This window comes from Geodermatophilus poikilotrophus (assembly GCF_900111455.1).
GTDB classification, from domain to species: domain Bacteria; phylum Actinomycetota; class Actinomycetes; order Mycobacteriales; family Geodermatophilaceae; genus Geodermatophilus; species Geodermatophilus poikilotrophus.
Window position 1 is genome coordinate 1 of sequence record NZ_FOIE01000010.1, and the last position, 55,751, is coordinate 55,751.

58 protein-coding genes and 2 rRNA genes (1 of these 60 running past the window's edge) are annotated in these 55,751 nt (G+C 75.0%); 32 read left to right on the forward strand and 28 right to left on the reverse strand.

Translation table 11 applies throughout. The annotated features are described in order from the left end of the window. The 8 genes from BMW27_RS20275 to BMW27_RS20315 all read left to right on the forward strand — a co-directional run. A 23S ribosomal RNA gene (locus BMW27_RS20275) occupies positions 1–98 on the forward strand; the annotation flags it as partial. 125 nt (positions 99–223) lie between these two features. Further along, positions 224–340 (forward strand): 5S ribosomal RNA (gene rrf, locus BMW27_RS20280). 218 nt (positions 341–558) lie between these two features. Further along, complete coding sequence (locus BMW27_RS20285) at positions 559–948, forward strand: hypothetical protein (RefSeq protein WP_091447726.1); 390 nt, start codon at positions 559–561, stop codon at positions 946–948. Between the two features lie 467 nt (positions 949–1,415). Beyond that, entirely contained in the window at positions 1,416–1,661 is a 246-nt protein-coding gene (locus BMW27_RS20295; protein ID WP_175486591.1) for a hypothetical protein, read from the forward strand. Next, a complete protein-coding gene (gene allB, locus BMW27_RS20300) occupies positions 1,658–2,971 on the forward strand; it encodes an allantoinase AllB (RefSeq protein WP_091447731.1) in 1,314 nt (437 codons plus the stop codon). The genes BMW27_RS20295 and allB overlap by 4 nt, the downstream gene beginning before the upstream one ends. A gap of 99 nt (positions 2,972–3,070) precedes the next feature. Continuing rightward, positions 3,071–4,222 (forward strand): allantoicase, encoded by a 1,152-nt coding sequence (gene alc, locus BMW27_RS20305; protein ID WP_091447734.1) that lies wholly within the window; start codon positions 3,071–3,073, stop codon positions 4,220–4,222. Between the two features lie 10 nt (positions 4,223–4,232). Continuing rightward, positions 4,233–4,529: a DUF4333 domain-containing protein gene (locus BMW27_RS20310; RefSeq protein ID WP_175486592.1), complete on the forward strand. Its 297-nt coding sequence runs from the start codon at positions 4,233–4,235 to the stop codon at positions 4,527–4,529. 45 nt (positions 4,530–4,574) lie between these two features. After that, on the forward strand, positions 4,575–5,942 hold the full coding sequence (locus tag BMW27_RS20315; protein ID WP_217638229.1) for an 8-oxoguanine deaminase: 1,368 nt from the start codon (positions 4,575–4,577) through the stop codon (positions 5,940–5,942). Here the strand turns inward: BMW27_RS20315 and egtE are convergent. The 7 genes from egtE to egtA all read right to left on the reverse strand — a co-directional run bounded on the left by egtE (position 5,939) and on the right by egtA (position 12,987). Beyond that, a complete protein-coding gene (gene egtE, locus BMW27_RS20320) occupies positions 5,939–7,069 on the reverse strand; it encodes an ergothioneine biosynthesis PLP-dependent enzyme EgtE (protein ID WP_091447744.1) in 1,131 nt (376 codons plus the stop codon). The two genes, BMW27_RS20315 and egtE, sit on opposite strands and share 4 nt — an antisense overlap. A 74-nt stretch (positions 7,070–7,143) precedes the next feature. Continuing rightward, positions 7,144–7,944 (reverse strand): anti-sigma factor, encoded by an 801-nt coding sequence (locus BMW27_RS20325; RefSeq protein ID WP_091447747.1) that lies wholly within the window; start codon positions 7,942–7,944, stop codon positions 7,144–7,146. Then, on the reverse strand, positions 7,925–8,518 hold the full coding sequence (locus BMW27_RS20330) for an RNA polymerase sigma factor (protein WP_245743761.1): 594 nt from the start codon (positions 8,516–8,518) through the stop codon (positions 7,925–7,927). Before BMW27_RS20330 ends, BMW27_RS20325 begins: the two co-directional genes overlap by 20 nt. A 224-nt stretch (positions 8,519–8,742) precedes the next feature. Then, on the reverse strand, positions 8,743–9,711 hold the full coding sequence (gene egtD, locus BMW27_RS20335; RefSeq protein WP_091447752.1) for an L-histidine N(alpha)-methyltransferase: 969 nt from the start codon (positions 9,709–9,711) through the stop codon (positions 8,743–8,745). Between the two features lie 8 nt (positions 9,712–9,719). Continuing rightward, positions 9,720–10,409, reverse strand: a complete 690-nt coding sequence (gene egtC, locus BMW27_RS20340) for an ergothioneine biosynthesis protein EgtC (RefSeq protein ID WP_091447753.1) — start codon at positions 10,407–10,409, stop codon at positions 9,720–9,722. 2 nt (positions 10,410–10,411) lie between these two features. Beyond that, complete coding sequence (egtB, locus tag BMW27_RS20345; RefSeq protein WP_091447756.1) at positions 10,412–11,734, reverse strand: ergothioneine biosynthesis protein EgtB; 1,323 nt, start codon at positions 11,732–11,734, stop codon at positions 10,412–10,414. Then, entirely contained in the window at positions 11,731–12,987 is a 1,257-nt protein-coding gene (gene egtA / locus BMW27_RS20350) for an ergothioneine biosynthesis glutamate--cysteine ligase EgtA (protein ID WP_091448060.1), read from the reverse strand. The genes egtB and egtA overlap by 4 nt, the downstream gene beginning before the upstream one ends. Before the next feature lie 161 nt (positions 12,988–13,148). Here egtA and BMW27_RS20355 point away from each other — a divergent pair, with 161 nt between their 5' ends. The 4 genes from BMW27_RS20355 (at position 13,149) to BMW27_RS20370 (ending at position 15,181) form a co-directional block, all read left to right on the forward strand. Further along, on the forward strand, positions 13,149–13,622 hold the full coding sequence (locus BMW27_RS20355; protein ID WP_245743762.1) for a DUF309 domain-containing protein: 474 nt from the start codon (positions 13,149–13,151) through the stop codon (positions 13,620–13,622). A gap of 50 nt (positions 13,623–13,672) precedes the next feature. Further along, positions 13,673–14,455: a tryptophan-rich sensory protein gene (locus tag BMW27_RS20360; protein WP_139206947.1), complete on the forward strand. Its 783-nt coding sequence runs from the start codon at positions 13,673–13,675 to the stop codon at positions 14,453–14,455. 79 nt (positions 14,456–14,534) lie between these two features. Next, entirely contained in the window at positions 14,535–14,729 is a 195-nt protein-coding gene (locus BMW27_RS20365; RefSeq protein WP_091447760.1) for a hypothetical protein, read from the forward strand. Positions 14,730–14,740: 11 nt separating this feature from the next. Continuing rightward, the gene (locus BMW27_RS20370; RefSeq protein ID WP_175486593.1) at positions 14,741–15,181 is read left to right on the forward strand and encodes an SRPBCC domain-containing protein; all 441 of its coding nucleotides are present in this window, start codon (positions 14,741–14,743) and stop codon (positions 15,179–15,181) included. A 3-nt stretch (positions 15,182–15,184) separates the two neighbouring features. Here BMW27_RS20370 and BMW27_RS20375 read toward each other — a convergent pair whose 3' ends face one another. After that, on the reverse strand, positions 15,185–15,691 hold the full coding sequence (locus BMW27_RS20375) for an HAAS signaling domain-containing protein (RefSeq protein WP_091447767.1): 507 nt from the start codon (positions 15,689–15,691) through the stop codon (positions 15,185–15,187). Next, positions 15,688–16,032: a PadR family transcriptional regulator gene (locus BMW27_RS20380; protein WP_091447768.1), complete on the reverse strand. Its 345-nt coding sequence runs from the start codon at positions 16,030–16,032 to the stop codon at positions 15,688–15,690. The genes BMW27_RS20375 and BMW27_RS20380 overlap by 4 nt, the downstream gene beginning before the upstream one ends. A gap of 109 nt (positions 16,033–16,141) precedes the next feature. Here BMW27_RS20380 and BMW27_RS20385 point away from each other — a divergent pair, with 109 nt between their 5' ends. After that, complete coding sequence (locus BMW27_RS20385; protein ID WP_091447771.1) at positions 16,142–17,644, forward strand: NAD-dependent malic enzyme; 1,503 nt, start codon at positions 16,142–16,144, stop codon at positions 17,642–17,644. Positions 17,645–17,661: 17 nt separating this feature from the next. Here BMW27_RS20385 and BMW27_RS20390 read toward each other — a convergent pair whose 3' ends face one another. Further along, entirely contained in the window at positions 17,662–17,847 is a 186-nt protein-coding gene (locus BMW27_RS20390; protein WP_091447774.1) for a hypothetical protein, read from the reverse strand. 125 nt (positions 17,848–17,972) lie between these two features. Between BMW27_RS20390 and BMW27_RS20395 the strand changes: the two genes are divergently transcribed. After that, entirely contained in the window at positions 17,973–18,827 is an 855-nt protein-coding gene (locus BMW27_RS20395; RefSeq protein WP_091447776.1) for an Fpg/Nei family DNA glycosylase, read from the forward strand. A gap of 60 nt (positions 18,828–18,887) precedes the next feature. Here the strand turns inward: BMW27_RS20395 and BMW27_RS20400 are convergent, their stop codons facing one another. Then, complete coding sequence (locus tag BMW27_RS20400; protein ID WP_281244779.1) at positions 18,888–20,105, reverse strand: MBL fold metallo-hydrolase; 1,218 nt, start codon at positions 20,103–20,105, stop codon at positions 18,888–18,890. Positions 20,106–20,189: 84 nt separating this feature from the next. Between BMW27_RS20400 and BMW27_RS23565 the strand changes: the two genes are divergently transcribed. Continuing rightward, positions 20,190–20,351: a hypothetical protein gene (locus BMW27_RS23565; protein WP_175486590.1), complete on the forward strand. Its 162-nt coding sequence runs from the start codon at positions 20,190–20,192 to the stop codon at positions 20,349–20,351. Here BMW27_RS23565 and BMW27_RS20405 read toward each other — a convergent pair. Then, positions 20,348–21,661 (reverse strand): Rieske 2Fe-2S domain-containing protein, encoded by a 1,314-nt coding sequence (locus BMW27_RS20405; RefSeq protein ID WP_091447783.1) that lies wholly within the window; start codon positions 21,659–21,661, stop codon positions 20,348–20,350. The two genes, BMW27_RS23565 and BMW27_RS20405, sit on opposite strands and share 4 nt — an antisense overlap. A 169-nt stretch (positions 21,662–21,830) precedes the next feature. Here BMW27_RS20405 and BMW27_RS20410 point away from each other — a divergent pair, with 169 nt between their 5' ends. Both BMW27_RS20410 and BMW27_RS20415 read left to right on the forward strand, forming a co-directional pair. After that, positions 21,831–22,232 carry a DUF485 domain-containing protein gene (locus tag BMW27_RS20410; protein ID WP_091447786.1) on the forward strand — a complete coding sequence of 134 codons (402 nt, stop codon included), beginning with the start codon at positions 21,831–21,833 and terminating at the stop codon, positions 22,230–22,232. Continuing rightward, on the forward strand, positions 22,232–23,893 hold the full coding sequence (locus BMW27_RS20415; RefSeq protein WP_091447788.1) for a solute symporter family protein: 1,662 nt from the start codon (positions 22,232–22,234) through the stop codon (positions 23,891–23,893). The genes BMW27_RS20410 and BMW27_RS20415 overlap by 1 nt, the downstream gene beginning before the upstream one ends. A gap of 288 nt (positions 23,894–24,181) precedes the next feature. Here the strand turns inward: BMW27_RS20415 and BMW27_RS20420 are convergent, their stop codons facing one another. From BMW27_RS20420 to BMW27_RS20430, 3 genes are all read right to left on the reverse strand, one after another. Continuing rightward, positions 24,182–24,403 (reverse strand): hypothetical protein, encoded by a 222-nt coding sequence (locus BMW27_RS20420; RefSeq protein ID WP_091448064.1) that lies wholly within the window; start codon positions 24,401–24,403, stop codon positions 24,182–24,184. A gap of 103 nt (positions 24,404–24,506) precedes the next feature. After that, on the reverse strand, positions 24,507–25,367 hold the full coding sequence (locus BMW27_RS20425; RefSeq protein WP_091447791.1) for a manganese catalase: 861 nt from the start codon (positions 25,365–25,367) through the stop codon (positions 24,507–24,509). A gap of 230 nt (positions 25,368–25,597) precedes the next feature. Beyond that, a complete protein-coding gene (locus tag BMW27_RS20430; protein ID WP_091447793.1) occupies positions 25,598–26,344 on the reverse strand; it encodes a sensor histidine kinase in 747 nt (248 codons plus the stop codon). Positions 26,345–26,403: 59 nt separating this feature from the next. Here BMW27_RS20430 and BMW27_RS20435 point away from each other — a divergent pair, with 59 nt between their 5' ends. Further along, positions 26,404–27,093 (forward strand): response regulator, encoded by a 690-nt coding sequence (locus BMW27_RS20435; protein WP_091447795.1) that lies wholly within the window; start codon positions 26,404–26,406, stop codon positions 27,091–27,093. Between the two features lie 94 nt (positions 27,094–27,187). On the opposite strand, the gene BMW27_RS20440 is transcribed toward BMW27_RS20435, so the two are convergent. After that, complete coding sequence (locus BMW27_RS20440; RefSeq protein WP_091447798.1) at positions 27,188–28,651, reverse strand: PH domain-containing protein; 1,464 nt, start codon at positions 28,649–28,651, stop codon at positions 27,188–27,190. Then, entirely contained in the window at positions 28,648–29,157 is a 510-nt protein-coding gene (locus BMW27_RS20445) for a PH domain-containing protein (RefSeq protein WP_245743763.1), read from the reverse strand. The genes BMW27_RS20440 and BMW27_RS20445 overlap by 4 nt, the downstream gene beginning before the upstream one ends. Positions 29,158–29,311: 154 nt before the next feature. Between BMW27_RS20445 and BMW27_RS20450 the strand changes: the two genes are divergently transcribed. Next, positions 29,312–29,641 (forward strand): rhodanese-like domain-containing protein, encoded by a 330-nt coding sequence (locus BMW27_RS20450; protein WP_244522736.1) that lies wholly within the window; start codon positions 29,312–29,314, stop codon positions 29,639–29,641. Positions 29,642–29,862: 221 nt separating this feature from the next. Here BMW27_RS20450 and BMW27_RS20455 read toward each other — a convergent pair whose 3' ends face one another. Beyond that, a complete protein-coding gene (locus BMW27_RS20455) occupies positions 29,863–31,479 on the reverse strand; it encodes a long-chain fatty acid--CoA ligase (protein WP_091447804.1) in 1,617 nt (538 codons plus the stop codon). 61 nt (positions 31,480–31,540) lie between these two features. Beyond that, complete coding sequence (locus BMW27_RS20460) at positions 31,541–32,749, reverse strand: cytochrome P450 (RefSeq protein ID WP_091447806.1); 1,209 nt, start codon at positions 32,747–32,749, stop codon at positions 31,541–31,543. A gap of 198 nt (positions 32,750–32,947) precedes the next feature. Between BMW27_RS20460 and BMW27_RS20465 the strand changes: the two genes are divergently transcribed. From BMW27_RS20465 to araA, 8 genes are all read left to right on the forward strand, one after another. Continuing rightward, complete coding sequence (locus BMW27_RS20465) at positions 32,948–33,883, forward strand: DUF5926 family protein (protein ID WP_091447808.1); 936 nt, start codon at positions 32,948–32,950, stop codon at positions 33,881–33,883. Positions 33,884–34,272: 389 nt separating this feature from the next. Further along, positions 34,273–35,427 (forward strand): multiple monosaccharide ABC transporter substrate-binding protein, encoded by a 1,155-nt coding sequence (gene chvE, locus BMW27_RS20470; protein WP_217638230.1) that lies wholly within the window; start codon positions 34,273–34,275, stop codon positions 35,425–35,427. 176 nt (positions 35,428–35,603) lie between these two features. Then, on the forward strand, positions 35,604–37,142 hold the full coding sequence (mmsA, locus tag BMW27_RS20475; protein ID WP_091447810.1) for a multiple monosaccharide ABC transporter ATP-binding protein: 1,539 nt from the start codon (positions 35,604–35,606) through the stop codon (positions 37,140–37,142). Next, the gene (gene mmsB / locus BMW27_RS20480) at positions 37,139–38,404 is read left to right on the forward strand and encodes a multiple monosaccharide ABC transporter permease (protein WP_091447812.1); all 1,266 of its coding nucleotides are present in this window, start codon (positions 37,139–37,141) and stop codon (positions 38,402–38,404) included. The genes mmsA and mmsB overlap by 4 nt, the downstream gene beginning before the upstream one ends. Before the next feature lie 91 nt (positions 38,405–38,495). Next, on the forward strand, positions 38,496–39,548 hold the full coding sequence (locus BMW27_RS20485) for a LacI family DNA-binding transcriptional regulator (protein ID WP_245743764.1): 1,053 nt from the start codon (positions 38,496–38,498) through the stop codon (positions 39,546–39,548). Between the two features lie 106 nt (positions 39,549–39,654). Further along, positions 39,655–41,319: a xylulokinase gene (locus BMW27_RS20490; RefSeq protein WP_245743765.1), complete on the forward strand. Its 1,665-nt coding sequence runs from the start codon at positions 39,655–39,657 to the stop codon at positions 41,317–41,319. Then, the gene (locus BMW27_RS20495) at positions 41,316–41,996 is read left to right on the forward strand and encodes an L-ribulose-5-phosphate 4-epimerase (protein ID WP_091447814.1); all 681 of its coding nucleotides are present in this window, start codon (positions 41,316–41,318) and stop codon (positions 41,994–41,996) included. The genes BMW27_RS20490 and BMW27_RS20495 overlap by 4 nt, the downstream gene beginning before the upstream one ends. A gap of 14 nt (positions 41,997–42,010) precedes the next feature. Further along, on the forward strand, positions 42,011–43,519 hold the full coding sequence (araA, locus tag BMW27_RS20500; RefSeq protein WP_091447816.1) for an L-arabinose isomerase: 1,509 nt from the start codon (positions 42,011–42,013) through the stop codon (positions 43,517–43,519). A gap of 147 nt (positions 43,520–43,666) precedes the next feature. On the opposite strand, the gene BMW27_RS20505 is transcribed toward araA, so the two are convergent. Then, the gene (locus BMW27_RS20505) at positions 43,667–44,890 is read right to left on the reverse strand and encodes an arginine deiminase (protein ID WP_091447818.1); all 1,224 of its coding nucleotides are present in this window, start codon (positions 44,888–44,890) and stop codon (positions 43,667–43,669) included. Between the two features lie 93 nt (positions 44,891–44,983). Here BMW27_RS20505 and BMW27_RS20510 point away from each other — a divergent pair, with 93 nt between their 5' ends. After that, positions 44,984–45,751 carry an SDR family oxidoreductase gene (locus BMW27_RS20510; RefSeq protein ID WP_091447819.1) on the forward strand — a complete coding sequence of 256 codons (768 nt, stop codon included), beginning with the start codon at positions 44,984–44,986 and terminating at the stop codon, positions 45,749–45,751. Between the two features lie 5 nt (positions 45,752–45,756). Next, positions 45,757–46,362: a hypothetical protein gene (locus tag BMW27_RS20515; RefSeq protein WP_091448070.1), complete on the forward strand. Its 606-nt coding sequence runs from the start codon at positions 45,757–45,759 to the stop codon at positions 46,360–46,362. Between the two features lie 59 nt (positions 46,363–46,421). Here the strand turns inward: BMW27_RS20515 and BMW27_RS20520 are convergent, their stop codons facing one another. Further along, positions 46,422–48,116, reverse strand: a complete 1,695-nt coding sequence (locus BMW27_RS20520) for an FAD-binding oxidoreductase (RefSeq protein ID WP_091448072.1) — start codon at positions 48,114–48,116, stop codon at positions 46,422–46,424. 123 nt (positions 48,117–48,239) lie between these two features. Then, positions 48,240–48,995, reverse strand: a complete 756-nt coding sequence (locus tag BMW27_RS20525; protein ID WP_091447821.1) for a MerR family transcriptional regulator — start codon at positions 48,993–48,995, stop codon at positions 48,240–48,242. 90 nt (positions 48,996–49,085) lie between these two features. Between BMW27_RS20525 and BMW27_RS20530 the strand changes: the two genes are divergently transcribed. Both BMW27_RS20530 and BMW27_RS20535 read left to right on the forward strand, forming a co-directional pair. Further along, positions 49,086–49,697 carry a DinB family protein gene (locus tag BMW27_RS20530; protein WP_091448074.1) on the forward strand — a complete coding sequence of 204 codons (612 nt, stop codon included), beginning with the start codon at positions 49,086–49,088 and terminating at the stop codon, positions 49,695–49,697. 10 nt (positions 49,698–49,707) lie between these two features. Beyond that, positions 49,708–50,610 carry a haloalkane dehalogenase gene (locus BMW27_RS20535; RefSeq protein ID WP_091447822.1) on the forward strand — a complete coding sequence of 301 codons (903 nt, stop codon included), beginning with the start codon at positions 49,708–49,710 and terminating at the stop codon, positions 50,608–50,610. An 84-nt stretch (positions 50,611–50,694) separates the two neighbouring features. Here the strand turns inward: BMW27_RS20535 and BMW27_RS20540 are convergent, their stop codons facing one another. The 5 genes from BMW27_RS20540 to BMW27_RS20560 form a co-directional block, all read right to left on the reverse strand. Next, positions 50,695–51,141 (reverse strand): YdeI/OmpD-associated family protein, encoded by a 447-nt coding sequence (locus BMW27_RS20540; RefSeq protein WP_091447824.1) that lies wholly within the window; start codon positions 51,139–51,141, stop codon positions 50,695–50,697. Positions 51,142–51,216: 75 nt separating this feature from the next. After that, positions 51,217–52,050, reverse strand: coding sequence for an ABC transporter permease (locus BMW27_RS20545; RefSeq protein ID WP_091447826.1), 834 nt, complete (start codon positions 52,048–52,050; stop codon positions 51,217–51,219). After that, complete coding sequence (locus tag BMW27_RS20550) at positions 52,047–53,045, reverse strand: ABC transporter ATP-binding protein (RefSeq protein WP_091447827.1); 999 nt, start codon at positions 53,043–53,045, stop codon at positions 52,047–52,049. Before BMW27_RS20550 ends, BMW27_RS20545 begins: the two co-directional genes overlap by 4 nt. Before the next feature lie 42 nt (positions 53,046–53,087). Further along, the gene (locus BMW27_RS20555) at positions 53,088–53,468 is read right to left on the reverse strand and encodes an antibiotic biosynthesis monooxygenase (protein WP_091447829.1); all 381 of its coding nucleotides are present in this window, start codon (positions 53,466–53,468) and stop codon (positions 53,088–53,090) included. Between the two features lie 81 nt (positions 53,469–53,549). Next, the gene (locus BMW27_RS20560) at positions 53,550–54,149 is read right to left on the reverse strand and encodes a TMEM165/GDT1 family protein (protein WP_091447830.1); all 600 of its coding nucleotides are present in this window, start codon (positions 54,147–54,149) and stop codon (positions 53,550–53,552) included. A 351-nt stretch (positions 54,150–54,500) separates the two neighbouring features. Here BMW27_RS20560 and BMW27_RS20565 point away from each other — a divergent pair, with 351 nt between their 5' ends. Then, on the forward strand, positions 54,501–55,577 hold the full coding sequence (locus tag BMW27_RS20565; RefSeq protein WP_245743766.1) for an MFS transporter: 1,077 nt from the start codon (positions 54,501–54,503) through the stop codon (positions 55,575–55,577). On the opposite strand, the gene yczE is transcribed toward BMW27_RS20565, so the two are convergent. Next, positions 55,570–55,751, reverse strand: partial view of a membrane protein YczE gene (gene yczE, locus BMW27_RS20570; RefSeq protein ID WP_091447833.1) — the 3' portion only. The gene runs 442 nt beyond the window's last position; only the last 182 of its 624 coding nucleotides appear in the window; its start codon lies off the right edge, out of view; its stop codon occupies positions 55,570–55,572. The genes BMW27_RS20565 and yczE overlap by 8 nt on opposite strands.

The window sequence follows — 55,751 nt, forward strand, 5'->3', positions numbered from 1 at the left end:
GTAAGGCCCCCGCCCAGACCAGCGGGTTGATAGGCCGGAGGTGGAAGCACCGCGAGGTGTGGAGCTGACCGGTACTAACAGGCCGAGGGCTTGACCACACGACCACAACGACCCCCACACCAGGTGTGCGGGGTGACGGTCGAAGAATCATGCGTAGCAAACAGCGTCCACTGTGCGGTTCTGAACGCACCAACCGGGATCCGGTCGGTCAGGTTCACAGTGTTACGGCGGTCATGGCGAGAGGGAAACGCCCGGTCCCATTCCGAACCCGGAAGCTAAGCCTCTCAGCGCCGATGGTACTGCCCCGGGAACGGGGTGGGAGAGTAGGACACCGCCGGACAACCATTCCACGAAGGGCCCTCACCACTCGGTGAGGGCCCTTCGTGCACCCCCGACCAGAAACCGGCCTCGCCCGTCCTCCTCGGCGGCCGGGCCGTCCTCGGATCGCCACGTGAGGTCAGGGCCGTAGCGCCATCGAGTTGCTCGGCCGCGTCAGTCCGCAGCCGGCAGTCACCCGTCCTCGTGGCGAGCACGCTCCCGGACGCCGATGATGCTGAAGTGAGGCAGGGCGGGCGCCGGGACGACGACGTACCCGGGCGGGCCCTGACCACGCGAGCGATCGTCATCGCGGCCGTGGTGGCACTCGTCTTCGGCGTCGCGGTGCTGACGGCGCTCCTGGTCTTCCTGGGCTCCGGCTCGAGGTCGCAGACCGCTCGCCTGTCCGCCGTACGGACCGCCGGGACCATCGTCGTCGGGACGGGCGGCGTCTTCGCTCTCCTCCTGGCGGCCCGCCGGCAGCGCTCGACCGAGCTCTCCTTGGCGCAGCAGGAGAGGGTCGCCAAGGCGGTCGCGTTCGACGCGGCGGAGAGAGGGGTCACGGAGCTGTACAGCAGCGCTGCCGAGCAGCTCGGGAGCGACAAGGCCTCCGTCCGGCTTGCTGGGCTGTAGGCGCTGGAGCGGTTGGGTGAGGACCACCCACGACATCGGCAGGTCATCGTCGACCTCGTCTGTGCCTACCTGCGCATGCCCTTCGAGGCGCGGGAGTCGACGACGGACGAGGGGAGTCGGCGGGCGACGCGGGAGGAACTGCACGTCCGCGTTGCGGCGCCCGCCGTCATCGAGGGGGAGGCGCGTTTCGACGACGTCCGCCTCCACGGTGAGGTGTCCTTCCACGGCGTGGTCGCTGCGTGCGTGCCGACCGGCAAGGAGCACGTGTGGCCCGCGGGGTGGCGATCGACAGCCAGCCCCACCACACCCCGACGGTTGACTCCCGAGCGCGCATCGCCGGACTCCACTGACGGACCACGGGTGCCCGGGTGGACGCAGCTGCGATCCCGCCTGCGCGAGCAGTGGGCGCTGGACCGTCAGTGAGGTCCCGCGCACGGACGGCTCGGCCTGCCACCACCCAGCCGCTGGTGCACACCACCGTCGACCTCGGGCCGCGCGCGCCCGCCTGGTTGCCGCCGGTGGCGCCGGTGGCGTACGCACCCACCGTGCACCTCGCCGCCGGCACCCGGCCGCCCCGGCCGGTCGCCACGGGGCAGGACGCCGTCCGGCTCCCGCTGCCCGGCGGGTGGACGGCGACCGCGTGGCGTGCCGAGCTGCACCGGGTGACCAGCGCGCCGGCCGCCCGGACCGGGCCGGGGCAGGCGACGGCGTGACGCTCGTGGTCCGCGCTCGCCGGGTGCTGCTCCCCGACGGCGGGCGGGCGGCCGCGGTGCACACCGCGGACGGCCGGATCACCGCGGTCACCGGCTTCGACGACGCGCCCGCCGGCGCGGTCACCCTCGCCGACGACGAGGTGCTGCTGCCGGGACTGGTCGACAGCCACGTGCACGTCAACGAGCCCGGGCGCACCGAGTGGGAGGGCTTCGCGACCGCGACCCGGGCGGCGGCGGCGGGCGGCGTCACCACCGTCGTGGACATGCCGCTGAACTCGATCCCGCCGACGACGAGCGTCGAGGCGCTGCACGTGAAGCGGCGGGCCGCCGAGGGGCAGGTCGCCGTCGACGTCGCCTTCTGGGGCGGAGTGGTCCCCGGCAACCTCGACCAGCTCCGGCCGCTGCACGACGCCGGCGTCGTCGGGTTCAAGTGCTTCCTGCTCGACTCGGGCGTTCCGGAGTTCCCACCGCTGGACGACGCCGACCTGCGCGCCGCGCTCACCGAGCTCGCCGGGGTGGACGCGCTGCTGATCGCCCACGCAGAGGACGCCGACGTCATCGCCGCCGCGCCCCCGCCCGCGGGGGCCCGCTACCCGGCCTTCCTCGCCTCCCGGCCACCGGCCGCGGAGGAGACGGCGATCGGCCGACTGGTGGCTGCCGCCCGCGACACCGGCGGGCGGGCGCACGTCGTCCACCTCGCCGACGCCGACGCGCTGCCCCTGCTGCGGAGGGCCCGGGTGGAGGGGGTGCGGGTCACCGTCGAGACCTGCCCGCACTACCTGACGTTCGCGGCGGAGGAGGTGCCGGACGGCGACACCGCGTTCAAGTGCTGCCCGCCGATCCGGGAGTCCCGGCACCGGGAGGCGCTGTGGGCGGCGCTGGCCGACGGCGACGTCGACCTGGTGGTCAGCGACCACTCGCCGTGCACGCCCGAGCTCAAGCGGCTCGACGTCGGCGACTTCGGGCTGGCGTGGGGCGGGATCGCCTCGCTGCAGGTGGCGCTGCCGGCGGTGTGGACCGGGGCGCGGGCACGCGGACTGGACCTGTCGCAGGTCGCCCGCTGGATGTCGGCGGCCCCGGCGCGGCTGGCCGGGCTGCCGCAGAAGGGGGCGATCGCGGTCGGGCGGGACGCCGACCTGGTGGTGTTCGCGCCGGAGGAGCGGTGGCGGGTGGGGGAGCTGCTGCACCGGAACCCGGTCACGCCGTACGCGGGCCGGGAGCTGACCGGCGTCGTCCGCCGGACGTGGCTGCGCGGCGAGGAGACCGACGGGACCCCCCGCGGCCGCCTGCTCGGCCGGGGAGGCCGCTGAGGAAGGCGGTGACCCCTGCACGGTCCACGGACCCCGGCTGCCCTGCCCACCCGTGCCAGAGTGACCCCGCGCCACCCTGCGACCCCGGCGAGGAGCCCGATGAGCGACCCCACCCGACTGCCCGACCTGGCCGGCCGCGCGCTCGGCGGGGCGGTGCTCGCGGCGAACGACGAGTCCTTCGCCGCGAAGGAGAACCTCGTGCTGCCGCACCCGCCGCAGGCGCTGCCCGGCTTCGGCCACCGCGGCAAGGAGTACGACGGCTGGGAGACCCGGCGCCGCCGCTCCCCGGGGTCGGACTGGGCGATCGTGCGGCTCGGCGTGCCGGGCGTCGTCGCGGCGGTCGTCGTCGACACCGCGCACTTCACCGGCAACCACCCGTCGCGAGCGTCGGTGGAGTGCACCGCCGTCGAGGGCCACCCCACCGTCGCCGAGCTGGAGCGCGCCGACTGGCAGCCGCTGGTGCCGCTGTCGGACCTCGCCGGGGACAGCGCCAACACCTTCCCGGTCGACTCGACCAGGCGGGTCACCCACGTGCGGCTGACCATCTCCCCCGACGGCGGCGTGGCGCGGCTGCGGGTGCACGGCACCGCGGTGCCCGACCCGCGCCTGGTCGACGCCGGCCCGTTCGACCTCGCCGCCCTGGAGAACGGCGGGCGGGTGACCGGCGTGAGCGACGAGTTCTACGGCCGCCCGGTGCAGCTGGTGTCCCCCGGTCCGGCCCGGTCGATGGGGGAGGGCTGGGAGACCCGGCGCCGGCGCGGCGAGGGCAACGACTGGGTGGAGCTCGCCCTGGCCTGCGAGGGCGTCGTCACCCTGGCCGAGCTGGACACCTCCTGGTTTCTCGGCAACGCGCCCGGGTCGGCGTCCCTCACCGGCAGCGGCCCGGACGGCGAGGTCGTCGTCCTGCCCCGGACCCGGCTGCAGCCCGACACCCGGCACCGCTTCGTCCTCGGCGGCGGGCCGGCGGTGGACCGGGTGCGGCTGGACGTCCTCCCCGACGGCGGCATGGCCCGGCTCCGGCTGTGGGGCCGGCCGACCGCCGCCGGCCGCGAGGCGCTGGGACGGCGCTGGTTCGACGCGCTGCCCGACGTCCAGGCGCTGGAGGTCTTGCAGTCGGCGGGGGTGGCGCCGGCCGAGGCCGGCCGGCTGGTCGGTGCCCGCCCGCTCGGCGCGGACCTGCCCCCGGCGGTGGCCCGGCTGGTCCTCGGCCGGGAGAGCGGAACGGTCCAGGGCGCGGGGGGACGTGGCTAGGGTCGGCCGCGTGCCACCTCGCCGTCTCCCGGTGCTCGCCGTCGTCCCCGTCCTGGCCCTCGGCCTGAGCGCGTGCGGCTCGTCGATCGGGGAGGACGAGCTGGAGAGCCAGGTGGCCGGCACGCTGGAGTCCCGGTTCGGCGTGGCGGCCGGCGTCTCCTGCCCCGGCGACCTCGAGGCCGAGGTGGACGCGACCACCGAGTGCACCGCCACCGACATCGGCACCGGTGAGGAGGTCGTGCTGCGGATCACCGTGACCTCGGTCGAGGACGACACCGCCGAGTTCGACATCGCGCCGGTCGACTGAGCCGCCGTTCCACCGCCGTCACCTGGGGTGGGCAGGATGCGGTGCGTGAGGACCACCGCTGATCTGCTGGTGCACGACGCCGAGCTGCTGGCCACCGTCGACGACGCCCGACGCGAGATCCCGGGCGGCTGGGTGGCGGTCACCGACGGGGTGGTGACCGGGGTGGGCGGCCCGGGCGACCCCGCACCGGCCGCCGTCCGGCGGGTCGACGCGCGCGGCTGCCTGGTGACGCCGGGGCTGGTGAACACCCACCACCACCTGTACCAGAACCTCACCCGTGCCTTCGCCCCCGCGCTGACCGGCGGCCTGTTCGAGTGGCTGGTCACCCTCTACCCGCTGTGGGCGCGGCTGGACGAGGAGGCCGCCTTCGTCAGCGCCTACGTCGGGCTCACCGAGCTGGCGCTGTCGGGCTGCACCACCTCGACGGACCACCTCTACGTGCACCCACGCGGCGGTGGCGACCTGGTCTCCGCGGAGATCGCCGCCGCCCGCGAGCTCGGCGTGCGCTTCTCCCCGACCCGGGGCTCGATGTCGCTGTCGGTGGAGGACGGCGGCCTGCCCCCGGTCTCCGTCGTGCAGGACGAGGACGACATCCTCGCCGACTCCGAGCGCCTGGTGGCCGCCCACCACGACCGCTCGCCGCACGCGATGACCCGCATCGCGCTCGCGCCCTGCTCGCCGTTCAGCGTCTCGCCGGCCCTCATGCGCCGCACCGCGGAGCTCGCCGAGGACCTCGACGTCCGGCTGCACACGCACCTGTGCGAGACGCGGGACGAGGACGCCTTCTGCCTGGCCACCTTCGGCCGCCGCCCGGTCGACCACCTCGCCGACGTCGGCTGGCTGTCCGACCGGGTGTGGCTGGCGCACGTGGTGTGGCCCTCGGCCGACGAGGTGGCCCGGCTGGGCGCGGCGCGGGTCGGTGCGGCGCACTGCCCGTCGTCCAACATGGTGCTGGGCAGCGGGCTGGCGCCGGTGGCCGAGCTGCGCGCGGCCGGGGCGCCGGTCGGGCTCGGCGTGGACGGGTCGTCGTCGGCGGACTCCGCGTCGCTGTGGTTGGAGGCCCGGACGGCGATGCTGCAGGGCAAGCTGCGGCACGGCGCGGGCGCGATGTCGGCCCGCCACGCGCTGGAGATGGCCACCCGCGGCGGCGCGGCCTGCCTCGGGCGCACCGGTGGGATCGGCGAGCTGTCGGTGGGCGCGTGCGGGGACCTCGCCGTCTGGTCGCTGGAGGGCCCGGCCTTCGCCGGCGCGCTGTCGGACCCGGTGGAGGCGTGGCTGCGCTGCGGCCCGGTCGCCGCACGGCACACCGTGGTCGCCGGGCGGTTCGTGGTCGAGGACGGCGTCCCCGTGCACCCCGGGCTGGACGAGCAGCTCGCCGTCCACCGCCGGGTGTCGGCGCGCCTGCAGGCCTAGAGGGCGGCGGCGAGGGCCTCGAGGTCGTCGACCGTGGCGTCCAGGTGCGGCGAGACGCGCAGCACCGGCCCGGTCATCTCGCCCGGCGCCCGCTGCGTCCCGATCGCGGTGGTGACGATGCCCTGCTCGGTCAGCAGCCGGGCCCGGGTGGTGACGACGTCGACGCCGTCCGGCGGGTGCAGCGTCGTGGTGGCGGTCGGCTCGTCGAGCGGCTCGACCACCCGCCAGCCGGCGGCGCCGTCGAGCACCTCGCGGCCGACTCGCCCGAGCGCGGCCAGCCGCTCGCGCACGCGGAGCGGCCCGACGGCGAGGTGCTCGCCGACGGCCAGCACCAGCCCCACCCGGCCGGCCACGTGCGCCTCCCCGGACTCGAAGGCGCGCAGCGGCGGGACGTCGTCCGGCGCGGTCAGCAGCGGCGTGAGCTCGGCGGCGACCGCGGGCCGGACGCACAGCACGCCCACCCCGCGCGGCCCGGCCAGCCACTTGCGGGACGTCGAGTAGACGACGTCGGCGCCGAGGTCGGTGTCGACGTGCCCCAGCGACTGGGCGGCGTCGAGCACCAGCGGCACCCCCGCCTCCCGGCAGAGGACGGCGACCTCGGCGGCCGGCTGCACGGTGCCGCGGTGGCTGGCGATGTGCGTCAGGTGCACCGCGCGCGGCGGGTCGGTCGCCAGCAGCCGGGCCACGCCGTCGAGGTCGGCCCGCCCGAGGTCGTCCACCGGCAGCGCCTCGACCATCAGCCCCGCGGCGCGCAGCTGGGCGGCGTTCGGGGCGTACTCGCCGGGCAGGCAGGCCACCCGCGTCCCGGGCGGCAGCCGCCACCCGCCGAGCAGGGCGGCCAGCGCGGCCTGCGCGGACTCGACGAACACGACGTCCGCGGCGGCCATCCCGACCAGCCCGCCGATCACCGACCGGCCCTGCTGCAGCAGGTCCTCGGCGGTCGCCTCGGCCACGTAGCCGCCCAACTCCGCCTCGTGCCGGGCGTGGTGGGCGACGGCTTCCAGCACCCGGTGGCTCTGCCGGCTGCACGCGGCGCTGTCCAGGTGCCGGCCCGCCGGACGGGGCCGGGCCGAGCGCCACGCGGCGCCGAGGTCCTCGTGGACGAGGGCGGGATGGAGCGTCGTCACGCCCCCACGCTAGAAGAAGACCCTCCTGCTCCCCACCGCTCGCAGGCTCGCGGCGGGTCCCGGCAGGAGGGCCGTCAGGTCAACCGGCCGCGGGCGACCGAGACCCCGGAGTGCCGCGGGTCGCCGTCCAGCTGCTCCACCGAGACGTCGACGACCGGGAACTCGGTGAGGTCGACGCCGGGCGGGACCTCCAGGGTGACCTCGCCGCCACCTCGGACGATGCCGAGCGAGTACATGTCCTGGACCGCCTCGTCGATCAGCCAGACCTCGAGGAAGCCGTCGTCCGGGTCGGCGGCCGACAGGTCGAGCTCCAGCGCCCGGGAGCCGTCGTCCCGCTCCACCACCCGGGCCTCCCCCGAGGCGCCGCTGTCGCCGAGGGGGTCCAGTGCGGCGGCGGCCACGGCCAGCTCGTCGTCGCTCCCCGTGCCGAGGGCCACCGCGCCGGCGCCGATGCCGACGCCCACGACCAGGGACGCCGCGGCGGCGAGCAGCAGCCGGGAGCGGCGGGTCCGCAGCGGCACCACGGCTGCCGGGGCGGGCCCGGGTGCCGCAGCCGGCGGGGCAGGGGGGACGGCGGCCGGGGGAGCAGGCGGGACGGCGACCGCCGGAGGCGGAGCGGCAGCGGCGAGCGCCTCCGCGCGGGGCGCCGCGGTGACCCCGGTGGCGGCGGCGATCCCCGCCCAGACGTTCGGCGGCGGGAGCACGGCGGCGCCCGGCGCCGCCAGCTGGGGGACGGCGAGCAGCTCGACCCCGCGGCGCAGCGAGGCCAGCTCCTCGCGGCACTGCGCGCAGGACTCCAGGTGGGCGGCGTCGTCGGCGGGCAGCGGCTCGCGCAGCGCCGCCAGGGCCAGCTGCTCAGGCGTGCAGTGCCGCACCGTCCACCTCCAACCGTGACCTCAGGCGTTCGAGGGTGCGCCGGATGTGGGACTTCACCGTGCCGAGGGGCAGGCCGGTGCGGTCGGCGATCTGGGTGTGCGTGAGGTCCTCGAAGAAGGCCAGCTCGATGATGCCCCGCTGCGGCTGGCCCAGTTGCTCCAGCTCGCCGAGTAGCAGCACCCGGTCGGCGACGGCGTTGTCGACCTGCGGGCCCGTGCTCTCCGGCGCCGAGCGGGCCTCGGTGATCGCGGCCTCGGCGGCGCGGCGCTGCCGGTCGCGGCGGGCCCAGGTGTCGGCGATCTTGTGCCGGCAGACGCCGACCAGCCAGGCCGGCAGCGGACCCTGTTCGGGGCGGTACCCGGTGCGGCCGGTCCAGGCCGAGACGAACACCTGCTGGGTGACGTCCTCGGCGTCCGGGCCCGGTCCGAAGGCGCGCACCGCCATCCCGTGGATCTGCCCGGCGAAGCGCTCGTAGGCCCAGGCCAACGCCTGCTCGTCACCGGCGGCGAACCGGCGACCGACCTCGGCGTCGTCGGGCACGGGATCCCGCATCCCTTCGACGTCCGAGGCCACCCGCCCGACCCTAGCCGTGCCGCGCTCCAGCAGCCCCGTCACCGCACCGGCTCCGGGACGGCCACGACGTCCTCGCGGGAGCGGGTCATGGGGGGTCCTCCGGTCGTCGGCCGGTCGTGCCTGGCACCCCTCCTTCCGGGGACGACGCCGCCCCGGATGCAGCGACCCGGCGTCACCGGCTGCTCGCCACCGCCTCGCGGGCGCTGCACGCGACGATCGTGGTGCTACACCGGGACCGAGAGCGAGACGCCGAAGTCGCCGTCGGGGTCGGTCCACCACCGCGTCATCCGCAGACCTGCCGCGTCCAGCTCGGCCTCGACCCGCTCGCGGCGGAACTTCGCCGACACCTCGGTGCGCATCTCCTCTCCGGCGGCGAACCGGACGTCGAGGTCCAGTGCGGGGACGTGCACCACCTGGTCAGCCCGGGAGCGCAGCCGCATCTCGATCCACTCGTGCTCGGCGTCCCACACGGCGACGTGGTCGAAGGCCGCGGGGTCGAAGTCGGCGCCCAGCTCGCGGTCCAGCACGCGCAGCACGTTGCGGTTGAACTCCGCGGTGACCCCGGCGGCGTCGTCGTAGGCGCGCACCAGCCGGGCCGGGTCCTTGACCAGGTCGGTGCCGAGGAGGAAGGAGTCCCCGGGCTGCAGCGTGCCGGCCAGGTCGGCGAGGAACGCCGCCCGCGGCGCCGGTTCCAGGTTGCCGATGGTCGAGCCCAGGAAGGCCACCAGCCGTCGTCCCGACCGGGGCAGCTCGTCCAGGTGCCGGGTGAAGTCGCCGACGACGGCGTCCACCGCCACGCCCGGGTACTCGGCGGTGATCGCCGCCCCGGCCGCCTGCAGCACCGACGGGTCGACGTCGCACGGCACGAAGCGGCGCAGCGTGCCGGCACCGCGCAGCGCGTCCAGCAGCAGCCGGGTCTTCTCCGACGTCCCGCTGCCCAGCTCGACCAGCACGTCGGAACCGGAGGCCGCGGCGATCGCGTCGGCGTGCGCGGCCAGCACGGCCCGTTCGGCGCGGGTCGGGTAGTACTCCGGCAGCCGGGTGATCTCGTCGAACAGCTCGCTGCCGCGCTCGTCGTAGAACCACCGGGGCGGCAGCGTCTTCGGCGAGGCGGTCAACCCGGCCAGGGCGTCGGCGCGCAGCGCGGCAGCGGCGTCCTCGGGGGCGAGGTGGCTGGTCAGCGAGATGGACACGGGGTTCCTCAGCGGAGTGGGGTGAGCGTCAGGCCGTCCGGGGTGACCTCGACCAGGGAGTGGTCGGGGACGTCGGTCCACCGCGGGTCGTCGTCCCACGGCTCGCTGGCCAGCGCGGTGCCGTCGGGGGTGACCAGTGCCGACAGCGTGTCGCCCCAGGTGGTGGCCAGCAGGCGGGTGCCGTCGGCGGCGAGCAGGTTCAGCCGGGCGCCGGGGTCGGCCGCACCCACCTCGCGGACGACGTCGCCGAGTGCGTCGAGCCCCCGGTCGAACACCAGCGCGGCGAGCAGCGCGCTGTCGACGGTCGACTCGGCGTCGCGCACCGGGGGCAGCACCGCGCGGTCCACCCGGCCGTTGTGCGACAGCAGCCACCGGCCGTCGGTGAACGGCGCGACCGCGCTCTCCTCCAGCGGCATGCCGACGGTGGCCGAGCGGACGGCGGCCACCACGCACCCGGAGGAGAGCACCGGCGCCACCGAGGCGAACGAGGGGTCACCCCACAGCGGGCGCGCCGAGCGCCAGCGCGCCGGCCGCGCCCGGCCGGCGGCGAAGAAGCCCACGCCCCAGCCGTCGGCGTTGACCGTGCCGTACCGCTGGCGGCGCGGCGCGTAGGACTGCACCAGCAGCGAGGACGGCGGTTCGAGCACCAGCGCGGCCAGGGTCCGGGGCCGGCCGAGCCAGGCGAGGTGGCGGCACACGGTCAGGCGGCCGTCCCGTCGACGGACCAGGCCAGCCGGAAGCCGCTGAACACCTGGCGGCGGATCGGGTGGTCCCAGTTGCGGAAGCTGGGCCGCAGGATCGACGCGCCGACCGCCCACGAGCCGCCGCGCAGCACCTTGTAGTCGCCGCCGAAGAACGGCGCGGAGTAGTCGGCGTAGAGCATCGGCCGGAAGCCGGGCCACGGGGTGAAGTCCGAGGAGGTCCACTCCCAGACGTCGCCCACCATCTGCTCGGCGCCGTAGGGGGAGGCGCCGGCGGGGTAGGCGCCCACCGGGGCCGGGCGCAGCGCGTCGCCGCCGAGGTTGGCCAGCGCGGACGACGGCTCGGCCGGGCCCCACGGGAAGCGGCGCCGCCGCCGGGCGGCCGGGTCCCAGACGGCGGCCTTCTCCCACTCCACCTCGGTGGGCAGCCGCGCGCCGGCCGGGGCCGCGCCGGTCGCCCCGGCCCAGGTCGCGTAGGCCTCCGCCTCGAAGTACGTGACGTGCTGGACCGGTTCGTCGGGCGGGACGGTCTCGACGAGACCGAAGCGGGTGCGGGTGCCGTCTGCGCTCCAGAACTGCGGACGCTCCAGCCCGGCCTCGACCCGGTGCGCCCAGCCGCGCTCGGACCACCAGCGCCGGTCGCCGTACCCGCCGTCGGTGACGAACGCGGCGTACTCGGCGTTGGTCACCGGCACCCGGCCGATGCGGAAGGACGGGACGTCGACGACGTGCGCCGGGCGCTCGTTGTCCAGGGAGAACGGCTCGTCGGCGGCGTCCACGCCCAGCACGAACTCCCCGCCGGGCACGAGCACCGACGTGCCGGCGACCCCGGGCCGGCCCGGCGGCAGCGGCGTCCCGGCGCCGAGCAGCGGCGGCCCGGAGCGCAGGTCGAGCGCCTGCAGCATCGTCTCGTCGTGCTGCTGCTCGTGGCTGACGACCATCGCGAAGTCGAACGGGTCGCCGTCGTCGTCCCGGCCGAGCCGACCCAGCCGGTCGAGCACCCGGCCGCGCACCTCGCCGCAGAACGACCGCGCCGCCACCGGCGGCAGCAGCGGCAGCCGGGCGCGGACCGCGCGGGGGTGGGTGAACGCGTCGTAGAGCGCCTCGACGTCGGCCGGCAGCAGCCCCTCGCGGCGGGCGTCGCCCCGGCGCAGCAGCCAGAGGTCCTCCTGCTGGCCGATGTGCGCGAGGTCCCAGACCAGCGGGCTCAGCAGCGGGGTGTGCTGGCGCAGCAGCTCGGGCTCGTCGTGGTCGGTGAGCCGCAGCGTGCGCTGCCGGGCGGCCTCCAGGTCGCGGGCGAGGGTCTCGGTCAGGTCGGTCACCGGGGAGCTCCCGTGGCGGAGAGGAGGGCGGCGGTGGGGCCACCGGCCCGGGCGGTCTCGAGCAGGGCGTCGCCGGGGCAGCGGCCCCGGTCGACCAGGTCGGCGAGCGCCTCCACCTCCGGCCGCAGCGCGACGGGGACGGCGGCGCAGGCGGCGGCGAGGCAGGCGCGGGCCGCGGCGTGCAACGCGGGGTCGGCCAGGCCGAGGTGCGCGGCGCGGTCCCAGGCGCCCGCGACCGGCGCGGTGGCCGCCGCGGCGTGCCCGGCCGCGACCGGGTCGTCGAGCAGCACCGCCGTCACCGCGGCCAGCGCCGGCCACCACGGCTCGGGCGCGGCGTCCAGGTAGCGGATCTCCAGGTAGCCGCGCGGCCGCACCGGCGGGAACAGCGTGGTCAGGTGGTAGTCCAGGTCCGCCGTCGTGGGTGCCCGGCCGCCCAGCGGGACGTCGCCGGTGATCCAGTCGGCGAAGCCGACCCGCTCGCGCACCGGCACTGCACCGCCACCGTCCGGGTCGCGCACCAGCATCACCGGCGCGGCCAGCGCGTACGCGGCCCACTCGCCCGCCGGGTCGGCGCCACCCAGCAACGGCCCGCAGCGGGCCTGGTCGAGGTCGCTCCAGACCCGCTGTCGGTGCGACACCCAGCCGGCCGGCCGGCCGTCGGCGAGCGGGGAGCAGGCCGCGACGGCGACCAGGGTGGGCCCCAGCTGGTGGGCCAGGGACACCCGCTCGCTCCAGCCGGCGCACGGCCCGGCGTCCAGGTTGACCTGCAGCGCGGCGGTTCCGGCCATCATCGCCGTCCCGGCTGCGGCGCAGCCGACGGCGGCGAAGTGCTCCTCCATCGCGGCGTAGCGGGGGGCCGGGCAGACGCGGGCGGGGGGCCGCAGGGGGTCGGCGCCCAGCGGGGCCACGGCCAGCCGCTCGGCGGCCAGTGCCGTGGCGAGCACGTCGCGGTCGGCCCGCAGCGCCGCCACCGCGGCCGCGACGTCGGGGTACGGCGGGCCGGACAGCTCCACCTGGCCGCCGGGCTCGAGGGTGACCCGGCTGCCGCCGGGCAGCGCGGGCAGTACGCCGACCAGGTCGCGGATCCGCGGCCAGGGCACGCGCGACGCGGGCGCGGCGAGGTCGACCAGGTGCGCCTCCAGCTCCAGGCCGACCGGGCCGACGGAACCGTGGCGCAGCGCCGTGCCGGCGACGTGTGCGGCGGCAGCCTCCCGGTCGAGGACGACCGTGCGTGCTGCGGTGATCGGGGCCACGAGCCCCACCCCCCTCCAGGTCCGGACCGGTCGACGTCGACCGCGGGTCGGTGCGGGGGCGGCCCGTCCTGCGGCCGTCCTCGGGGCACATCCTGCACGGGACCACCGACGGAATGCACGACCCGGCGGCGCACAACTGGTGTTCGCGTCAGGATCGTCCGGTGGACGTCGACCGGGACCGGGATCCTGCAGGCCGGGCGCGCAACGCCCGGCCCCGCGACGCGCTGGGCCGGCCGCTGCCCCGCGGCGCCGTGGGGGAGGAGCGGGCGCCGGAGGGTGTCCTCCGGGCGCCGGACCAGGCGCTGGCGGAGGCGCAGCAGCTGCTGGTCACCGGGCGTCCGTTCCACGCCCACGAGGTGCTCGAGGACGCGTGGAAGCAGGCTCCCGACTCCGAGCGGCAGCTGTGGCGCGGGCTGGCCCAGCTCGCCGTCGGGCTGACCCACGTGGCGCGGGGCAACGACCGCGGTGCGGCCACGCTGCTCGAGCGGGGAGCGGGCAACATCGAGGGCTACGCCGACGCCCCACCGCACGGCATCGACGTCGCCGGTCTGGTCGCCTGGGCGCGGGAGCTGGCGGCCTCGCCCCCGTCGTCCCGCGACGCCGCAGCGCTCGCGCCGCGCCTGCGCGCCGGGTGATCCCGCCCGTCCCGCGTGCCGAGGCGACCGCGGCCGGGTAGGGGCCGGGGGTGACGAACGGACGCGCGGATGCCCTGCGAACGGGAGCGGTGCTGCTGGCGGCGGTCGCGCAGATCGCCGGCAGCCCGCTCGGCTCGGCGCTGGCCGGGCGCAGCGTGGGCGAGGTCAGCGACGCGACCCGTACGCTGATCACCCCGGCCGGCTACGCCTTCTCGATCTGGGGACCGATCTTCGCCCTGGCGCTGGCCTGGGCGGTCTACCAGGCCCTCCCCGGGCAGCGGGACCGCGCGGTGCACCGGGCGACCGGCTGGCCGCTGGCCGCGGCGTTCGCCGGGAACGCCGTCTGGGAGCTGCTCTTCCCGCTGGTGGGCGACCGCGTGCCGGTCCTCCCCGCGGTGCTGCTCTTCGCCATCGTCGCCGCCGCCGCGACGGCCTGGGCGCGGCTGCAGGCGATGCCGCTCACCGGGCTGCCACGGCTGCTCCCCGCCGCGGTCACCGGTCTCCTGCTGGGCTGGGTGACGCTCGCCTCGGCGGTGCAGGTGGCCAGCGCCGGCGTCGCGCTCGGGGCGCCGGCCCAGGGGGCGGCGGCGCAGGTGTGGGCGGTCGTCGCGCTCGCGGCGGTGGCGGCCCTCGGGGCGGGGCTGGTGCTGGTCGCCCAGGTGGCGGCCGGACCGTTCGCGCTGGCCGTGGTCTGGGGCCTGGTCGCGGTCGCCGTGGACGGCCGACCGGGCGTGGTGACCGGTGCCGCCGTGGGCGCCGCCGTCGTCGTGACCGCGGCCCTGGCGGTCCGGGTGGCCGGACGGCGAGAGCGCGGCGCGCTGCTGGTCGGCTGACCCCGTCCCGCCGGAGCGGCTCCGAACGGCCGGCGGCGCCGCTTCCCCCGTGGGGCGACCCGGAGCACACTGCCTGGGTGTGAGCGCCGCCCCCGCCGTCGACCGCGCCCGTGAGGTGCGGGTCCCCGGCGATCGGCAGCGGCTCGGCCCCGCCGGGCGGGCCGCGCCGGGGGCCGGTGGTGCCGACCCGGAGGGCGACTCGCCCCGGGGCGGCGGCCCGGGCATCGTGGTACCCGACACCTACCTGCGGACGACGGCCGTGCGGGCCGGTTGAGGGGGAGCGCCGTGAGGAGCTACGAGGCGGCCGCGCGGATCGACGTGAGCCCGGAGCAGGTGTGGGCGCTGCTGGTCGACGTGGGTAGCTGGCGGGACTGGGACTCCGGCGTCGACCGGGTGGACGGCCGGGTCGCGCTCGGCGAGAAGCTGACGCTCTACGCCACCATGATCCGCACCCGCCCCTTCACGGTGACGGTCACCGAGATCCGCCCGCGCGAGGTCATGCGCTGGCGCGGCGGGCTGCCGCTGGGGCTGGCGGTCATCGAGCGCACCTACACCCTCGACGGCCAGGAGGACGGCAGCACGGTGCTCACCGTCCGCGAGGACCACTCCGGCCCGCTGGCGGGGTTGCTCGCCCGCTCGACGCCGGATCTGAACCCCTCGTTCCGCCACTTCTGCGAGGGGCTCAAGGCCCGCGCCGAGGGGCGCGCCTCCCGCCCCTCCGGCTGACCGTCAGCTCGTCAGGACGGCCAGCCCCCAGCACGCGACGGCAACGGCGACCAGGGTCGCGCCCATGCCGACGGCGGTCGCGACCGGACCGGGGGCCGGCGTGATCGACCGGCCGGTGCGGGGATCGGGCACCGGGACGCTGAGACGCAGCACGGCCACCAGCGACGGGATCCACAGCACCGCTCCTGCGGTGAGCACGACCCAGGCCGGCATGCCCAGGGCCGGCTCGCCGTCGACCAGGCCGACCACCCCGTTCCCGACGAGGAAGCCGCACAGCGCGCCCAGCAGGGTCGGAGCCGGGCGGGCCGCCGCGGACCAGCGGCTGCGCGGACGGCGGAACCCGGCGGCGTACTCCCGCGCCGGACCGAAGGCCTCGCGGGGGTCCTCGCCGGTGTCGGCGACGTGGCTCTCCACCTCGGCGACGATCTCGCCGATCCGCTCGGGCGGCACGTTCCCCGTCCGCAGGGCCTGCACCAGCTCGCGGCGGTAGGTGTCGGTGCCGGTGGTCATCGAGGACTCCCCACGGACGGGAGCAGGCCGGCGGCCCGCTCGGTGAACGTGTGCCAGGCGGCGGCGCGCTCAGCCAGGTGGGCGCGGCCGTGCGGGGTGACGGTGAAGAACTTCCGGCCCGGCCCGCCCGCACCCTCGCGCCAGGACGACGTGACCAGCCCCTCCTGCTCGAGCCGGTTGAGGACCGGGTAGAGGGTGCCGCCCTTGACCGCCCCCAGGCCGGCCGCCTGCAGGCGCTGGGCGATCGCGTAGCCGTAGGTCTCCTCCTCGGCGACGACCGCCAGCACCGTCAGCGGCAACGTCGCGCGCATCCACTCGGCGGGCCAGGGTTCGAGCGACACGACTAGACGGTATCGCTGACTAGTCAGTGAGACAATCTAGCCGGGCTCGTGTGACCACTGTGACCGGAACTACTGTCCGGCGCCCGACGGTGCCACCATGGGCGGTGCCATGAGCACCGACACCGCAGCCACGCCCAGCACCGACGACACCTCCCTCGGCGAGCCGGCGACACCGCCCCGCGGGCCGGTCACGTCGGCGTCGTACTCCATCACCGTGCGGCTCACCGCCGACGGCGACCCGGCGTCCATCGGTCGCATCGCGACCGCGGTGGGATCGGCCGGCGGCGCGGTGACGGCGATCGACGTCGTCGACTCCCGGTCCGACGGGCTCACCGTCGACGTCACCTGCTCGGCCGCGGACGCCGCGCACTCCGAGGAGATGGTCGACGCGCTGCGCGCCGTCTCCGGGGTGAAGGTCCGCAAGGTCAGCGACCGCACCTTCCTGCTGCACCTGGGCGGCAAGCTGGAGGTCGCCTCCCGGGTGCCGCTGAAGACCCGTGACGACCTGTCGATGGCCTACACCCCCGGCGTCGCGCGGGTCTGCCTCGCGCTCGCCGACAACCCCGACGACGTCCGCAGGCTGACCATCAAGGGCAACACCGTCGCCGTGGTCACCGACGGGTCGGCCGTCCTGGGGCTGGGCGACATCGGCCCCGGCGCCGCGATGCCCGTCATGGAGGGCAAGGCCGTCCTGTTCAAGCGCTTCGCCGACATCGACGCCTGGCCCATCTGCCTGGACACCCAGGACGTCGACGAGATCGTGCGCACCGTGGAGCTCATCGCCCCCGGTTTCGGCGGCATCAACCTCGAGGACATCGCCGCGCCCCGTTGCTTCGAGATCGAGGCCCGGCTGCGCGAGAAGCTCGACATCCCGGTCTTCCACGACGACCAGCACGGGACGGCGATCGTCGCGCTGGCCGCCATGCGCAACGCACTGCGGGTCGTGGACAAGCAGCTCGAGGACGTGAAGATCGTGGTGGCCGGCGGCGGCGCGGCCGGGACGGCGATCGTGCACCTCATGCTGAAGGCCGGCGCCCGGCACGTGCTGGTGTGGGACCGCGAGGGGATCCTCTCGCCGGACGACGAGCGGCTCTCGCCGGCCAAGCGGGACCTCGCCGAGCGCACCAACCCGCAGTGCCTGCGCGGCGAGCTGCCCGACGCGCTCGATGGCGCCGACGTCTTCATCGGCGTCAGCGCCGCCAACGTGCTGCCGGTCGAGGCGCTGGCGCGGATGGCGCCGAAGGCCGTCGTCTTCCCCATGGCCAACCCGACGCCCGAGGTCGACCCGGTGCGGGCCCGGCAGCACGCCGCGGTCGTCGCCTCCGGCCGCTCGGACCTGCCCAACCAGATCAACAACGTGCTGGCGTTCCCCGGGGTGTTCCGCGGCCTGCTCGACGCGCGGGCGCGGGAGATCAGCGACGGGATGCTGCTGGCGGCGGCCGAGGCCATCGCCGGCGTGGTCACCGACGACCAGCTCAACGCCAACTACATCATCCCGAGCGTCTTCGACCCCGCCGTCACCCAGGCGGTCGCCGCCGCGGTCGCCGACCAGGCACGGCAGGAGCCCGGCGCGACCGCACCGGTCACCGAGGACGGCGACCTCGTCGGCTGAGGTCCCCGCCGGGCCGGCTACGGCTGGTCGGTGTCCTCCCCGGCGGGTGCGGACTCCTCCGGCTCGAAGGTGTCGGCCTCGCCGAGCCCCATCCCGACGCCCGAGGAGTCGGTGGGGACCGACGGTCCGCCGTCCCGGTCCTGCTCCGGCGCCGACGGACGGGTCTCGTCCACCGGCGGCCTGCCCTGCGGGTTCTCGGTCATGTCCCGGCTCCTCTCCTGCGGGGGCACCCGCCCCCACGGTGGTGCCGTCCATCGTGGGCGCAGACCCGGGTCGGTGCACCCGATCGGGCACGGCGCGACGGGGTCTTCCGCGGGATGATCGCGGGATGCCCGAGTTGCCCGAGGTGGAAGCGCTGACCGCGTTCCTGCGTGAGCACGCGGTCGGCCACGTGGTGACCCGCGTCGACCTGGCCGCCGTCCAGGCGATCAAGACCTTCGACCCGCCGCTGTCGGCGCTCGGGGGGCTGGAGCTCACCGGCGTCGCCCGGCACGGCAAGTTCCTCGACCTCGACGTCTCCGGGCTGCACCTCGTCGTCCACCTGGCACGGGCCGGCTGGCTGCACTGGCGCACCGGGCTGCCGACCGCCCCGCCGAAGCCGGGCAAGGGGCCGCTCGCGGTCCGCGTCCACCTCGACGACGGCGACGGCTTCGACCTCACCGAGCAGGGCACCCGCAAGGGGCTGGCGGTCCACGTCGTCCGCTCGCCGGCCGAGGTGCCGGGCATCGCGCGGCTGGGGCCCGACGCCCTCGCCGTCGACCGGGACACCTTCGTCGCGCTGCTGGCCGGGCGCAGCGGGCAGCTCAAGGGCGCGCTCACCGACCAGACGCTGCTGGCCGGCATCGGCAACGCCTACTCCGACGAGATCCTGCACGCCGCGCGGCTCTCGCCGTTCAAGATGGCCGACAAGCTCACCGACGACGAGGCCCTGCGCCTCTACGACGCGGTGCGGGCGACCCTCACCGGGGCGCTCGAGCGCCAGGTCGGGCAGCAGGCGGCCACGATGAAGGGCGAGAAGCGCTCGGGGCTGCAGGTGCACGCCCGGACCGGTCTGCCGTGCCCGGTGTGCGGCGACACCGTCCGCGAGGTCAGCTTCGCCGACACCTCGCTGCAGTACTGCCCGACCTGTCAGACCGGCGGCAAGCCGCTGGCCGACCGGCGGATGTCCAAGCTGCTGCGCTGAAGGGGGACCCCCTGCCCCCGCCACTCGCAGGCTCCGCGGCGGGACCCGGCGGGGGGCCGCTCAGTCGACGTGCTTGCGGGCGGTCAGCCAGGAGGCGGCCCGCGCGACGACGGAGCCGCCCGCTCCACCGTCGCCGGTCTCGGCCGGCTCGTCGGCGGGCGAGCCGACCGTCGACCACCAGTCGGTCAGCGGCGGGGGCGCCAGCACGTCGACCCGCTGACCGGGCCGCGGCACCGCTACGCGCGCCTCCGAGCGCTCCGCCGCGGCGCACAGCCGCTGCACCGGCTCGGCCCAGCGGTGGAAGGCCAGGTTGAACGTCGCCCAGTGCACCGGCACCAGCAGCCCGCCGCCGAGATCGCCGTGGGCGCGGACGGCCTCCTCCGGCGTCATGTGGATGAGGGCCCAGGCGTCGTTGTAGGCGCCGATCGGCAGCAGCGTCAGGTCGAAGGGGCCCAGCAGCGCGCCGATCTGGGCGAACGCCGGCGTGTACCCGGTGTCGCCGCCGAAGAAGACCCGGTGCCGCGGCCCGGCGACCACCCACGACGCCCACAGCGTGGTGTCCCGGGTGAGGAACCGGCCGGAGAAGTGCCGTGCCTCGGTGCAGGTGAGGGTCAGGCCGGCGACGTCCACCGCGCCGTCCCAGTCCAGCTCGACGACCCGCTCCTCCGGCACGCCCCAGCCGCGCAGGTGCGCACCCAGCCCCAGCGGGACGACGAACGGCGCGCTCTGCGAGCGCAGCAGCGCCCGCACCGTGGGCAGGTCGAGGTGGTCGTAGTGGTCGTGGGAGACGAGCACGGCGTCGACCTGCGGCAGGTCCTCCAGCGGCAGCGGCGCCGGGTGCAGCCGGGTCGGCCCCACCAGCGGCGACGGCGACACCCGCTCGCCCCACACCGGGTCGACCAGCACCCGCCGGCCGTCGACCTCGAGCAGCGCGCTCGAGTGGCCGAACCAGGTCACCGCGAGCTCGGCGGCCTCCGCGGGCAGCTCCGGGCGGACCAGCGGGACCGGGCGCGCCGGCAGGCCGGTGTGCCGCTCCTCGTGCATCTGCCGCAGCAGGCCGCGCTGCGCGTTGGCCGGGGGCCGGGCCGGCGTGCTCAGCCGGTTGTGGAAGCGGCCCTCGGCGAACTGCGGGGAGCCGGCGGCGGAGGCCTGCACCTCCCGCTGGCCGGCGCCCAGGGCGGTGGGCAGGCCCCAGGCGGCGCGGGCGACCCACGCGACGGGTCCGGCGAGGGTGGCGGTGAGGGCGAGCGCGGTGCGGCGGGCGGCGGAGGACGGCACGACCTCCAGCATCCCAGCCGAGGACGGGCGGGGACGGCGCCCGGGCGGTTGCCGGGCGGGGTCCGGCGTCCGAGCATGGCGCGCATGGCGGAGGACGCGCGGCCGGCCGACCCGGTCGAGGACGGCGGCGACCCGGCGTGCTGGCTGCGGCGGGTGTGCCCGGCGTGCGGACGGCTCGCCGACGTCGACCCCCCGGTCCGCTGCGCCGCCTGCGGGGAGCTGCTGCCGGCCGACCAGGACGACTAGGCCGCGCGGCGGGTGGCCCGCGGCGCGGGCAGGACGAAGTCGCACAGCGCCCGGCGCAGCGCCACACCCATCCGATCGGCGCGCACGTGCAGCTCGTCGCGCCCCGCCAGCGGCAGCCCCTGCCCGGCCAGGTGGGCGACCAGCGCGAGGTCCTCGGCGAGCAGCCGGTGGGCGGACGCCACCTCGCGCTCGACGTCCGCGGGTGCGGGCAGCGGGTTGCCCGGGCCCGACGACAGCAGCAGCCGCGTGTAGACGCGGGTGGAGTCCGCGTCCTCCGGCTGGAGCAGGTGCTGGACGGTGGTGACCGCGCCGGAGTCGAGCGACTCCAGGCGCACCAGCAGCTGGAACGGCGCCCGGTACACGGAGGTCGCCCGGCGGCGCTGCCGCAGCGGCCGCTCGCCGGTGGCCACGCCCGGGTCCGTGACGGCGTCGAACCACTGCTCGTGCGCGCTGCGGAAGCCGCCCGGCTCGACCTCGACGTCGTGGGCGGCCACCTCCGGGTGGTCGGCCGCGCCGGTGCTGGCCGCGTGCAGGAACGGCAGGTGCGCGACGTCCAGGAGGGCGTCGGCCAGCACACCCGCCGTCCCCGCCGAGCGCTGCGGCAGCAGCCAGCCGGTCACGAAGCGCCGGTCCCGGTCCTCGGGGACCTCCAGCGGCACGTCGCGCGGCTCGGCCGGCGCCAGCCACACGACCCCCAGGCGCTCGCGCACGCCGTGCGCCGGCGGGTCCACCTCCAGGCGGTCGGTGCGGCGCAGCGTCCAGGTGCGCCCGAGCAGCCGGACCTGCAGCCAACCGCCGGGCCGCAGCTCGCCGGAGAGCGCCACCGGGTGCCAGGCCGTCTCCAGCGCCGGGTCGAGGTTGCCGAGGACCGGCCCGTCCGGTGCCGGAGGCGGCGGGACCGGCTCGGCTCCGGTGCCGGCGGCCGGGCGCGGCGGGGGGACGGCGGTGCGCTCGGGGGCCAGCCACACCCAGCCGTGCCGCTCCTCGACCGCCCACGGCACGGGCAGGTCCGCTCGCGGGGGCGGGGTCCCGTCCGGGCCGAGGGAGGGGATCGTGAGGCAGCGGCCCTCGCCGTCGTACTGCCACCCGTGGTACGGGCAGGTCAGCCGGCCGTCGACCACGGTGGCCGCGCTGAGCGGCACCAGCCGGTGCGGGCAGCGGGCCGGGAAGGCGCTCACCTCGGCCCGCGGGCGCAGCCGGACCAGCACGTAGGCCCGGCCACCCGCGCCCACCGGCACCGGTTTCGTCCCGACCTCGGCAGCGCGCGCCACCGGGTACCAGCCCGTCGTCGTCCCCGCGGATGTGGTCATGACCCATTGCAGCGCCCCCGGGTTCCCGCCCGATTACGCCCGCTCGACGGTCAGGCGACACGGGTTGCGCACAACAAAAAGGTCACCGACGGCGCATTACGGACAGACTTGTCTCTAGAGTGACCGCGGTCACCGGCAGCAGGTGACCAGGACGACAGGGAGAGGCACCGTGACACCACCCGCTGAACGCAGGCTCCTGACGCCGGAGGAGTACCGCGAGGCCCAGGCCTCCCCGGAGTTCGTCGAACTGAAGCGGCGCTTCCGTCGCTTCGCCTTCCCGATGACCGTGGCCTTCCTGGCCTGGTACCTGCTCTACGTCCTGCTCTCGACCTACGCGCCGGACCTCATGGCCACGCCGGTGTTCGGCAACATCAACCTCGGCATCCTGCTGGGTCTGGGCCAGTTCGTCTCGACGTTCGTGATCACCCACGTCTACGTGGCGCACGCCAACAAGCGCACCGACCCGATCTCCGACGAGATGCGCGAGCGGCTGGAGCACCACGAGTACGCGCGCCCCGGTGGTGTCGGTGTCACCCGAGGCGCCGACGAGACCCGCGGAGGACGGCACTGATGGTCCTCCTCGCTGCCCCCGCCGCTCCGGCGACGACCACCGTCGGGAACCCGGCGGTCAACATCTCGATCTTCGGGGCCTTCGTCCTCGTCACGCTGGCCATCACCTTCAAGGCCAGCCGCAACAACAAGAGCGCGGCCGACTACTACGCCGCCGGCCGCAACATCAGCGGCACCCAGAACGGGCTGGCCATCGCGGGTGACTACCTGTCGGCCGCGTCGTTCCTCGGCATCGCCGGCGCCATCGCCATCTACGGCTACGACGGCTTCCTGTACTCCATCGGCTTCCTCGTCGCCTGGCTGGTCGCCCTCCTGCTCGTCGCCGAGCTCATGCGCAACACGGCGCGGTACACGATGGCCGACGTGCTGGCCTTCCGGATGCGCCAGCGGCCCGTCCGCACCGCGGCGGCGACCTCGACCCTCGTGGTCAGCCTCTTCTACCTGCTCGCCCAGATGGCCGGCGCCGGCGCGCTGGTCACCCTGCTGCTCGGCGTCACCGGGGAGCTGGCGCAGGCGGTCGTCGTGGTCCTCGTCGGTGCCCTGATGATGGTCTACGTGCTCGTCGGTGGCATGCGCGGCACGACCTACGTGCAGATCATCAAGGCGACGCTGCTCATCGCCGGCGCCGGCGTCATGACGGTCTGGGTGCTGGGCAAGTACGGCTTCAACCTCTCCGCGCTGCTCGGCGGCGCGGTCGACACCTCGGCGACCCAGGCCACACCGCGCGACGTCCTGTCCCCGGGAGGCCAGTACGGCGCGACCAACATCTCGAGGCTGGACTTCATCTCGCTGGCGCTCGCGCTGGTGTTCGGGACCGCCGGCCTGCCGCACGTGCTGATGCGCTTCTACACCGTCCCCACTGCCAAGGACGCCCGCCGCTCGGTGGTCTGGGCCATCTGGCTGATCGGCATCTTCTACCTGTTCAGCCTGGTGATCGGCTACGGCGCCGGTGCGCTGGTCGGCGCCGACACCATCCTGGCGGCGCCCGGTGCGGTCAACGCGGCAGCGCCGCTGCTGGCCTTCGAGCTCGGCGGCACGATCCTGCTCGGCGTCATCGCCGGCGTCGCGTTCGCGACGATCCTCGCGGTGGTCGCCGGCCTGACGATCACCGCGTCGGCGTCCTTCGCGCACGACATCTACGCCTCGGTCCTCAAGAAGGGGCAGGTGAACCCGGAGGCCGAGGTCAAGGTGGCCCGGATCGCCGCGATCGTGATCGGCGCCGTCTCCATCGGGCTGGGGATCCTGGCGCTGCAGGCCGGGCTGAACATCGCCTTCCTGGTGGCCCTGGCGTTCGCCATCGCCGCCTCGGCGAACCTGCCGACGATCATCTACACCCTGTTCTGGCAACGGTTCACCACGCAGGGTGCGCTGTGGTCGATCTACGGCGGGCTGATCACCTGCGTGACTCTCATCCTGTTCTCGCCCGTGGTGTCCGGGGCGCCCGTCAACCCGGCGACCGGCAAGAGCCCGTCGTTGATCCAGGACGTCGACTTCTCCTGGTTCCCGCTGAACAACCCCGGCCTCGTGTCGATCCCGCTGTCGTTCTTCCTCGGCTGGCTCGGCACGAAGCTGTCCAAGGAGCAGCCCGACGAGCTCAAGAACGCCGAGCTCGAGGTGCGGGCGCTCACCGGGATCGGTGCGGAGAAGGCCGTCGCCCACTGAGGGAGTGCCCCCGTGCCCCTCGCCGCTCGGTGAAGGACCCCGTCCTCCCCACCCCTCGCACGCTCGGGGCGGGATCAGGGACGGGGCGGGCGGGGCCCGGCACGGGGGCCGGTTCCAGCACCTCGCCAGGCGCGCGTCCCCGTTCGCGGGGGCGCGCGCCTCGCGCGTTCCGGTGGGTGCTCCCGACGATCAGCTGAGCTGACCGTCACCGGTCCTGGCTCACGACGGGGGGTGAGCCAGGCCCGCAACGGTCAGCTGGGCTGATCACCGCGGGCGGGCGCGGGAGGGTCAGGCGGCGGGTGCGGACCCGGGTGCCAGGACGGTGTCGGCGGGCGCGACCGGAGCCGGGACGGCGACGTGGACGCGGCGGTGGCGGACGGCCCAGCGGGTGACCAGGCCGGTGAGGACGACGAGCCCGGCGACCAGGTGCTGGCCGGGCGCGGAGACCGCGACGGCGAGGGCCGCGGCGTAGACCACCGTCAGCAGGACGGCGGGGACGGACAGGTGCACGGTGCTCTCCTCCGGCGGGGGCGGCCCGCCGGCCGGCGGCCGGATCGAGTGGGAACCGGCCACCGGCGCGGCGACGGCGCGGGTGGAACAGGGGGTCAGGACCTCACTTGAGCATGTCCTTGGCCTTCTGCAGCAGCGACTGCCCCGGCATCTGCGGGGTGGAGAACAGCCGCGGGTCGCCGGGCGGGAGGATCGGGGCGTCCGCGGTCGCCTCGATCGGGCGGGCGCGGAACTCCGAGCGGCCGTCCACCGACGGACCCGACGCCCACCGGCCGGCCGAGGCCTCGGGGCCGTCGGAGGCGTCGACGAAGGTGTAGCCGAGGTCGCCGACCTCCTCCTCCAGCGGGAAGGCCTCGGGCACCGGGATGCCCTCGATCCCGTCGGACTTGAGCTCCTCGGTCGCGGCCAGCCACTGCTGCTGGTGCATGTGGTCGCGGGTGATCAGGAACCGCAGCATGTCCTTGACCCCGGGGTCGTCGGTCATGTTGTAGAGCCGCGAGACCTGCAGCCGGCCCTGCATCTCGGCGGTGGCGTTGTACATGAAGTCGGCCATCAGGTTGCCGCTGGCGGTCACGTACGCGCCGGTCCACGGGTTGCCCATGGCGTCCATGTAGGACGCGCCCTGGCCGTTGGCGATCAGGTGCTGGGGGTTGTGCTGCCCGTAGCCGGCGGCGGCCTCCTTGGTGCGGTCGGCCGCGTCCGGCTTGAGCGGCGCGTGGTCGAGCAGCCGGTCGATCATCGTCACGATCATCTCGACGTGCGCCAGCTCCTCGGTGCCGATGGCCAGGAGCATGTCCTTGTACTTGCCGGGCAGCCGGCAGTTCCAGCCCTGCAGCAGGTACTGCGTGGCGACCGTCATCTCGCCCCACTGGCCGCCGAGGATCTCCTGCATCTTCCGGGCGAAGTCCGGGTCGGGACCGTCGGGCTTGGCCTCGTACTGCAGGGCGTGGGTGTGGGTGAACACGGTGTCTCCCTTGCGTCGTCGCGACCACCGCCGCTGCGGTGACACCAGGGATCTGCCCACGCCGGGTGGCCCGCCCGTGCCGAGCGCTGGCCCCCGCGTGCCAGGTTGGGTGGCCCGTCGGACGGCCCCGGCCGCGGGGCTCACGGGGACGCCCGCGGGCGGCGCGGGGGCCGGAGGCCGGACTGCCTGCAGGGTCCCCCCTGCGAGTGGCGGGGGCAGGAGGTCCGCTGTCAGCGGTCGGGGAGCTGCACGGTCAGCCGCAGCGACTGCCCGTCGCCGTCCGCCACGATCCGGCCGCCGAGCTCGCCGGTCTGCCGCCGCACCGACCACAGGCCCAGGCCGGTGAGGTCGGGAGGGGGGGCCTCGGTGCGCAGGTGCCCGAGCAGCCGCTCCGGGCGGACGACGGCCTGCGTCAGCGCCAGGTCCACCCAGCCGGGGCGGCATCGGACGGACAGGCGGACCGCCGCACCGCCTCCGTGCCGGTGGGCGTTCTCCAGCAGGTTGGTCAGGATGCGCTGGACCCGGGCATCGGCGACGGCGACGTCCTCGGCGCCCGGACCGAGCTCGAGGGTCAGCTGGACGTCGGGCAGCCCGGAGGCGGCCACCGACGCGCGGACGACGTCGCCCAGCCGGCGCGTTCCGCGCCCCAGCGGCGCGGCTCCGCCCGTGGCGGCCGCCGTCCGCAGCATGGAGGCCAGGTGCGCGGTCTGCGCGCGGGCCAGCTCCAGCACCTCCCCGGGGTCCGGCGCCGGATCGGCGGACGGCCCGGCGGGCCGGTCCAGGGCCCCCAGCAGCGCCTCGAGCGAGGCGAGCGGCGAGCGCATGTCGTGGCACAGCGCCCGCACCAGTGCCTCGTTGGGCTCCTGGGCCTCCCCGCCGTCCGGCCGCGCCGGCGCCCGGCGCCGCAGCAGGCGGCGCAGGGCCGGCAGCGGGCCGTGGGACTCGGGGGACGTCGGGGGGTTGGCGGCGAGGGTCATGGGCACCTCCGTGGTGCGTCCGGTCAGCCGCGCCGGTGCAGCTGTCCGTCTGGGGAGAGATGGAGCAGAGCGACGCCGGTGCTGAGCGCCGCCGACCTGTCGACGTCGTGCTCGTCGACGACCACCCGCTGTTCAGCCGTGGTCTGGCCCTGTTGCTGCCGGGGGTGAGCGAGGGGCAGGTCCGCGTCGTGGCCACCACCGACGACGCCTCGGCAGCCGCGGCGATGGTGCGCCGGCACCATGCCGACGTCGCCGTCGTGGACCTGCACATGCCGCCGCCGGGCGGCACCCGGGCGATCGCGGCGATCCGCCGCGCGGACCCGACGGTGCGGGTGGTGGCGCTGTCCGGGCAGGCCGAGGAGGACGCCGTCCTGGAGGCCCTGCGGGCCGGGGCCGCGGCGTACCTGCCCAAGACCGCCGACCCCGAGCTGCTGGTGCGCCCGCTGCTGGCGGTGCTCGACGGCTGGTCGGTGGTCCCGGAGGACCTGCTGCGCCGGCTGCTCGAGGACTCCGCGCCCTCCGGGGAGCAGGGCCTCGCGGATCGGCTGACCGCCGACGAGCGCCGGCTGTGGCGGCTGGTGGCCGACGGCACGAGCACGGTGGAGATCGCCACGACCCTGCACGTGTCCGAGCGGACGGCGAAGCGGCTGGTCGCCGCGCTGCTGCGCACGCTGGGCGTCGCCACCCGCGTCGAGGCCGCGGCGCTGGCCGGGCGGGTGCACCTGGGCAGCAACGGCAGGCAGGACTGAGATCCGCACCGGCGCAGGACCGCATCTCATCGCCCCCCGGCTACCCGCCACGGTGATCGACACTCGCGGTACCGGATCGGCTCCGGCCGACCGCCTACGGGGCCAGCGTCCCCGCCCACGTCCCCGACGAGGCCGCAGCGGTGAAGCCGGGCACCTCGGCGGCGGCCATGTCCACCGCGGCGTAACCCCCGCTGCCGGCGCCCACGCAGGCGACGACGGTGGCCAGCCCGGCCCGCCGTTGGAACACGCTCTGCCGCACCTGCCAGCCCACGACGGCGCGGCGCTGCAGCACCGCCTGCTCGCGCACCAGCCAGCCGCTGCGCACGCTGAACGACCGGGGCCCGGCTCCGTGCCCGAGCGCGCGGAAGCGGCCGATGCCCATGGGCACGCCCAGGACGGTCAGGACGACGCCGGCGACCGGCACCCACCACCAGCCGAGGACGGTCGCCGCCCAGGTCCCGGCCGCGGTGACCAGCAGCCCGGCGGCCAGGGCGCGCACCAGCCGCCGGCGCAGGGCCGCGGGCGGGTGGCCGGTCAGCGGACCGGGGTCCTCGACGAGCCGGCCCAGCAGCCGCACGGCCTCCGCGCGCGGTCCCAGCGGCAGCAGCTGACCGCGGCGGTGGGCCTGGCCGAGGCCGGTGACCAGGGCGTTCACCCGCGCGGCGCGCACCCAGCGCATGCCCAGCCCCTCGCTGAGCGTGCCACCGCGGATGCGGTCGACCTCCAGCTCGGTGTGCCGCCGGGTGAGCAGCCCGCGGACGGCGACCAGCGAGCCGCCGCGCCGCACCAGCCGGTAGCCCCAGTTGACGACGGCCGCCCCGACCACCGCGGCCAGCGCCAGCAGCGGCACCGCGACCACCAGGCCGGCGACGAGCAGGTGCGGGGAGGGCTCGGGCCCGATGAGGTCCGGGACGACGGCGTCGGGCAGCTCCTGCACCAGCCGGAACAGCGTGCCGACCGCGGCCAGCGGGACGACGAGGTAGCTGCCGACCAGCGGCGCGTAGAGCAGCCAGCGCGGCCGGAAGCGGGAGAGCTCCTCCTCGACCGGCGCCTCGGGGGGCTGCTCGGCGTCCGGTGCCGGTGCCCCGGTGGGACGGCGGGCCAGCAGCCGGGTGCGGAGCCGGTCGCCCTCGGCCCGGGGGACGCCGTCGACGACGAGCTCCTCCTCGTTGGTCCCGACCGAGCCGGCGGCGGCGTCGATGCGGACCCGCACCAGCCCGAGCAGCCGGTGCAGCGGTGGGGCCTCGACCTCCACGCCGCGGATGCGGTCGTTGGGCACGGTGCGCACCGAGCGGGCGAGCAGGCCGCGGGTGACCACCACCGCCGTCGGCCCGTCGGCGTAGCCGAACCGCCACCAGCTCAGCACCGCGCCGGCCAGCGAGAGGGCGGTGATGACCACCGCCATGACGACGACCGTGAGCAGCCCGTCGCCGAGGCCGACCACCGCGGCGACCGGGATGAGCACCGGCACCAGCTGGCGGGCCTGCCGGAAGGTGGCGGTGTGCACCAGCACGACGCGGGGTGACGTGCGCCGCGGCTGCGTGCCGGCGTCGATCACGTCGCCTCGTCGCGGACCAGCTCGGCCCGCCGCGCCAGGTCGTCGGCGACCCGCTGGGCCACGTCGGCCTCCAGGTGCAGCACCCGGACCGTGCCCTGCGAGGACGCGGTCAGCACCGCCACCGTGGCCAGCCCGAACAGCTGCTGCAGCACGCCCCGGGTGACGTCGACGGTCTGGATCCGCGAGATGGGCACGAGCGTCCAGGTGCGGGTCAGCCAGCCGGTGAGGGTGTAGACCGCCTCGCCGGTGACCTCCCAGCGGTGCACGCGGTAGCGGACCCACGGCCGGATGCCGATCGTCACGGCGGCCTCCAGCACCGCGAACGCCACGAGCGCCCAGCGCAGGGGCGACGGGAGTCCGCCCTCCGGGACGAAGACGAGGACGGCCGTGACCACGACGACCCAGAACAGCGCGCCGATCACGCCCTCGGTGACCCACAGGCCGATGGCCGAGCGGGACAGCGACCAGGCGGGGTCGCGGACGGGCGCGGGAGCGTCGGCGGTCATCGTCCTCATCCTCCCAGCGTCCCGGGCCGTGATCATGTGTTCGTGCCGACCTCTCCGGCGCGTCCGCGCGTGTCCCCTGCCACGACCCCATGATCAGCGCGGTGGTGCGGGGAGCGCGGCCGCCTCCCGCGCCGGTGGCACGATGGGGCGTGTGATGCCGCAGCAGGTCCCGACCGTGCCCGCCAGCGAGGTGCCCGAGGACGCCGTCGTCCTCGACGTCCGCGAGGACGACGAGTGGGTGGCCGGCCACATCGACGGCGCCACCCACATACCGATGGGCGAGGTCCCGGCCCGGCTGGACGACCTCCCCGAGGCCGACCCGCTCTACGTCACCTGCCGCGGCGGCGGGCGCTCGGCCCGCGTGGCCGCCTGGCTCAACGCCAACGGCTACGACGCGGTCAACGTGGGCGGCGGCATGGGCGAGTGGGAGGCCGCCGGCCGGCCGATGGTGAGCGAGACCGGCCAGCAGCCCTTCGTGCGCTGACAGCCGGGGGAGCATCGCAGCGAGCTCTGCGAGCGAGGAGCGGACCCCGGCGCGGAAGCGCACCGGTGCGGTCGTGCGCTGACAGCCGCGGGAGTATCGCAGCGAGGCCTGCGAGCGAGGAGCTGACCCCGGCGGGGACGCGCACCGGTGCGGTCGTGCGCTGACAGCCGGGGGAGCGGGGTGGGTCCGTCCGCGTCGACCGGACGGACCCACCCCGGGGCTCAGCCCTTCGCGGGGAACTCCGCGAAGCGGGTGCGCAGGTCCTTCTTGGAGAACTTGCCGACGCTGGTCTTGGGCACCTCGTCGATGAACTCGACCGCGTCGGGCAGCCACCACTTGGCCACCTGCGGCTTGAGGTGTTCGAGGATCTCGTCTTTGGTGGCCGTCTCGCCCTCCCTGAGGACGACGCAGGCCAGCGGGCGCTCGTCCCACTTCGGGTGCGGGACGCCGACGACCGCGGCCTCCTTGACCTTCGGGTGGCTCATGATCGCGTTCTCCAGGTCGACCGAGCTGATCCACTCGCCGCCGGACTTGATGAGGTCCTTGGTGCGGTCGGCGATCCGGATCGAGCCGAACGGGTCCATCGCCGCGACGTCACCGGTGCGCATCCAGCCGTCGGGGGTGGTCAGCTCCACCCCGGCGTCGGGGTTGTAGTAGTCCTGCGCGCACCACGGCCCGCGGACCTGCAGCTCGCCGGTGGCCTTGTCGTCCCACGGCTGCGGCTCGAGGGTCTCGGCGTCGACGATCCGGGCCTCGACGCCGAGGAACGGCAGCCCTGCCCGGGACCGCTGGTCGGCCTGCGTCTCGGCGTCGGCGTCGGCGTAGCGCCGCGGCAGGATGCCGGAGGAGGCGACCGGGTGGGTCTCGGTCATGCCCCAGGCCTGCAGGATCGGCAGGCCCACCTGCTCGCGGTAGGCCTCGCTCAGCGCCCGGGGCACCGCGGAGCCGCCGCAGCCGATGTCGCGCAGCTTGTGCGGCCGGCCGGCGAGGTGGGGGAGCACGCCCTGCCAGATCGTCGGCACGCCGGCGGTGAAGGTGACCCCCTCCTCGACGATCAGGTTCGCCAGGGCCTCGGGCTGCATCATCGGGCCGGGCATGACCAGCGAGGCGCCCGCGGCCGGGGCGGCCTGCGCGATGCCCCAGGCGTTGGCGTGGAACATCGGCACGACCGGCATCGCCACGTCCTGGATGCCCAGGCCGAAGGCGTTGGGCGCCATGACGCCCATGGTGTGCAGGAACGTCGAGCGGTGCGAGTAGACGACGCCCTTGGGGTTGCCGGTCGTGCCGCTCGTGTAGCACATGTAAGCGGCCGAGTTCTCGTCCGTGACACCGAACTCGACCGGCTGGGCGTCGGCCAGCAGCGTCTCGTAGTCGAGGACGCGCGGGTCGTCGGGGATCTCGTTGTCCCCCCCGTCGTCCATCACCACGACGTGCCGGACGGTCTTCATCGTGTCGACGAGCGGCCACAGCAGGGGCAGCACCGTGCGGTCGACGAAGACGACCTCGTCCTCGGCGTGGTTGGCGATGTAGGTCAGCTGCTCGGGGAACAGCCGCACGTTGAGCGTGTGCAGCACCCGGCCGGAACTCGGCGCGGCGAAGTACAGCTCGAGGTGGCGCTGGCTGTTCCAGCCGAAGGTGCCGACCCGGCCGTCGGCGCTGATGTCGAGCGTGTCGAGCACCCCGCCGAGCCGCCGGGTGCGCTCGGCCCACTCCGCGTACGTCGTCCGGGTGACCCCGCCGGGCCCCGCGGTGGCGATCGTCCCGTCGCCGTAGTGCTGCTCGACGTGCCGGAAGATCGCGTCGATGGTCAGGGGGTAGTCCTGCATGAGGCCGCGCATGGCCGGATCCTGCCAGTGACCGCGCTCACGATCCACAACGGCCTGGCCGGGACGGGCCAGGTCAGCGGGCCAGCACGACGGGCAGCTCGGCCAGGCCGCGGATGACGAACTCCGGGCGGCGCACCGGCTCCCCGCCGAGCTCCAGCCGCGACGTGCGCTCCAGCAGGGCGCCGAAGGACGCCTGCAGCTCGACCCTGGCCAGCGGGGCGCCGATGCAGAAGTGCACACCGGCCCCGAAGGTGGTGTGCGGGTTGTCGGTGCGGCCGACGTCGAGGGTGTCCGGAGCGGCGAACACCGCCGGGTCCCGGTTCGCGGCGCCGAGCAGCGCGGCGACCTTCTGCCCCTTCCGCACGGTGGTGCCGCCGAGGTCCACGTCGGCCGTCGCGGTCCGCTCGAACAGCTGCAGCGGCGAGTCGAACCGCATCAGCTCCTCGACCGCCGTGGGCAGCAGGCCGGGGTCCACGCGGAGCCGGTGCAGCTGGTCGGGGTGCTCGAGCAGCGCCAGCAGGCCGTTGCCGCTGACGTTGACCGTCGCCTCGTGCCCGGCGTTGAGCAGCAGGACGCAGGTGGTCACCAGCTCGTCCTCGGTGAGCCGGTCGCCCTCGGTGTCGCGCACGGTGACCAGGTGGGACAGCAGGTCCTCGCCCGGGGTGCGACGGCGCTCGGCGGCCAGCGCGCGCAGGTACGTGACGAACTGGTCCGCCGCACGCTCCGCGGCGTCCTCGACGGCCGCCGTCCGGCCGTACTCGTACATCTTCACGATCGCGTTGGACCACGGTCGCAACAGCGGCCGGTCGGCCTGCGGGACGCCGAGCAGCTCGGCGATGACGGCGACGGGCAGCTCGTCGGCCATCCCGGACAGGACGTCGACCGGCTCGGTCCCGCCGGAACGCTCCACCAGGCCGTCGACCAGCTCGGTGGCCAGCTGCTGCACCCACGGCCGGAGTCGCTCGACGTGCCCGCGGGCGAAGGCGGCGCTGACCAGCCGGCGCAGCCGAGTGTGGTCCGGCGGTTCCATCTCCAGCAGCGCGTTGCGGTGGACCAGGTTGAAGGACCGGAACCGCTCCGCCGGCTCCCGGTCCCGCCAGATCCGGCCCAGCCGCCGGTCGCGCAGGACGGCGTTGCTCTCGGCGTGGGTGAACGCCAGCCACAGGCCCAGCCCCTCGTGCCACTGCACCGGCGCCTGCGACCGGGCGCGCGCGAAGGCCGGGTAGGGGTCGGCGACGACGGCGGGGTCGGTGAGGTCGATCGGCGCGGCCGCGGGTGTCACGCCGGAGCAGCGTAGAGACAGGACCACCTCGCGCCCCGCCACTCGCGAGCTCGCGGCGGGACCCTGCGAGGGGGCCGCCCCGTCCCCCTCCCGCCTCGCGGGCTCGGCGGCGAGCCTCTGGACGGGGGCCACCTCGCCCCCCTCCCGCCTCGCAGGCTCGGCGCGAGCCTCTGGACGGGGGCCACTTACGCTCGGACCATGGCCCGCTCCGCGACCCGCAAGCGTCCCGCTGCTCCTGCCGCAGAGGAGGGCGTCAACCCCAAGGCGCCGTGCCCGTGCGGCTCGGGCCGCCGCTACAAGCACTGCCACGGCTCGGGCTACGCCCCGCCGGTGGCCCGGCCGTTCGAGGGCTTGCCCGGCGAGCCGCACTGGGTGGCGCTGCGCGAGCTGGTCCCGGCGGCGACCGCGCCGCTGCGGACGGCGGACGGGCGCGACGTCACCCTGGCCAGCGTGCTGCCCGGCGGGGCTCCCGCCCTGGTGCGCGCCAACGGCGAGATCCTGCTCGGCGTCCAGCTGCAGGGCGCCTCAGACGACGTCAGCCGCGACCTCGGGACGGCGCTGGCCGCCGCCCTCGAGGCGCCCGCCGGCGCGCCGGTCGACCCGGGCCCGCTCGGGGGGTCAGGCTCGGCCGGGCCGCGGCTGCAGGAGCTGGTCGACCTCGGCGCACCGCTCGAGGTGACCGTGCACCCGGACTTCGGCTTCTGGTTGGAGGGTGTCGAGGCCGGGGCCGCGGCGCAGGCCGGGCTGGAGCAGGCCAACGCCGCGATCCTGCCCACCGAGCTGCTGCCCGGCCTCGGTGCCGCCTACTGGGTGCGGCCTGGGGCCGAGCGCGCCCACCTGCGCTGGGTGCGGCCCGAGCCGGAGGAGCGGCTGCTCGACGCGCTGGCCCGGCTGCGCGCCTCGGGCGAGATCCTGCTCGGCGAGGGCACCCGCTACGCCGGCGCCTTCCGGGCGCACGGCCTCCTCGTGCCGGTGTGGGACCTGCCCGCCGGGTCCCCGGCCGCCGACTGGACGGACGCCGCGACCGCGTTCCAGGCCCGGCTGGAGCAGGCGCTGGGGACCACCGACCCGCTGACCGCCGACGAGCGCCGCGCCCGGGCAGGCCTGCTGTCCCGGCAGGTCACCCTGCGCTGAGAGGACCCCTCCGCCCTCGGGGCGGAGCTGCGGACGAGGCCCGCGGTGAGCCCTCGGGCGGGGTCGGTACGGGCGGGGTCCGCGGCAACCCCAGGACGGAGCCGGCAGGCAGGCCGCACCGGTGCACCGGCCCGGTGGACCACGTGCGTCCCCCGGGCGGGTGTCGCGCGGGACACCGCCCGGGTCGACGCGGGGTAGCGGTCGGTTCACCGTTCGCCCACGCGGCTCACCCGATGTGGCCCACTCCCGGGTGCTCGTTACGAGACCGTGACGCCGAGGTGGCGAACAGGGGTTGACGGCAGTGGGTTGTTAACGCTCACACTTGTGCCGCTCGCCACGGGCGGGCCTGCGCCGGGTCGAGCGCGCAGCAGTCTCGAGGAGGAGATCACGTGAGCAAGAGGCTCGGCTTCGCCGCCCTCAGCGCCGGCATGGCGCTGACCCTGGCGGCCTGTGGCGGCGAGGGTGCCGGTGGCAGCGGCGGTGCCGGTGGCGAGGGCGCCGCGGCGGAGGACCTGACCATCGGCGTCTCGATGCCGACCCAGACCTCCGAGCGCTGGATCGCCGACGGCAACAACGTCAAGGAGCAGCTGGAGGCCGAGGGCTACACCGTCGACCTGCAGTACGCCAACGACGACATCCCCACCCAGTCGCAGCAGATCGACCAGATGATCACCGAGGGTGCCGACATCCTCGTCGTCGCGGCCATCGACGGCACCGCCCTCTCCGGCCAGCTGGAGAACGCGGCGTCCAACAACATCCCGGTGGTCTCCTACGACCGCCTCATCCGCGACAGCGAGAACGTCGACTTCTACGTCACGTTCGACAACTTCGCCGTCGGCCAGGCGCAGGGCAACGCCCTGCTGCAGGGTCTGGGCCTGCGCAACGAGGACGGCTCGCCCGGCACCGCGACCGGCCCGTTCAACATCGAGCTGTTCGCCGGGTCGCTGGACGACAACAACGCGTTCTTCTTCTTCAACGGCGCGATGGACGTCCTGCAGCCGCTGATCGACGACGGCACCCTGGTCGTCAAGTCGGGCCAGACGAGCATCGAGCAGGCCGCGATCCTGCGCTGGCAGCAGGAGACCGCCCAGCGGCGGATGGAGGACCTGCTGACCTCCGCCTACAACGACGGCTCGCGGGTCGACGGCGTCCTCTCGCCGTACGACGGCCTCTCCCGCGGCATCATCACCGCGCTGCAGAACGCCGGCTACGGCCCGACGCTCGACGCCGCCAACCCGATGGCGGTCGTCACCGGTCAGGACGCCGAGATCGCCTCGGTCAAGCTGATCAACGACGGGGTCCAGAGCTCCACGATCTTCAAGGACACCCGTCTGCTGGCCGAGCAGGCCGTCGCCGCCGCGTCCGCCTTCGCCGAGGGCAACGAGCCGGAGGCCAACGACACCGAGACGTACGACAACGGCGTCAAGGTCGTCCCGTCCTACCTGCTCCCGGTCGAGACGGTCTTCGCGGACGACATCCAGTCCGTGCTGATCGACTCCGGCTACTGGACGGCCGACGAGGTCGCCAGCGGCCAGTCCGACTGACCGACACCCCCTGACCCGGCCGGGCCCGGCAGCACGCTGCCGGGCCCGGCCGGCACCACGCGGGACCTCGTCCCGCGCCCCTGGCCGACCCCGCCGGGGGAGCGCACACTCTCTCCACCATCCGCGGCGCGTCCCGTACCCAGCGACGGGCGCCGATGACAGGACGACGAGGTCCCATGGACGACCACATCCTGGAGATGCGCGGCATCACCAAGACGTTCCCGGGGGTCAAGGCCCTGGAGGACGTCAACCTGGCGGTCCGCCGGGGCGAGATCCACGCGATCTGCGGCGAGAACGGCGCCGGCAAGTCGACGCTGATGAAGGTCCTCTCCGGCGTCTACCCGGCCGGCAGCTACGACGGCGAGATCGTCTACGACGGCCAGCCGGTCCGCTTCTCCGGAATCCGCGACAGCGAGCACGTGGGCATCGTGATCATCCACCAGGAGCTCGCGCTGGTGCCCTACCTGTCGATCGCGGAGAACATCTTCCTGGGCAGTGAGCGGCGCGGCCGCTTCGGGCTGATCGACTGGAACAAGGCCAACGCCGAGGCCGCCCGCCTGCTCGCCGAGGTGGGCCTGGAGGAGAACCCCGTCACCCCGGTCGGTCAGCTCGGCGTCGGCAAGCAGCAGCTGGTGGAGATCGCCAAGGCGCTGTCCAAGGACGTGCGGTTGCTCATCCTCGACGAGCCGACCGCCGCGCTCAACGACACCGACTCCGCGCACCTGCTGGACCTGATGCGGCGTCTCCGGGACCGCGGGATCACCTGCATCATGATCTCGCACAAGCTCGGCGAGATCACCGCCGTCTCCGACAACGTCACGGTCATCCGCGACGGCAAGACGGTGGAGACGCTGAGCCTGCACGCCGGCGAGGTCACCCAGGAGCGGATCATCCGCGGGATGGTCGGCCGCGACCTGGAGAGCTACTACCCCGAGCGGGAGTCGCACCCAGGCGAGGAGGTGCTGCGGGTCGAGGACTGGACCGTGTGGCACCCGACCCAGGACCGCAAGGTCGTCGACGGGGCGAACTTCACCGTGCGGGCCGGGGAGGTCGTCGGGATCGCCGGCCTCATGGGCGCCGGGCGCACCGAACTGGCGATGAGCATCTTCGGGCGCGCCTACGGCCGCAACATCACCGGCCGGATGTTCGTGCACGGCAAGGAGGTCCGGCCCAGGAACGTCGCCGAGGCGATCGACGCAGGGATCGCCTACGCCACCGAGGACCGCAAGCACTACGGCCTCAACCTCATCGAGGACATCCGGCGCAACGTCTCCGCCGCCGCCCTGAGCAAGCTCTCCAGCAAGGGCTTCGTCAACGGCAACGAGGAGATCAAGGTCGCCGAGGGCTACCGCAAGAGCATGAACGTCAGGGCCCCGAGCGTCGCCTCCGTCGTCGGGAAGCTCTCGGGCGGCAACCAGCAGAAGGTCGTGCTGTCCAAGTGGCTGTACACCGACCCCGAGGTGCTCATCCTCGACGAGCCCACCCGCGGCATCGACGTGGGTGCGAAGTACGAGATCTACACGATCATCAACCGGCTGGTCGCGGCCGGTAAGGCGGTGCTGGTCATCTCCTCCGAGCTGCCCGAGCTGCTGGGCATCTGCGACCGCGTCTACACCCTGTCCGCGGGCCGGATCACCGGTGAGGTGCCCGTCGGCCAGGCGACCCAGGAGAACCTGATGGAGCTCATGACCAAGGAGAAGGAGCTCGCGGCATGACCAGGACCGTGCCCCCGTCGTCGGAGCCCGAGGCCCAGAGCTCGACGGCGCCGAAGGACGTCGCGCCCGCCGTCGCCCTGCACACCGGGACCAGCGACGTCCGTGCGCTGCTGACGAGCAACCTGCGCCAGAGCGGCATCTACATCGCCTTCGTCGCGATCATCGCGCTGTTCACCGTGCTCACCGACGGGACGCTGCTCTCCCCGGGCAACGTGACCAACATCGTCCTGCAGTACAGCTACATCCTGATCCTGGCCATCGGCATGGTCATCGTGATCATCGCCGGGCACATCGACCTCTCGGTCGGATCGGTCGTGGCCCTCACCGGCGCGGTCTCCGCGGTGCTGGTCATCCGGCAGGGCATGCCGTGGTGGGCCGGCGTCCTGGCCGCCGTCGCGACCGGCCTCGCGATCGGCGCCTGGCAGGGCTTCTGGGTCGCCTACGTCGGCATCCCCGCGTTCATCGTGACCCTCGCCGGCATGCTGCTGTTCCGCGGTCTCACGCTGCAGGTCCTGGACAACATCTCGCTGTCGCCGTTCCCGCAGGAGTACAGCCGGATCGCGAGCGGCTTCCTCAACGGCCTCCTCGGCGGCAACGGCTACGACGCGTTCACCCTGCTGATCGGCGGGATCGCGGTCGCCGGCTACGCGGTCAGCAACTGGCGCACCCGCACGGCGCGGATCAGGTACGAGCAGCCGGTCGAGTCCTTCCCGCTCTTCGTCGCCAAGATCGTGCTCGTCGGCGCCGTCGTGATGGCCTTCGCCTGGCAGCTCGCGCACGCCCGCGGCCTGCCGATCGTGCTGATCATCCTGGCCGTGCTGATCATCACCTACGGCATCATCACCACCCGCACCGTCTTCGGGCGCCAGGTGTACGCGATCGGCGGCAACCTGGCGGCAGCCACGCTGTCGGGTGTCAAGGTCCGGGCGGTCAACTTCTGGATCTTCGTCAACATGGGCTTCCTGGCCGCGGTCGCCGGCGTCGTCTTCTCCTCGCGGTCCAACGGCGCCCAGCCCAGCGCCGGCAACATGTTCGAGCTCGACGCGATCGCCGCGGCGTTCATCGGCGGTGCGGCCGTCACCGGTGGTGTCGGCACGGTCGTCGGCGCCATGGTCGGCGGTCTGATCATGGCCGTCATGAGCAACGGCATGCAGCTCATGGGTGTCGACCAGTCCATCCAGTCGGTGGTCAAGGGCCTGGTGCTGCTGCTGGCCGTGGCCTTCGACGTCTACAACAAGCGGCGCGCCGGCGCGTCCCGCTGACGCCCTGGGGGCGGCCCCGCGGAGCTGCCGCGGGGCCGCCCGGCAGGGCATCGACCGAGGCGGCCACGGGCCGGCTCCTCGACGGGGAGGGGTGACGGTGGAGCCCGAGGGGCCGAGCCGAGCGCTGGTCATGTCGGACGTCGCAGCTCGGGCCGGCGTCTCCCACCAGACGGTGTCCCGGGTCATCAACGGGCACCCCAACGTCGCGCCGCAGACCCGCGAGCGCGTCGAGCGGGCCATCCGCGAGCTGGGCTACCGGCCGAACACCGCCGCGCGGGCCCTGGTCACCGGCTCCACGCGGACCATCGGGTTCGTCACGGTGAACATCAACCAGTACGGCCCGGCGCAGACCCTGGTCGGCCTGGAGCGGGCGGCGCGGGCAGCCGGGTACTCACTGAGCGTCACCGTGCTCGACGAGGCCACCGCCGACGCGATGCGCGACGCCGTCGACCGGTTCGTCGCCCAGTCGGTGGACGCCGTCCTGGCGCTGGCCACCTACGACGACGCCGTCGAGGCGCTGCACGCGGTGGACGCCCCGCTGCCCCTGGTCACGGTGCAGAGCGGCGGGGCGCTCGAGGAGCCCGCGGTCGGCGTCGACCAGGGCGCCGGCGCGCGGCTGGCGACGCGGCACCTGCTCGACCTCGGTCACCGCACCGTCCACCACGTCACCGGCCCGGCCGACTCCGCGGAGGCCCGCGACCGGGTCGAGGGCTGGCGCGCCGAGCTGACCGCCGCGCGTGCGCCCGTCCCGGTGTGCCTGCACGGCGACTGGTCGCCGTCCTCGGGGTACGAGGCCGGCCGCCGGCTCGCCGCGCGCAGGCGCGCCGGTGAGGAGGTCACCGCGGTCTTCGTCGCCAACGACCAGATGGCCCTGGGCCTGCTCGCGGCGTTCCACGAGGAGGGGCTCGAGGCGCCGCGGGACGTCAGCGTCGTCGGCTTCGACGACCTGCCCGAGGCTCCCTACCTGACCCCGCCGCTGACGACGGTCCGGCAGGACTTCGCCGAGCTCGGCCACCGTGCCGTGGAGCTCGTGCTGGCCCGGCTGGCCGGCCGCGAGCTGCGCCCGCAGCCGGTCACACCGGTCCTGCTCGTCCGCTCCAGCACCGGCCCCGTCCCGGCGGTGCGTACACCCGCGGGGGTGTGACGCTGTCCTTGTTAGCGCTAACATCCCCGCGGCGACGCAGCCGTCCGGCCGTCGTCGGAGCCGCCGGGCGGAGGAGGACCATCCTGGAGCGAGAGGGCCGCGAGAGATGACGACGGATGCCGGCGAGGCGATCACCGGAGGTCGCACGGCCCTGGGGATCGAGCTGGGATCGACCCGGATCAAGGCAGTGCTCATCGGCCCGGACCACGCTCCGCTCGCGGTCGGCAGCCACGACTGGGAGAACCAGTTCGTCGAGCGGCGGTGGACGTACTCGCTGGAGGCCGTGTGGGCGGGGGTGCAGCAGAGCTTCGCGGCTCTGGCGGACGACGTGCGGCAACGCCACGGGGTCGAGCTGTCGACGGTCGGCGCGCTCGGCGTGTCGGCGATGATGCACGGCTACCTGGCGTTCGGCGTCGACGGTGAGCTGCTCACGCCGTTCCGCACCTGGCGCAACACGAACACGGGTCGATCAGCCGAGCGGCTCAGCGCGGAGTTCGGCGTCAACATCCCGCACCGGTGGAGCATCGCGCACCTCTACCAGGCGATCCTGGACCGCGAGGACCACCTGGGCCGGCTCGACCACCTGACCACCCTGGCCGGCTACGTGCACTGGCAGCTCACCGGCGAGAGGGTCCTCGGCATCGGCGATGCCAGCGGCGTGTTCCCGATCGACGTCGGCACCGGCGGTTACTCCGCTCCGATGCTGGACCGGTTCGACCAGCTGGCTGCCGAGGCCGGGGTCGAGCTGACACTCGCGGACCTGCTGCCCAGGATCGCGTCCGCCGGCCAGCCGGCCGGCGAGCTCACCGAGGCGGGCGCTGAGCTGCTCGACCCGACCGGGCGGCTGCGTCCCGGCATCCCGCTGTGCCCACCCGAGGGTGACGCGGGCACGGGGATGGTCGCCACCAACTCGGTCGCTCCGCGCACCGGCAACGTCTCGGCCGGGACGAGCATCTTCGCCATGGTCGTGCTCGAGCGCGAACTCACCCGGGCGCACCGCGAACTGGACCTCGTGACCACGCCGGCCGGCGACCCGGTGGCGATGGTGCACTGCAACAACGGGGCCAGTGAGCTGAACGCCTGGGCCGGTCTGTTCACCGAGTTCGCCCGGGCGCTGGATCCCGAGGTGGACCCGTCGGCGGTCTTCGAGATCCTGTTCTCCGCCGCGCTCGGTGGTGCCGGCGACGGCGGGGGGATGCTGGCCTACAACTACCTCTCCGGAGAGCCGATCACCGACCTCGAGGAGGGGCGGCCGCTGTTCGTGCGGTCGCCGGACAGCAGGTTCGACCTCGCCACCTTCATGCGGACGCACCTGTTCGCGTCCCTCGCCACGCTGCGGATCGGCATGGACGTCCTGCAGAAGGCCGAGGGCGTGCGGCTCGACCGGATGTTCGCGCACGGCGGCCTGTTCCGGACCAAGGGCGTGGCCCAACGCTTCCTGGCCGCCGCGATCGACACCCCGGTGTCCGTGGGGGACGTCGCTGCCGAGGGCGGCGCCTGGGGGATCGCCGTCCTGGCTGCGTTCGCCACCCGCCGCTCGCCGGGGCAGGACCTGGCCGACTACCTGGACACGACGGTCTTCACCGGCACCAGCCTGCAGACCGCTCAGCCCGAGCCGGCCGACGTCGCCGGCTTCGACGCGTTCATGCAGCGGTACGTCGCCGGGCTGCCGGTCGAGCGGGCCGCCGTGGACCACGTGGGGATCGGCCACCCGCGGATCGCCGACGCCGAGACCACGACCGCCGCCCGTCCCGAGGAGCAGCCGGCATGACCACCACCCAGCCCCGCACCGAGCGGGGTACCCATCGCGCGCAGCGGGAGCACGTCGCCGCCCTGCACGCCGAGCTGACCCGCAACCAGCTGGTCACCTGGACCTCCGGCAACGTCTCCGAGCGGGTGCCCGGCGAGGACCTGTTCGTCATCAAGGGCAGCGGCGTCCTCTACGACGAGCTGACGTGGGAGGGCATAACCGTCTGCGACCTCGACGGCAACGCCGTCGACGGGGTCAAGCGGCCCTCCAGCGACACCGACGCGCACGCCTACGTCTACCGGCACATGCCGCAGGTCAACGGGCAGGTGCACACGCACAGCCCGTACGCCACGGCCTGGGCAGCGCGGGCCGAGCCGGTCCCGTGCGTGCTCACCGCGATGGCCGACGAGTTCGGCGGACCCATCCCGATCGGCCCGTTCGCGCTCATCGGCGACGACTCGATCGGCCGCGGCATCGTCGAGACACTGCGCGACTCGCGCTCGCCCGCCGTCCTCATGCAGAACCACGGCGTCTTCACGATCGGCCCGTCGGCCAAGGCGGCGGTCAAGGCCGCGGTCATGACCGAGGACGTCGCCCGCACGGTGCACCTGTCCCGCCAGCTCGGCGAGCCCCTGCCCATCGCGCAGTCGGACATCGACTCGCTGTACGCCCGCTACCAGAACGTCTACGGACAGTGAGGAGAGGTCCCATCGTGGTCGCCGACCCCTTCGAGGGGCACGAGGTCTGGTTCCTGACCGGCAGCCAGGGGCTGTACGGCGAGGAGACCCTGCAGCAGGTCGCCGAGCAGTCGCAGCGGGTCGCCGCGGCGCTCGACGAGGCCGCCGAGGTGCCCGTCCGGGTGGTGTGGAAGCCGGTGCTCACCGACGCCGCCGCCATCCGGCGGGCCATGGGCGAGGCCAACGAGGACCCGGCCTGCGTCGGCGTCGTCACCTGGATGCACACCTTCTCGCCCGCGAAGATGTGGATCAGCGGGCTGGACGCGCTGCGCAAGCCGCTGCTGCACCTGCACACCCAGGCCGACGCCGCCCTGCCGTGGGCGACGATCGACATGGACTTCATGAACCTCAACCAGGCCGCGCACGGCGACCGGGAGTACGGGTTCGTGCTGACCCGGCTGCGGATGCCGCGGACGACGGTCGCCGGCCACGTGTCCAACCCGCGGGTGCGCTCGCGGGTCGGCTCGTGGGCGCGGGCGGCCACGGCGGCGGCCGCGGCCCGGTCGCTGCGGCTGGCCCGCTTCGGGGACAACATGCGCGACGTCGCGGTGACCGAGGGGGACAAGGTCGAGGCCGAGATCCGCTTCGGCATGTCGGTGAACACCTGGGGCGTCAACGACCTCGTCGCCGTGGTGGACGCCGTGGACGACAAGGCCGTCGACGCCCTCGTCGAGGAGTACGGCGACCTGTACGAGTTCGCCGACGGCGCCCGCCCGGGCGGGCCGCAGCACGAGGCGGTGCGCTACCAGGCCCGCATCGAGGCGGCGCTGCGCAGCTTCCTGGAGGACGGCGGGTTCACGGCGTTCACCACGAACTTCGAGGACCTCGGCGGGCTGCGCCAGCTCCCCGGGCTCGCCGTCCAGCGGCTGATGGCCGACGGCTACGGCTTCGGTGGCGAGGGCGACTGGAAGACCGCGGCGCTGCTGCGCACCCTCAAGGTGGCCGCGGCCGGGCTGCCCGGAGGCACCTCGTTCATGGAGGACTACACCTACGACCTCGCCGGGACGCCGAAGATCCTCGGTGCCCACATGCTGGAGGTCTGCCCCACCATCGCGGGCGACCGGCCGCGGGTGGAGGTGCACCCGCTTGCCATCGGCGGCCGCGAGGACCCGGCACGGCTGGTGTTCACCGCGGCGCCGGGCGAGGGCGTCGTCGTCGGCTGGTGCGACCTGGGCGACCGCTTCCGTTGGGTGGCCAACGAGGTCGACGTCGTGGAGCCCGACGAGCCGTTGCCCAACCTGCCGGTGGCCCGTGCGGTGTGGCAGCCGCGGCCGGACTTCGAGACGGCGACCGAGGGCTGGCTGACCGCGGGCGGGCCGCACCACACGGTGCTGTCGACCGCGGTCGGCGCCGACGAGCTCACCGACCTGGCCGAGGTCTTCGCGACAGAGCTGGTGCTCATCGACGCCGACACCACGCGGCGTTCGCTGGCGAAGGAGCTGCGCTGGGGCGCGGCCTACCACCGCCTGGCCCAGGGGCTCTAGCGGGAGGACCCTCTGCCCCCGCCGCTCGCAGGCTCGTGGCGGGACCCTGCAGAAGGGCCGCCGACCTGCGGGGAGTCGTGCTCTGCCCACCGTGGTGGGCAGAGCACGACTCTGCACGGGTGGACCCCTGCGGTCCGTGAGGTCCGGTCAGAGCGGGTCGCGGCGGACGGGGCAGGACATGCACCTCGGCCCTCCGCGGCCGCTGCCGAGCTCGGAGCCGGAGATCCGCACGACCTCGATGCCGGCCGCCTCGAGCGCGGCGTTGGTGACGGTGTTGCGCTCGTAGGCCACCGCCAGCCGCGGGGCCAGCGCGAGGGTGTTGTTGCCGTCGTCCCACTGCTCGCGCTCGGCGGTCACCGGGTCCAGGCCGGTGTCGATCACCCGCAGCCGGTCGATGCCCATCGCGGCGGCCGCGGCCTCGAGGAACGGCGCCGGGCCGCGGACGACGAGGTCGGTGGTGTCGTCGTCGTCCGGCGTCACATCGGCGGTGACCGTCCAGGCCACCAGCGAGGAGGCGACGGCGGGGTACACGACCATGGCGTCGACGTCGACCATCGTGGCGATGGTGTCCAGGTGCATGGTCGCCCGCTGCTGGGCGATCGGGACGACGAGCACCGTGTGCGCCAGGCCGCGGGCGAACACCCGCCGGGCCAGCCGCTCCGCGCCGCCGGGCGTGGTCCGCTCGCCGACGCCGACCGCGACCACGCCGGGCGCCAGCAGCAGCACGTCACCGCCCTCGAGGTGCTCCAGCGAGGCGTCGTAGAGCTGCTCGGCGCCGGCGAAGCGCGGGTGGTGGGCGTAGACCGCGGCGGTGATCGTGCTCTCCCGGTGCCGCGCCGGCATCGCCAGCGAGGTCACCGCGACCTGGTCGCCCACCCACACCGACGAGTCGCGGGTGAACAGCAGGTTGGGCAGCGGGGGGACGACGAAGTCGCCGCGGGCCATGAGCTCCCAGGACAGGCCGCGGGCGCCGGGCAGCTCGTCGTGTGCCACCCCGGCCACCAGCGCGCGGGCTAGGTCCTCGGGGGAGAGGTCGGCCAGGTGCGCGGCGGCGGTGCGCTTGAGCGTCGCGCCCAGCCGCGGGTCGTCGACGGCGGCCGTGATCAGTTCCGCGCGGGCTGCGGGGTCGGCGAGGACCTCGGCCAGCAGCCGGTCGAGGTACAGCACCTCCACGCCGCGGCTGCCGAGCTCGGCGGCGAAGGCGTCGTGCTCCTCCTGCGCCCGGCGCACCCACGGGACGCCGTCGAAGAGCAGCTGGTCGTTGTTGCGGGGCGTGAGCCGGCGCAGCTCGGCTCCCGGCCGGTGCAGCAGCACGGTCCGCAGCGGCCCGACCTCGCTGGTGGCGCCTCGGACGGCGGCGGGTGCGATCATGCGCCGAGGCTGGCACACGAGGTGTCCCGGTCGCTGGATACGGTGCTCCGGCCGGGGGCCGACGACGTCCCCACGACGTCGAGGAGACAGCCCGTGCACCTGTTCGACCTCACCGGGAAGGTCGCCGTCGTCACCGGCGGCACCCGCGGCATCGGCCTGATGATGGCCCGCGGGCTGCTGCAGGCCGGCGCGTCGGTCTACATCAGCTCCCGCAAGGCCGAGGCCGGCGAGCAGGCCGTCGCGGAGCTGTCGCGGTTCGGCACGGTCGAGTCGATCCCGGCGGACGTCTCCACCGAGGCCGAGTGCCTCCGGTTGGCCGCGGAGGTGGGCCGCCGCGAGGAGCGGCTGCACGTGCTGGTCAACAACGCCGGCGCCACCTGGGGCGAGCCGTTCGGGACCTTCCCGGCCTCGGCCTGGGACAAGGTGCTCGACCTCAACCTCAAGGCGCCGTTCTTCCTCACCCGCGCCTTCCTGCCGCTGCTGGAGGCCGCGGGCACCGAGGACGACCCGGCCCGGGTGGTCAACGTCGGCAGCATCGACGGGCTGCACGCGCCGTCCCTGCCGACCTACTCCTACTCGGCGAGCAAGGCCGGCGTGCACCACCTCACCCGGGTCCTGGCCAAGGAACTGGGGCCGAAGCGGGTCACGGTGAACGCCGTCGCCCCGGGGCCGTTCGAGTCCAAGATGATGGCCGCCACCCTGGCCGCCCACGGCGACGAGATCGCCGCGTCGTCCCCGCTCGGGCGGATCGGCCGGCCCGACGACATGGCCGGCGTCGTCGTGTACCTGGCCAGCCGGGCCGGTGCCTACGTCACCGGCGCGGTCATCCCGGTGGACGGCGGCCGCGCCACCACCCTGTGACGCGGGTGGCCCGGCGGCTGCGGTTCGACGGCTGGATCCTCGGGGCCGGCACCGCGTCGGGTACCCGCGTCGTCGTCGGGCACTGGCCCCGCTCGCCGCTGGGGCCGCTGTCCGACGTCATGGTGCAGCGACCGGACGGCGCCCGGCTGTTGCTGGCCCCCACCCGGGATGCCGCGGACTTCGTCGCCGCCACCTACGCCTTCGACGAGGTGCGGCTGGTGCCGGTGGTGGTGCAGCGGCCGGACCCGCGGACCTGGGCGGTGACGGCCGGCCCGCTGCGGCTGCGGGTCACGACCGGCCGCCGTCCGCCGCTGGGCCGGCTGCTGCGCGCCGTCCCGCCGCCGCTGGCCCGCACCCCGGTCTGGGTGGGCCTGCTGGACCGGCCGGCGCGGCTGCTGACCGGCCTGCGCACCACCGGCTCGGCCGGCAACGGCCGCACCGAGTGGTACGGCGTGCAGGACCTGCACCTGGTCACCGCGCTCGACGCCAGCTGGGACGGCGAGCCGCTGGGCGCGCTGGCCCCGGTGCACCCGCCGGTCACCTTCGGGTTCGGCTCGGTGCCGCCGCGGCCGAGCCTGGCGCGGGTGACGACGACGGTGCAGCTGCCGTGAGCGGCGTCCGAGCAGCCGTGCGGCTCGCAGTGGTGATCCGGTGATCGTCGCGGAACGGCTCAGTCGGGCAGCAGGACGCCCGGGTTGCAGACGTTCCGCGGGTCGAGCCGCTGCTTGACCGCGCGCAGCACCTCCACGCCCAGCGGGCCCACCTCGCGCTCCAGCCAGGGACGGTGGTCGGCCCCGACGGCGTGGTGGTGGGTCAGCGTGCCGCCTGCGGACAGCAGCGCGTCGGTCGCGGCGCGCTTGGCCGAGAGCCACTGCTGGATGGGCAGCGCGTCGTCCCGGTCGGCGAGCACGGTGACGTACAGTGAGGCGCCGGTCGCGTAGACGTGCGAGACGTGGCTCATCACCAGCGGCCGCTTCCCGCGCCGCCCCAGCGCCTCGCGCAGCGCCCCGCGGACGGCGTCGTGCACGGTGGGCAGCGCGGTCCAGGTGGCCGCGGTCTCCAGCGTCTCGACCAGCAGTCCGGCGTCCAGCAGGCTGTCGCGGGTGTAGGGCGCGGCGTAGCGGTGCCTGCGCCAGGCCTCTCCGACGCGCCGGCCCAGCCGCACGGCCCCGGCCCCGCGCAGCACGGAGGCCGCCGCCCGCCGCCGCGCGCGCACCGCCGCCGGCAGCCCCTCCCAGCCGACGACGAGCAGGCAGCCCGCAGCCCGCCGGCGCAGCCGCAGCGAGCCGCGGAGCAGCGACGCCCCCGCGCGGGAGCCGTCGAGCAGCTCGGCCCGGGTCTCGTCGGGGTCCGACAGCCGGACGACGTCCGGCAGCAGGTCGTGCCGGGCCATCCGCTGCAGCCCGGCCAGCCCCGCCTCCCATGACCGGAAGGACCAGCCCTCGTAGTGCCGCGTCCGCGGCTCGGGCCGCACCCGCAGCGTCAGCTCGGTGATGACGCCGAGCGCCCCCTCCGATCCCAGGGCCAGGCCGAGCAGGTCCGGGCCGGCCGCCGACGCCGGCGGCGACCCGAGCTCGAGCACCCCGGAGGGGGTGGCCAGCGTGAGCCCCGCGACCAGGTCGTCGAAGCGGCCGACGCCGGTGGACGCCTGGCCCGCCGAGCGGGTGGCCGCGTAGCCGCCCATGGTGGCGAACTCCCAGCTCTGCGGCAGGTGGCCGAGGCTCAGGCCGTGCCGCTCCAGGTGCTCCTCCAGCGTCGGACCGCGCACGCCCGGCCCGACGGTGACCAGGGACGACGCGACGTCGAGGGCGTGCACCGAGGTCATCCGGCCCAGGTCGACCGAGATCGAGGGCCGGTCGTCGGCGTCGACGCCCGACAGTCCGCCGACCACGCTCGTGCCGCCGCCGAAGGGGACCGCGACCACGCCGAGCTCGCTGCACAGCGCCAGCAGGGCGGCGGTCTCCGCGGTGCTGCCGGGCCGGACGACGGCGTCCGGGGCGTCGGAGGCGTCACCCTCCCGCCGACGCAGCAGGTCCAGGTAGCTCTTGCCGCCGGCGTGCCGCAGCCGCGCCTCCCGGTCGGTGCTCACGTGCTCCTCGCCGAGCAGCTCGGCCAGCCGCAGCCGGCCGTCCTCCGCCAGCCGGGAGGGCGCCAGCCGGATCTGCGTCACCGGCACCGGTGGGGTGCGCCGCGGGGTCCAGCCCAGCTCGCGGGACAGGTGCCGGCGGGCGGCCTTGGGCAGCACCTCGGCCAGGTCGGGGAAGGCGGACGCCTCGACCCCACCGGCGTCGCCGTCCTCCGCCCGGGTCCCCGTCGCGTCGCGGGGACCCCACCCCTGGATGGTCAGTTCCGGCTGCTCGGGCACGGCCACAGTCTGCCGGTGCCCGGCCCCCGAGCCCTCGCGGAGCTGTCGGGCGGCGAGATCGCCGATCTCGCCCGGGTCCGCGCCCGCAACCGGGCCGGACCGCCGAACTCGCCCGGTCCTCCCTCAGCCCCCCTGGCGGGCGGCGTTGGCCTGGACGGCGGTGCTCACGTACTGCGCGAGGCCCGGGGCGACCTGCTCGTAGTGGGCGGTGAACCGCTCGTCCTCGACGTACATCCGGCCCAGGCCGGCGTGCATCTCGGGCGGGCAGTCGTAGAAGTTGCGGCTGATCTGCTGCCGGTGCTCCTCCGCGACGTCCATCGCCTGCTCGGAGTCCGCGGGGACGCCCGAGTGCAGGGCCTCGGCGAAGCGCCGCTCGACGTCCTCGCCCTCGGCCTTGACCCGGACCCAGTCCTCCTTGGTGTAGCTGCGGGTGCGCCGCTGGGACTGCGCCCACGCCTCCGTGTCCCCCCAGCGCTCCTCGGCCTCCGCCTCGTACTCCTCGGGCAGCCAGTCGCCGAACAGCTCGAACCGCTCCTCCGGGGTCAGCGAGATCCCCATGTGCCGTGCCTCCATCTCCTTCTCGACGGCCGCGACCATGGCCCGCGTCCGCTCCATCCGGTCGAGCAGCAGCCGGTGCTGCCGGCGCAGGTGCTCGGCCGGGTCGGCGGCGGGGTCGTCGAGCAGGGTCGCGACCTCCTCGAGGGGGAACCCGAGCTCGCGGTAGACCAGCACCTGGTGCAACCGGTCGAGGTCCGACGGCGCGTACCGCCGGTACCCCGCCGCCGTCCGGCCGGACGGCGACAGCAGCCCGATCCGGTCGTAGTGGTGCAGCGTGCGCACCGTCACCCCGGCCAGCGCTGCGACCTGACCCACGTTCACCGGCTCCTCCTCCCTGACGGGGACGAGTGCACAGCCTGACGTGGCGTCAGGGTCAAGCTCGATGCCACCCGGGTGCGGCAGGGTGCCGGCATGGACGAGAAGAGGGCCCTGCTCGAGTACCTGCGCGCCCGCCGGGCCGACCTGCTCACCAAGCTCGACGGCCTGGGGGAGTACGACGTCCGGCGGCCGATGACGCCCACCGGCACCAACCTGCTCGGCCTGGTCAAGCACGTCTCGTACGTGCAGCTGGGCTACTTCGGTGAGGTGTTCGGCCGGCCGAGTGGGCGGTCCTACCCGTGGGACGACGGGGGCGAGCAGGACGCCGACATGTGGGCGGCGCCGGAGGAGACCCGCGCCGACGTCCTCGAGATCTACGCGTTCTCCGCCGCGCACGCCGACGCGACGATCGAGGAGCTGGCGCTCGACGCCACCGGCACGGTGCCCTGGTGGGGTGAGGAGCGCCGGCACCCGACCCTGCACACGGTGCTCGTGCACGTGGGCGTGGAGGTCGCCCGGCACGCCGGGCACGCCGACGTCCTCCGCGAGCTGATCGACGGGTCGGCCGGGGTGAGCTCTCCGGGGGACAACCTGCCCGAGCGCAGCGCGGCCGAGTGGGCGGCCTTCCGGGAGCGCATCGAGGACGCCGCGCGGCAGGCGGCCGGCCTCCCCACCCCGAGCGGTGCGCCGCCGGGAGATGGGTGAGGATCGCAGCATGGCCGCCGACGTCTCGCCCGACGACCCGTTCCCCCGCCAGCGCGTCCGGGTCGACCGCCGGGCCGACGGCAACCTGCAGATGGCCTACGTCGAGGCGGGGGAGGGCGACCCGATCGTCTTCCTGCACGGCAACCCCACGTCGTCCTACCTGTGGCGCAACGTCATCCCGCACGTGCAGCACCTCGGCCGCTGTCTCGCGCCGGACCTCATCGGCATGGGGGAGTCGGACAAGCTGCCCGACCCGACCCGCGGCAGCTACTCGTTCGCGGCCCACGCCGGTTTCCTGGAGCGGTTCCTCGAGGCGGTGGGCGCCACCGAGCGGGTCACCTTCGTGCTGCACGACTGGGGCTCCGCGCTGGGCTTCGACTGGGCACACCGCCACCCCGGTGCGGTCCGCGGCATCGCCTTCACCGAGGCGCTGGTCGTCCCGCTGACCTGGGCCGACTGGCCGGCCGCCGCGCGGGGCATCTTCCGCACCATGCGCGGACCGGACGGTGAGGCCGCCGTGCTGGAGAAGAACGCGTTCGTCGAGCGGATCCTGCCGGCGTCGGTCGCCCGCGGCCTGAGCGCGGAGGCGCACGCCCGCTACCGCGAGCCCTTCACCGATCCGGCGCACCGCTGGCCCACGCTGGAGTGGCCTCGGCAGCTGCCGATCGAGAACGTGCCGCCGAAGGTCCGCGACGTCGTCGCCCGGTACGGCCAGTGGCTGCGCACCAGCGACGTCCCGAAGCTGTTCGTCAACGCCGACCCGGGCTCGATCCTGGTCGGCCGGCCGCGGGCGTTCGTGCGCAAGTGGACGGCGCTGACCGAGGTGACCGTGCCCGGTGCGCACTTCGTGCCCGAGGACTCGCCGCACGAGATCGGCCGGGCGCTGGCCGACTGGATCCCGACCCTGCGCTGAGCAACGTCGCCGGCGCACCACCGGTCCCCTCGGCCCCTCCAGGGCACCGCCCGAGCGTGCGAGGGGCGGGGAGGGGGTCTGCTCTCAGCGCGTCCTGCGGCCCGCGCGCAGAGCCTCGGCGGTCTTCTCGACGCGGGCGGCGCGGGTCTCGGGTCTCTTGGCGTCCTCGACCCAGCGCACCCACTCCTTGCGGTGCGAGGGGGCCAGGCCGTCGAAGAAGGCCCGCGCGCCGTCGTCCAGCGCCGCGGCGAGGTCCTCGGGAAGCGGGGTCTCCCGCGGCGCGGTGTCCAGCTCCACCCGGACGTCGACCTCCTGCCCGGCCTGCAGTCCGGCGGCCTCGCGGTGCTCGGCGGCCAGCGGGATCCAGAACGCCCCGCCCATCGGCGCGACCGTCGTCCGGTAGCCGTACCCGCCGAGGGTGACGGTGACCGGCGGCCGCCTGCCCCCGCCGAGGGCCGCGACGACGTCGTCGGGCACCTGCAGCCCCGTCGCCGTCTTCCCGCTCTGCACGACCGTCGTCCGGAACTCCACGTCAGGAGGATAGGCGCGGCCCCCTGCAGGGACCCGCCGCGAGCCCGCGAGCGGCGGGGGCAGGGGGTCCTCCCCCTAGTCGAGTGCTCGGCGGCGGAACCCGATGAGGCTGGTCACCCCGAAGACGACGAGGAAGCCGGCCAGCGCCACCGCGCACAGCCACAGCGGCAGGTGCGGCACACCCGGCGCCATCTGGGCGCGCAGCGCCTCGCTGACGTAGGTGAGCGGGTTGAGCGCGCAGACCACCTGGAACCAGCGCAGCGTGTCCAGCGCCTGCCACGGGAACTGGGTGGACCCGGTGAACAGCACCGGCGTCAGGACGACGGCGAAGACGATGTTGATCCGGTTGGGCTTCACGAACGTGCCGAGCGTCATGCCCATCACCGCGCCAACCAGCGAACCCAGTACGAGGAACGCGGTCAGCGCCGGCAGGTCGCCCCACTCCACCGGCAGCGTGCCGAGCACCCACCAGCTGATCGGGAACATGACCGCCGCGGCGACCAGTGCCCGCAGCAGCGCGAACACGACCTTCTCGACGGCGACCAGCGCGGTGGGCAGCGGCGCGAGCAGCCGGTCCTCGATCTCCTTGGTGAAGGAGAAGTCGATGACCAGCGGGAAGGCGGTGTTCTGCAGCGCGGTGAGGAAGGCGGTCAGCGCGATCACGCCGGGCAGCAGCACGTCGGAGTACTGGCTGGTGGCGAAGCCGAGCTCGACGAGGACCTTGCCGAAGACGAACAGCAGGAACACCGGCTGCAGCACGACCTGCAGCAGGAAGGGCACCAGCTCGCGGCCGGTGACGAACACGTCGCGCCACAGCAGCGCGCGGAACGCCCGGCCGACGGCGGGCCGACCCGGCGCGGTGCCGCCGACCTCGACGACCAGCCCCGGTGCCGCCGTGTCCGTGCTCATCGCAGTTCCCGTCCCGTCAGGCTGAGGAAGACGTCCTCGAGGCTGGGCTCGCCGATGCGCACCCCGGTCAGCCGGGCGCGCCGGGCGGCCAACGCCTCCGACACCGGGCCGACCAGCGCCGCGGCGTCCCCGGAGAGGTAGAGGCGGGCGCGCAGCCCGGAGCCGTCGGCGACCTGCTCGACCTGCTCGACCCGCTCGGCCAGGGAGGCGAGCGCGGCCAGCACGGCCTCACCGGTGTCCTCGGGCGCGCGCTCGACGTCGATGTCGAGCGTGGCGCTGCCCGGCAGGGACCGGGTGAGCGCGGCGGGGGTGTCCAGGGCGAGCAGCCGGCCGGAGTCCATGATCCCGACCCGGTCACTGAGCGTCGCGGCCTCGTCCATGTCGTGCGTGGTGAGGAGGACGGTGATCCCACCGTCGCGCAGCTCCCGCACCCGGTCCCACACGAACAGCCGGGCCTGCGGGTCCAGCCCGGTGCTCGGCTCGTCGAGGAAGACCACCTGCGGGGCGTGCATCAGCGCACGGGCGATGAGCAGCCGCTGCGCCATCCCGCCGGAGTAGTCGTCGACCTTGTCCCCGCCGCGCCCGCCCAGACCCAGCTGCTCGAGCAGCGCATCGGCCCGGCGGTTGCGCTCGGCCCGGCCCACCCCGTGGTAGGCGGCGTGGAAGACCAGGTTCTGCCGGGCGGTGAGCGCGCGGTCGAGGTTGGGCCGCTGCGGCACCACCGACAGCCGGCTGCGGGCGGTGACCGGGTCGGCGGCGACGTCGACCCCGGCGACGCTGGCGGCGCCCGAGGTGGGCAGCACCCGCGTGGTGAGGACGCCGATGGTCGTCGTCTTGCCCGCGCCGTTGGGGCCGAGCAGGCCGAAGACCTCCCCGCGCTGCACGGCGAAGGAGATCCCGTCGACGGCGTTGACCGGCCGGCCGGGGTAGCGCTTGACGAGGTCGGTCACCTGCACGGCGGGGTCGGCCGGTCGCTGCGCTCCGCCCGTGTCCATCGGTGGCCATGCTGCCACCGCGACGAGCCGCGGCCGAATCGGTCACGCGGACAGCGCAGCAGCCGTCTCCAGCGTGGGGACGACGCCCTCGGTGCCGGGGTGCGACCGGTTGCTGAACTCCCGCATCCCCGCGTGCCAGCGCCGCATCGCCGCGCGGTGCGGGTCGGTGCGGACGAACGCGTGCACGGCCGCGTCGTCGTCCCACCAGGACACGGTGGTGAAGTGGCGGGCCAGCGGCTGGGCCCGCAGGTACAGGGAGCGGGCGCCCGGGGCGGCCATGGTCTGGGCCCTGATGGCCAGCGAGTCGCGGAAGAACGCCGGGATGTCGCGGAACCGGCGCAGGTGCAGGTGGGTGACCATGACGACGCCCGGGCCGTCGCCGACGTCCTCGGCGGTCCACGGCAGGTCGGGGATGAGTGGCACGGCGACCTCCTCGGTTCCTCCCCCGTGGAGGGGGACGCTAGGCCGCCCTCCAGCGGGCGTGCAGTGGCCTAGTGCCCTCCCTCAGCCCGCGAGCGCGCGCACCGTCTCCACCGCCGCGACGACGGCGAAGACGAGGAACAGCACCGCGGCCACCCGGCGGATCAGCGCCACCGGCAGCCGGTCGGCCAGCTTCGTGCCGAGGAAGACGGCCAGACCGGAGACGGTGAGCAGCGCGGCCCAGGCGCCGGCGAAGACCGACACCGGGTCGTCCAGGCGCGCGGCCAGCCCGGCGGTGGCCAGCTGGGAGAGGTCGCCCCACTCGGCGGCGAACAGCACGCCGAAGGAGATGGCGGCGACCTGGAGGAACGACCGGCCCTCCTTGCCCTCGGCCACGTCGGCGGCGTCCTCCGGCCCCTCCTGCGCGCTGCGCCAGAGCAGCACCGCACCGACCAGGAACAGCACCGCCACCACGCCGCTGACCAGCGCCTCGGGCAGCAGGGAGAGCAGGCTGCCCGCGGTGACCGCGATGGCGACCTGCAGGCCGAACGCCGTCCCGACGCCGACGAACACCGGCAGCGGCGGGAAGCGGGTGGCCAGGACCAGGCTGGCGAACAGCGTCTTGTCCGGCAGTTCGACCGGCAGGACGAGCACGAAGGCGGTCAGCACGACCGTCAGGGACACGGGGTTCTCACTTCCGTCAGGGCGCTGCCGGACGGATGGGGACAGCCTCCGACCGGCAGCTGCCGGTGGGTGGCGACTGCGGTCGAAGGTCTCGCCCACCCACGGCCGAGCGTGGGCCCGCTGACCGGGCACCCGGAGGCGCCAGCGTGTCGACCAGCGGACGGGGGGCTACTCCCCTTCTCGGCCGGAGAGCCTAGCCGAGCACGGCCGGGAAACCGGCTGCGGGCGGGGGTGACTCCCGCTACGGTCCGCGCCGTGCCCTTCCGTTGACGCCCGGCCGGAACGCCCCTGCCGCCCGCCGCCCGGCCGCTCGCCCGCCTGGCGGTGGGCTGGACCGCGCTGTCGGAGTTGGTGCCGCTCTACCCGCTCTACGCGCTGCTGTTCCTCGACACCGGGCTCTCCGCTGCCGACGTCTCGCTGCTGTTCGCCGCCTGGTCGGTCACCGCGGTGCTCACCGAGGTGCCGGCCGGGGCGCTGGCCGACCGGTGGTCCCGCCGGGGTGTGCTGGTCCTGGCCGGTGTCCTGCAGGCGGCTGCCTTCGCGGTGTGGACGGTGTCCCCGCAGTTCTCCGGCTTCCTCGCCGGCTTCGTCGTCTGGGGCGTGGCCGGCGCGCTGGTGTCCGGGGCGGTCGAGGCGTTGGTCCACGACGGCCTGGCCGAGGTGGGCGCCGAGGGCTGCTTCGCCCGGGTCAACGGCTGGATGACGTCGGCCGAGCTGCTCGTCCAGGTCCCGACGGCGGCCGCGGCCGCCGTGCTCTACGCACTCGGCGGCTACCCGCTGGTCGGCTGGGCCAGTGCCGCGGTCTGCCTCGCCTGGGCGGCGCTGGCCCTGCGGTTCCCCGAGCCGGCCCGGGAACCGGACGGCGAGTCGCTCCTCGGCACCCTGCGCAGCGGCGTGGCCGAGACCGTGCGCGTCCCCGCGCTGCGGCTCACCGTGCTCGCGGTCGCGCTGGTCGGGGCGGTGGACGCGGTGGAGGAGTACTTCCCGGTGCTCGCCGGCGACCGAGGGGTGCCGACGGTCGCCGTCCCGGTCGTCGTCCTGGGCATCACGCTGGCCGGGGCGCTCGGCGCCGCGCTGGGCGGCCGGGCCGACCGGCTGCCCGACCGCGCGCTGTCGGTGCTGCTGCTCCTCTCCGGCGTGCTGCTCGGGGCGGTGGCCGTCGTCCCCGGCCCGGCGGCGCTGGCCCTGGTGGCGGTCGCCTACGGGCTTTACCTGGCGGTGCTCGTGGTCGCCGAGGCGCGGTTGCAGGAGCGGATCGACAGCAGCCGGCGGGCGACGGTCACCTCGGTCGCCGGCCTGGTCACCGAGTTGGCCGCTCTGCTGGTGTTCGCCGCGTGGGCGCTGGGCGGCGTCGTCGCGGTGGCGGTGCTCGTGGTGGCCGTCGTCCCCGTGGTGGAGGCGGGCCTGCGCCGGCGGCCGGTCAGCTGACGCGGGCCGGGGCGCGGGGGAGGTCCACCGACACCCGGGGGAGCAGCACGTGCACGAGCGGGCCGATGGCCAGCGCGTACAGCACGGTGGCGACGCCCAGCGTGCCGCCGAGCAGCCAGCCGACGGCGACGACCGCGACCTCGATCGAGGTGCGCACCAGCCGCACCGAGCGGC

What these genes read in the sequence shown, in the direction of transcription:
- alc (WP_091447734.1), top strand. Translation starts at nt 3,071, where the DNA reads ATGAGCGACCCCACCCGACTGCCCGACCTGGCCGGCCGCGCGCTCGGC.
- BMW27_RS20375 (WP_091447767.1), bottom strand. Translation starts at nt 15,691, where the DNA reads ATGACCACCGGCACCGACACCTACCGCCGCGAGCTGGTGCAGGCCCTG.
- BMW27_RS20385 (WP_091447771.1), top strand. Translation starts at nt 16,142, where the DNA reads ATGAGCACCGACACCGCAGCCACGCCCAGCACCGACGACACCTCCCTC.
- BMW27_RS20390 (WP_091447774.1), bottom strand. Translation starts at nt 17,847, where the DNA reads ATGACCGAGAACCCGCAGGGCAGGCCGCCGGTGGACGAGACCCGTCCG.
- BMW27_RS20395 (WP_091447776.1), top strand. Translation starts at nt 17,973, where the DNA reads ATGCCCGAGTTGCCCGAGGTGGAAGCGCTGACCGCGTTCCTGCGTGAG.
- BMW27_RS23565 (WP_175486590.1), top strand. Translation starts at nt 20,190, where the DNA reads ATGGCGGAGGACGCGCGGCCGGCCGACCCGGTCGAGGACGGCGGCGAC.
- BMW27_RS20405 (WP_091447783.1), bottom strand. Translation starts at nt 21,661, where the DNA reads ATGACCACATCCGCGGGGACGACGACGGGCTGGTACCCGGTGGCGCGC.
- BMW27_RS20415 (WP_091447788.1), top strand. Translation starts at nt 22,232, where the DNA reads ATGGTCCTCCTCGCTGCCCCCGCCGCTCCGGCGACGACCACCGTCGGG.
- BMW27_RS20430 (WP_091447793.1), bottom strand. Translation starts at nt 26,344, where the DNA reads ATGACCCTCGCCGCCAACCCCCCGACGTCCCCCGAGTCCCACGGCCCG.
- BMW27_RS20435 (WP_091447795.1), top strand. Translation starts at nt 26,404, where the DNA reads ATGGAGCAGAGCGACGCCGGTGCTGAGCGCCGCCGACCTGTCGACGTC.
- BMW27_RS20445 (WP_245743763.1), bottom strand. Translation starts at nt 29,157, where the DNA reads ATGACCGCCGACGCTCCCGCGCCCGTCCGCGACCCCGCCTGGTCGCTG.
- BMW27_RS20450 (WP_244522736.1), top strand. Translation starts at nt 29,312, where the DNA reads ATGCCGCAGCAGGTCCCGACCGTGCCCGCCAGCGAGGTGCCCGAGGAC.
- BMW27_RS20455 (WP_091447804.1), bottom strand. Translation starts at nt 31,479, where the DNA reads ATGCGCGGCCTCATGCAGGACTACCCCCTGACCATCGACGCGATCTTC.
- BMW27_RS20465 (WP_091447808.1), top strand. Translation starts at nt 32,948, where the DNA reads ATGGCCCGCTCCGCGACCCGCAAGCGTCCCGCTGCTCCTGCCGCAGAG.
- mmsA (WP_091447810.1), top strand. Translation starts at nt 35,604, where the DNA reads ATGGACGACCACATCCTGGAGATGCGCGGCATCACCAAGACGTTCCCG.
- mmsB (WP_091447812.1), top strand. Translation starts at nt 37,139, where the DNA reads ATGACCAGGACCGTGCCCCCGTCGTCGGAGCCCGAGGCCCAGAGCTCG.
- BMW27_RS20490 (WP_245743765.1), top strand. Translation starts at nt 39,655, where the DNA reads ATGACGACGGATGCCGGCGAGGCGATCACCGGAGGTCGCACGGCCCTG.
- BMW27_RS20495 (WP_091447814.1), top strand. Translation starts at nt 41,316, where the DNA reads ATGACCACCACCCAGCCCCGCACCGAGCGGGGTACCCATCGCGCGCAG.
- BMW27_RS20505 (WP_091447818.1), bottom strand. Translation starts at nt 44,890, where the DNA reads ATGATCGCACCCGCCGCCGTCCGAGGCGCCACCAGCGAGGTCGGGCCG.
- BMW27_RS20530 (WP_091448074.1), top strand. Translation starts at nt 49,086, where the DNA reads ATGGACGAGAAGAGGGCCCTGCTCGAGTACCTGCGCGCCCGCCGGGCC.
- BMW27_RS20535 (WP_091447822.1), top strand. Translation starts at nt 49,708, where the DNA reads ATGGCCGCCGACGTCTCGCCCGACGACCCGTTCCCCCGCCAGCGCGTC.
- BMW27_RS20545 (WP_091447826.1), bottom strand. Translation starts at nt 52,050, where the DNA reads ATGAGCACGGACACGGCGGCACCGGGGCTGGTCGTCGAGGTCGGCGGC.
- BMW27_RS20550 (WP_091447827.1), bottom strand. Translation starts at nt 53,045, where the DNA reads ATGGACACGGGCGGAGCGCAGCGACCGGCCGACCCCGCCGTGCAGGTG.